Annotated in this window: 48 protein-coding genes and 1 riboswitch (1 of these 49 running past the window's edge); of the genes, 7 read left to right on the top strand and 41 right to left on the bottom strand. The window is 48.7% G+C overall.

Annotated elements, in window-relative coordinates:
- The 15 genes from meaB to F3H20_RS12125 all read right to left on the bottom strand — a co-directional run.
- Nucleotides 1–880, bottom strand: the 5' portion of a protein-coding gene (gene meaB, locus F3H20_RS12195) for a methylmalonyl Co-A mutase-associated GTPase MeaB (RefSeq protein WP_149735194.1). Its footprint begins 242 nt before the window's first position; 880 of the gene's 1122 nt are visible here — the first part of the coding sequence; the start codon lies at nucleotides 878–880; the stop codon falls past the left edge of the window.
- A gap of 2 nt (nucleotides 881–882) precedes the next feature.
- Nucleotides 883–3072: a methylmalonyl-CoA mutase gene (gene scpA / locus F3H20_RS12190; RefSeq protein WP_149735193.1), complete on the bottom strand. Its 2190-nt coding sequence runs from the start codon at nucleotides 3070–3072 to the stop codon at nucleotides 883–885.
- Nucleotides 3072–5222, bottom strand: coding sequence for a methylmalonyl-CoA mutase family protein (locus F3H20_RS12185; protein WP_149735192.1), 2151 nt, complete (start codon nucleotides 5220–5222; stop codon nucleotides 3072–3074). Before F3H20_RS12185 ends, scpA begins: the two co-directional genes overlap by 1 nt.
- Before the next feature lie 503 nt (nucleotides 5223–5725).
- Nucleotides 5726–5907, bottom strand: a riboswitch (cobalamin riboswitch).
- Nucleotides 5908–6035: 128 nt separating this feature from the next.
- Nucleotides 6036–6941, bottom strand: coding sequence for a hypothetical protein (locus F3H20_RS12180; RefSeq protein ID WP_149735191.1), 906 nt, complete (start codon nucleotides 6939–6941; stop codon nucleotides 6036–6038).
- A 90-nt stretch (nucleotides 6942–7031) separates the two neighbouring features.
- Nucleotides 7032–8219, bottom strand: coding sequence for a sugar ABC transporter permease (locus F3H20_RS12175; RefSeq protein WP_149735190.1), 1188 nt, complete (start codon nucleotides 8217–8219; stop codon nucleotides 7032–7034).
- Nucleotides 8216–9745 (bottom strand): xylose ABC transporter ATP-binding protein, encoded by a 1530-nt coding sequence (locus F3H20_RS12170; RefSeq protein ID WP_149735189.1) that lies wholly within the window; start codon nucleotides 9743–9745, stop codon nucleotides 8216–8218. Before F3H20_RS12170 ends, F3H20_RS12175 begins: the two co-directional genes overlap by 4 nt.
- Before the next feature lie 63 nt (nucleotides 9746–9808).
- Entirely contained in the window at nucleotides 9809–10888 is a 1080-nt protein-coding gene (gene xylF / locus F3H20_RS12165; protein WP_149735188.1) for a D-xylose ABC transporter substrate-binding protein, read from the bottom strand.
- Between the two features lie 55 nt (nucleotides 10889–10943).
- On the bottom strand, nucleotides 10944–12257 hold the full coding sequence (gene xylA / locus F3H20_RS12160) for a xylose isomerase (protein WP_149735187.1): 1314 nt from the start codon (nucleotides 12255–12257) through the stop codon (nucleotides 10944–10946).
- Nucleotides 12258–12300: 43 nt separating this feature from the next.
- Nucleotides 12301–13791 (bottom strand): xylulokinase, encoded by a 1491-nt coding sequence (xylB, locus tag F3H20_RS12155; RefSeq protein WP_149735186.1) that lies wholly within the window; start codon nucleotides 13789–13791, stop codon nucleotides 12301–12303.
- Between the two features lie 211 nt (nucleotides 13792–14002).
- Nucleotides 14003–15175, bottom strand: a complete 1173-nt coding sequence (locus tag F3H20_RS12150; RefSeq protein ID WP_149735185.1) for an ROK family protein — start codon at nucleotides 15173–15175, stop codon at nucleotides 14003–14005.
- A 274-nt stretch (nucleotides 15176–15449) separates the two neighbouring features.
- The gene (locus F3H20_RS12145) at nucleotides 15450–15683 is read right to left on the bottom strand and encodes a hypothetical protein (RefSeq protein WP_149735184.1); all 234 of its coding nucleotides are present in this window, start codon (nucleotides 15681–15683) and stop codon (nucleotides 15450–15452) included.
- Between the two features lie 463 nt (nucleotides 15684–16146).
- Nucleotides 16147–17397, bottom strand: coding sequence for a PTS galactitol transporter subunit IIC (locus F3H20_RS12140; RefSeq protein WP_149735183.1), 1251 nt, complete (start codon nucleotides 17395–17397; stop codon nucleotides 16147–16149).
- A gap of 100 nt (nucleotides 17398–17497) precedes the next feature.
- Complete coding sequence (locus tag F3H20_RS12135; protein ID WP_149735182.1) at nucleotides 17498–17800, bottom strand: PTS sugar transporter subunit IIB; 303 nt, start codon at nucleotides 17798–17800, stop codon at nucleotides 17498–17500.
- Between the two features lie 22 nt (nucleotides 17801–17822).
- Entirely contained in the window at nucleotides 17823–18290 is a 468-nt protein-coding gene (locus F3H20_RS12130; protein ID WP_149735181.1) for a PTS sugar transporter subunit IIA, read from the bottom strand.
- Nucleotides 18274–21240 (bottom strand): sigma 54-interacting transcriptional regulator, encoded by a 2967-nt coding sequence (locus tag F3H20_RS12125; RefSeq protein ID WP_149735180.1) that lies wholly within the window; start codon nucleotides 21238–21240, stop codon nucleotides 18274–18276. The genes F3H20_RS12130 and F3H20_RS12125 overlap by 17 nt, the downstream gene beginning before the upstream one ends.
- 387 nt (nucleotides 21241–21627) lie before the next feature.
- Here F3H20_RS12125 and F3H20_RS12120 point away from each other — a divergent pair, with 387 nt between their 5' ends.
- Entirely contained in the window at nucleotides 21628–22692 is a 1065-nt protein-coding gene (locus F3H20_RS12120) for an NAD(P)H-dependent glycerol-3-phosphate dehydrogenase (RefSeq protein ID WP_149735179.1), read from the top strand.
- Between the two features lie 78 nt (nucleotides 22693–22770).
- On the opposite strand, the gene larA is transcribed toward F3H20_RS12120, so the two are convergent.
- The 12 genes from larA to pdxR all read right to left on the bottom strand — a co-directional run bounded on the left by larA (nucleotide 22771) and on the right by pdxR (nucleotide 37631).
- Nucleotides 22771–24063 (bottom strand): nickel-dependent lactate racemase, encoded by a 1293-nt coding sequence (gene larA, locus F3H20_RS12115; RefSeq protein WP_149735178.1) that lies wholly within the window; start codon nucleotides 24061–24063, stop codon nucleotides 22771–22773.
- 43 nt (nucleotides 24064–24106) lie between these two features.
- A complete protein-coding gene (locus tag F3H20_RS12110; protein WP_091746647.1) occupies nucleotides 24107–24523 on the bottom strand; it encodes a HutP family protein in 417 nt (138 codons plus the stop codon).
- 1 nt (nucleotide 24524) lies between these two features.
- Nucleotides 24525–25937, bottom strand: coding sequence for a sodium:solute symporter family protein (locus F3H20_RS12105; protein ID WP_149735202.1), 1413 nt, complete (start codon nucleotides 25935–25937; stop codon nucleotides 24525–24527).
- A gap of 397 nt (nucleotides 25938–26334) precedes the next feature.
- Nucleotides 26335–27369 carry a galactitol-1-phosphate 5-dehydrogenase gene (locus F3H20_RS12100; protein WP_149735201.1) on the bottom strand — a complete coding sequence of 345 codons (1035 nt, stop codon included), beginning with the start codon at nucleotides 27367–27369 and terminating at the stop codon, nucleotides 26335–26337.
- 34 nt (nucleotides 27370–27403) lie between these two features.
- A complete protein-coding gene (locus F3H20_RS12095; protein ID WP_149735177.1) occupies nucleotides 27404–28717 on the bottom strand; it encodes a class II D-tagatose-bisphosphate aldolase, non-catalytic subunit in 1314 nt (437 codons plus the stop codon).
- A gap of 120 nt (nucleotides 28718–28837) precedes the next feature.
- On the bottom strand, nucleotides 28838–30211 hold the full coding sequence (locus F3H20_RS12090) for a PTS galactitol transporter subunit IIC (RefSeq protein ID WP_149735176.1): 1374 nt from the start codon (nucleotides 30209–30211) through the stop codon (nucleotides 28838–28840).
- A gap of 188 nt (nucleotides 30212–30399) precedes the next feature.
- The gene (gene gatB / locus F3H20_RS12085; protein WP_149735175.1) at nucleotides 30400–30687 is read right to left on the bottom strand and encodes a PTS galactitol transporter subunit IIB; all 288 of its coding nucleotides are present in this window, start codon (nucleotides 30685–30687) and stop codon (nucleotides 30400–30402) included.
- A 103-nt stretch (nucleotides 30688–30790) separates the two neighbouring features.
- On the bottom strand, nucleotides 30791–31267 hold the full coding sequence (locus F3H20_RS12080; RefSeq protein WP_149735174.1) for a PTS sugar transporter subunit IIA: 477 nt from the start codon (nucleotides 31265–31267) through the stop codon (nucleotides 30791–30793).
- On the bottom strand, nucleotides 31233–34226 hold the full coding sequence (locus F3H20_RS12075) for a sigma 54-interacting transcriptional regulator (RefSeq protein ID WP_149735173.1): 2994 nt from the start codon (nucleotides 34224–34226) through the stop codon (nucleotides 31233–31235). Before F3H20_RS12075 ends, F3H20_RS12080 begins: the two co-directional genes overlap by 35 nt.
- 401 nt (nucleotides 34227–34627) lie before the next feature.
- Nucleotides 34628–35200 (bottom strand): pyridoxal 5'-phosphate synthase glutaminase subunit PdxT, encoded by a 573-nt coding sequence (pdxT, locus tag F3H20_RS12070; RefSeq protein WP_149735172.1) that lies wholly within the window; start codon nucleotides 35198–35200, stop codon nucleotides 34628–34630.
- A gap of 21 nt (nucleotides 35201–35221) precedes the next feature.
- Nucleotides 35222–36103: a pyridoxal 5'-phosphate synthase lyase subunit PdxS gene (pdxS, locus tag F3H20_RS12065; RefSeq protein ID WP_149735171.1), complete on the bottom strand. Its 882-nt coding sequence runs from the start codon at nucleotides 36101–36103 to the stop codon at nucleotides 35222–35224.
- A 34-nt stretch (nucleotides 36104–36137) separates the two neighbouring features.
- On the bottom strand, nucleotides 36138–37631 hold the full coding sequence (pdxR, locus tag F3H20_RS12060; protein ID WP_149735170.1) for a MocR-like pyridoxine biosynthesis transcription factor PdxR: 1494 nt from the start codon (nucleotides 37629–37631) through the stop codon (nucleotides 36138–36140).
- 224 nt (nucleotides 37632–37855) lie between these two features.
- Between pdxR and F3H20_RS12055 the strand changes: the two genes are divergently transcribed.
- On the top strand, nucleotides 37856–38110 hold the full coding sequence (locus F3H20_RS12055; protein ID WP_149735169.1) for a hypothetical protein: 255 nt from the start codon (nucleotides 37856–37858) through the stop codon (nucleotides 38108–38110).
- 52 nt (nucleotides 38111–38162) lie between these two features.
- Here F3H20_RS12055 and pta read toward each other — a convergent pair whose 3' ends face one another.
- From pta to F3H20_RS12030, 5 genes are all read right to left on the bottom strand, one after another.
- Nucleotides 38163–39152 (bottom strand): phosphate acetyltransferase, encoded by a 990-nt coding sequence (gene pta / locus F3H20_RS12050; RefSeq protein ID WP_149735168.1) that lies wholly within the window; start codon nucleotides 39150–39152, stop codon nucleotides 38163–38165.
- A 106-nt stretch (nucleotides 39153–39258) separates the two neighbouring features.
- The gene (locus tag F3H20_RS12045; RefSeq protein WP_149735167.1) at nucleotides 39259–39528 is read right to left on the bottom strand and encodes a GIY-YIG nuclease family protein; all 270 of its coding nucleotides are present in this window, start codon (nucleotides 39526–39528) and stop codon (nucleotides 39259–39261) included.
- A gap of 54 nt (nucleotides 39529–39582) precedes the next feature.
- A complete protein-coding gene (locus F3H20_RS12040) occupies nucleotides 39583–39879 on the bottom strand; it encodes a putative quinol monooxygenase (RefSeq protein ID WP_149735166.1) in 297 nt (98 codons plus the stop codon).
- Nucleotides 39880–39909: 30 nt separating this feature from the next.
- Nucleotides 39910–40785: an NAD(P)-dependent oxidoreductase gene (locus tag F3H20_RS12035; RefSeq protein ID WP_149735165.1), complete on the bottom strand. Its 876-nt coding sequence runs from the start codon at nucleotides 40783–40785 to the stop codon at nucleotides 39910–39912.
- 114 nt (nucleotides 40786–40899) lie between these two features.
- Nucleotides 40900–41763, bottom strand: a complete 864-nt coding sequence (locus F3H20_RS12030; RefSeq protein WP_149735164.1) for a Cof-type HAD-IIB family hydrolase — start codon at nucleotides 41761–41763, stop codon at nucleotides 40900–40902.
- A gap of 318 nt (nucleotides 41764–42081) precedes the next feature.
- Between F3H20_RS12030 and F3H20_RS12025 the strand changes: the two genes are divergently transcribed.
- The gene (locus F3H20_RS12025) at nucleotides 42082–43392 is read left to right on the top strand and encodes an SGNH/GDSL hydrolase family protein (RefSeq protein ID WP_149735163.1); all 1311 of its coding nucleotides are present in this window, start codon (nucleotides 42082–42084) and stop codon (nucleotides 43390–43392) included.
- 58 nt (nucleotides 43393–43450) lie between these two features.
- On the opposite strand, the gene F3H20_RS12020 is transcribed toward F3H20_RS12025, so the two are convergent.
- The gene (locus tag F3H20_RS12020; protein ID WP_149735162.1) at nucleotides 43451–43864 is read right to left on the bottom strand and encodes a CBS domain-containing protein; all 414 of its coding nucleotides are present in this window, start codon (nucleotides 43862–43864) and stop codon (nucleotides 43451–43453) included.
- 660 nt (nucleotides 43865–44524) lie between these two features.
- On the opposite strand from F3H20_RS12020, the gene F3H20_RS12015 reads away from it, so the two are divergent.
- Nucleotides 44525–45475 carry a hypothetical protein gene (locus tag F3H20_RS12015; RefSeq protein ID WP_149735161.1) on the top strand — a complete coding sequence of 317 codons (951 nt, stop codon included), beginning with the start codon at nucleotides 44525–44527 and terminating at the stop codon, nucleotides 45473–45475.
- Between the two features lie 112 nt (nucleotides 45476–45587).
- Here F3H20_RS12015 and F3H20_RS12010 read toward each other — a convergent pair whose 3' ends face one another.
- On the bottom strand, nucleotides 45588–46808 hold the full coding sequence (locus F3H20_RS12010) for a benzoate/H(+) symporter BenE family transporter (RefSeq protein WP_149735160.1): 1221 nt from the start codon (nucleotides 46806–46808) through the stop codon (nucleotides 45588–45590).
- Between the two features lie 372 nt (nucleotides 46809–47180).
- Here F3H20_RS12010 and F3H20_RS12005 point away from each other — a divergent pair, with 372 nt between their 5' ends.
- Nucleotides 47181–48212, top strand: coding sequence for a sodium:calcium antiporter (locus tag F3H20_RS12005; RefSeq protein ID WP_149735159.1), 1032 nt, complete (start codon nucleotides 47181–47183; stop codon nucleotides 48210–48212).
- Here F3H20_RS12005 and F3H20_RS12000 read toward each other — a convergent pair.
- A complete protein-coding gene (locus F3H20_RS12000; RefSeq protein WP_149735158.1) occupies nucleotides 48173–48781 on the bottom strand; it encodes a DedA family protein in 609 nt (202 codons plus the stop codon). The genes F3H20_RS12005 and F3H20_RS12000 overlap by 40 nt on opposite strands.
- 353 nt (nucleotides 48782–49134) lie before the next feature.
- On the opposite strand from F3H20_RS12000, the gene F3H20_RS11995 reads away from it, so the two are divergent.
- Together F3H20_RS11995 and F3H20_RS11990 are read left to right on the top strand one after the other, a co-directional pair.
- Nucleotides 49135–50502: an NAD(P)-dependent oxidoreductase gene (locus F3H20_RS11995; RefSeq protein ID WP_149735157.1), complete on the top strand. Its 1368-nt coding sequence runs from the start codon at nucleotides 49135–49137 to the stop codon at nucleotides 50500–50502.
- A gap of 72 nt (nucleotides 50503–50574) precedes the next feature.
- Nucleotides 50575–51903 carry a hexokinase family protein gene (locus F3H20_RS11990; protein ID WP_149735156.1) on the top strand — a complete coding sequence of 443 codons (1329 nt, stop codon included), beginning with the start codon at nucleotides 50575–50577 and terminating at the stop codon, nucleotides 51901–51903.
- Nucleotides 51904–52002: 99 nt separating this feature from the next.
- Here F3H20_RS11990 and F3H20_RS11985 read toward each other — a convergent pair whose 3' ends face one another.
- The 6 genes from F3H20_RS11985 to F3H20_RS11965 form a co-directional block, all read right to left on the bottom strand.
- A complete protein-coding gene (locus tag F3H20_RS11985) occupies nucleotides 52003–52695 on the bottom strand; it encodes an NAD(P)-binding domain-containing protein (protein ID WP_149735155.1) in 693 nt (230 codons plus the stop codon).
- 98 nt (nucleotides 52696–52793) lie between these two features.
- Entirely contained in the window at nucleotides 52794–52955 is a 162-nt protein-coding gene (locus F3H20_RS19935) for a hypothetical protein (protein WP_188128311.1), read from the bottom strand.
- Nucleotides 52956–52995: 40 nt separating this feature from the next.
- Nucleotides 52996–54243 carry a Ger(x)C family spore germination protein gene (locus tag F3H20_RS11980; protein ID WP_188128310.1) on the bottom strand — a complete coding sequence of 416 codons (1248 nt, stop codon included), beginning with the start codon at nucleotides 54241–54243 and terminating at the stop codon, nucleotides 52996–52998.
- Nucleotides 54225–55343 (bottom strand): GerAB/ArcD/ProY family transporter, encoded by a 1119-nt coding sequence (locus F3H20_RS11975; protein WP_149735153.1) that lies wholly within the window; start codon nucleotides 55341–55343, stop codon nucleotides 54225–54227. Before F3H20_RS11975 ends, F3H20_RS11980 begins: the two co-directional genes overlap by 19 nt.
- 6 nt (nucleotides 55344–55349) lie before the next feature.
- Nucleotides 55350–57215 (bottom strand): spore germination protein, encoded by a 1866-nt coding sequence (locus F3H20_RS11970; protein ID WP_149735152.1) that lies wholly within the window; start codon nucleotides 57213–57215, stop codon nucleotides 55350–55352.
- 226 nt (nucleotides 57216–57441) lie between these two features.
- On the bottom strand, nucleotides 57442–57671 hold a 230-nt coding region (locus F3H20_RS11965; protein ID WP_149735044.1), incomplete at its 5' end, for a transposase.

Here is a 57671-nt window from a genome sequence, read left to right as displayed (position 1 = left end):
TATCGTCAATTCCCTCGCCGCTCAACGCTGAGCAGGTATAGGCCTTGGTCTGCCAGCCTTCGGTTGCCGGACGCAGATAATGAAGAATACGTTCATAGTCCACCCGGGCGGCCAGAGCACGCCGTCTGTTATCGCCGTCGGCTTTATTGATCAAAATGGCATCGGCCAGCTCCATGACACCTTTCTTCATGCCTTGCAGTTCATCGCCGGCACCGGTTAACACAATCAGGAGAAAGAAATCCACCATAGACCGGACGGTGACTTCACTCTGTCCGACTCCCACCGTTTCCACCAGGATGACATCATAGCCGGCGGCCTCACAAAGCAGCAAAGTCTCCCGGCTTTTCCGGGTTACGCCGCCCAGCGTGCCGCCTGATGGCGAGGGACGGATAAAGGCCTGTGGTTCCTTGGACAGATTCTCCATCCGGGTTTTATCACCCAGGATGCTGCCCTTGGTCACACTGCTGCTGGGGTCAACCGCCAGCACCGCCACCTTGTGCCCGGTTCGGCACAACCGGCAGCCAAGAGCTTCAATAAAGGTACTCTTGCCGGCGCCCGGCACCCCGGTAATGCCGACCCGCAGTGACTTTCCCGCATAGGGCAGCAATTGCTGCAGCACCTGCTGGGCCATATCCATATGAGCCGGGGCATTGCTTTCAATCAGGGTGATGGCCCGGGACAATAAGACTCTGTCACCGGCCAGCACACCCTGCACGTAGTCTTCAACCGTCAGTTTTTTTCGTTTTACGGCAGCCGCCGTCTGTCCTTCGAGCCGGCCCTGCGGCAGGCCGTCATGCCCGCCAGCCACACCGGTCATGACCCGGCAGGCAAATTCATTGCCCGCATCCTGCGGCGTCCACTCCGGTTTATAGGTACTCATCGTTACGCCTCTTCCCAGTCCAAGCGGTTCATTAATTCTTCCAATACCTTTCTGGCAGCGACCGGAATAATGGTTCCCGGTCCAAAAATAGCAGCGGCACCATGTTCTTTCAAATATTCGTAATCCTGGGCCGGAATAACACCGCCGGCTACCACCATGATATCCTCGCGGCCGCGCTTTTTCAGTTCTTCCACCAATTGCGGCAGCAGCGTCTTATGTCCGGCAGCCAGCGAACTCATGCCTACCACGTGAACGTCATTATCCACCGCATCCTGGGCCGTTTCCTCCGGTGTTTGGAATAACGGTCCGATATCCACGTCAAAGCCCAAATCGGCAAAGGCCGTAGCGATTACCTTGGCACCCCGGTCATGTCCGTCCTGGCCCATCTTGGCAATCATAATTCTCGGCCGGCGGCCTTCCTTGGCTTCAAAGGTATCGGTCATTTTCCGTACTTCGGCAATTTCATCCTCATCGGCAAATTCACTGCTGTATACTCCTGAAATGGAACGGATCACCGCTTTATGCCTCCCGCTGACTTTTTCCACGGCAGAGGAAATTTCCCCCAGACTGGCTCTGGCCCGGGTAGCCTTAATCGCCAGATCCAGCAGATTGCCTTCGCCGGTTTCCACCGATTTGGTAATCGCCTCCAGGCAGGACTTCACCCGGTCCTCGTCCCGGTTGGAACGAAGTTTTTCCAGACGCTTGATCTGAGCTATCCGTACAGCCGTATTGTCAACTTCCAGAATGTCCAGCGGATCTTCCTTATCCAGGCGGAACTTGTTTACACCGACAATCATTTCCTTGGCGGAGTCAATGTGCGCCTGACGGCGGGCGGCCGCTTCCTCAATCCGCATTTTGGGCAGACCCGTGTCAATAGCCTTGGCCATACCGCCCAGTTCTTCGACTTCCTGGATATGAGCCCAGGCCCGGCGGGCCAGTTCATCGGTCAAAGCTTCCACGTAGTAAGAGCCGCCCCAGGGATCAATAACCTTACAAATTTGTGTTTCATCCTGCAGATAAAGCTGCGTATTCCGGGCAATCCGGGCCGAGAAGTCGGTCGGCAGGGCAATGGCTTCATCCAGCGCGTTGGTGTGCAGTGATTGGGTATGCCCCAAAGCAGCCGCCATGGCTTCAATACAGGTCCGTGCCACATTGTTGAACGGGTCCTGTTCGGTCAGGCTCCAGCCCGAAGTCTGCGAGTGGGTTCTGAGCGCCATGGATTTCGAACTTTTCGGTCCGAACTGCTTGATGATTTTAGCCCACAGCAAGCGGCCGGCCCGCATCTTGGCCACTTCCATAAAATAATTTTTACCCATGGCCCAGAAGAACGACAACCGAGGCGCAAACGCGTCAATCGCCAGGCCAGAGTTTACCCCGGTCCGGATGTACTCCAGTCCGTCGGCCAGCGTATAGCCAAGCTCAATGTCGGCGGTGGCCCCCGCTTCCTGCATATGATAGCCGGAGATACTGATGCTGTTGAACTTCGGCATAAACTGTGAGGTATAGGCGAAAATATCGCCGATAATCCGCATCGAGGCCGTCGGCGGATAAATATAAGTGTTACGAACCATGAATTCTTTTAAAATATCATTCTGAATCGTGCCTGACAGGACTTCCTGCTTTACACCCTGTTCCTCGGCCGCCACAATGTAGAAGGCCAGAACCGGCAAAACGGCACCGTTCATCGTCATCGACACCGACATTTTATCCAGGGGGATGCCGGAAAAGAGAATTTCCATATCCAGAATAGAATCCACCGCCACGCCGGCTTTCCCCACGTCGCCGACAACCCGGGGATGGTCCGAGTCATAGCCGCGGTGCGTCGCCAGGTCAAAGGCAATAGAAAGCCCCTTCTGACCGGCGGCCAGATTACGACGGTAAAAGGCATTACTTTCTTCCGCCGTGGAGAAACCGGCATACTGCCGGACCGTCCAGGGGCGGGTTACATACATCGTGGGATAAGGCCCTCTTAAGAAAGGCGGAATTCCGGCCATATAAGACAGGTGGTTCACATCCTTCAGATCGGCCTCAGTATAAAGAGGTTTTACATCAATCTGCTCCATGGCCCGCCAGTATAATTCTTCAAAGGACTTGCCTGTTTTAGCCTCAAGCTGCTTTTTCCATTCAGCCAGATTGGCCGGTCCATTTTCTTTTTTCAGTGACATGTTGGTAAAATCAGGTTTCTGATACATTAGGCAATCCCTCCTGCTTTCTGCAGCCAGTCAAGTATCTTGTAGCAATTGGCGCGGATATGGATGAACTCGTCTACGCCGGCTTCCCTGTAGACCGGTTCAAACTCCGGTGCCGGCGCCCCGGCCAGCATAACCAGCATAGATGGGTTACCTGCCTTGATTTGCTTGGCCAAAGGCGGTACCAGTTCCGGATAGGTATCGTCGGTGGAGCAGATAATGACTGCCTTTGCTCCCGAGGCAAGAGCCGCCTCTACCGCGCTGTCCACATCGGCAAAACCGTCATTCTTTAATACTTCAAAGCCGCCGACTTCCACAAAACCGGTTGAAAAGTCCGCCCGCGCCTTATGCTGCGGAATGGGCCCCATGTTGGCCAGGAATATTTTCAAGTTGTTGCCGGTCCGTTCTTTATAGGCATCGGTTTTTTGACGCAAGGCTTCAAACTGTTCGGTAAACCGGTGCGGCGCAATCACCGTCACAGCCGACTCGACCGTTTCATCCTGACGCAGGGACGCCGTCACCTGTTCCAGCGTGGCGCCGGCTGAAAAAGCCTGTATAACGGCTTCTACCAATTGTCCCGGTTCCCCGCTTATAGCATCGGCTAATTTCGCTAGTTGTTCCTGACAAAATGTCTGGTCAATGTCGCTACAATACTCGGTCACCCGCTTGGCATGCTGCTCCTTTAAAGCAACCATATCGACCGGCTGCTGTTTCAGCAGAACTTCCTGGACATTGGCATACATGTTGATGCCTACGGCGCGATCGGCCCGTTTGGCCAATTGGCTGAACCGTTTGGCCAGTACTTCCTTTACGGCCTGCTGCGGAGTTCCCTGGCGCAGGGCCTTCAGCAAGCCGCCGGCGGCCTCGGTTTCCTGCAGCAGTTTCCAGGTTTTATCGGCAACCTGCTGGGTGAGCGTTTCAATATACCAGGAACCGCCGGCCGGATCAACCGGTTGCCGCAGATTACACTCATTTTGCAGGATAATCTGCGTGTTGCGGGCAATACGCCGGGAAAATTCATCCCCTTGACGCAGCGCTTCATCAAAGCAGCTTACCTGCAGATTATCCACTCCGCCGACTACGCCGGAAAAAGCCTCCGTCGTGGTCCGCAGCATATTTACATACGGATCATAAGCGCTCTTGGTAAACGCCGAGGTCCGGGCGTGAACATTCATTTTTTGCGCTTCTTTGTCGCCGCCAAAGCTTTCCACCACCTGAGACCAGATCATCCGGGCCGCTCTCATTTTGGCAATTTCCATAAAGAAATTAGCGCCCAATGAAAAACTGAACCGCAGGTGCTTGGCCGTAGTATTGCAATCGACACCACGAATTTGCATGGCATGGATATACTCAATGGCAGCAGCGATGGAATAGGCCAGTTCCTGAATATCGCTGGCGCCCCCGTTATGATAAACCGCGCCGTCTACCAGAATCGTGCGAAGCTGCGGTGCCTGTTGACTTACCCACGTCAATTGATGCGCCATTTCATCATAGAGCGCATCCAGCGAGCAAGGCAGGCTGCCTTCCGACACTAAAGCTCCCAGCGGATCGGCGCCGATGCAGCCGGTCAGGACCTTAGGCGAACGTCCGTTAGCCTTTAACATGGCAGATAGCAAGGCAATCAGTTGTACACTGGACGGCCCTGCAGCAATATGAAAAGAATATTTTTCTAAATCTATATTGGCAAAAGCATCATCGGCATCTTCAATGGTCGATAACACCAGCCCGGTTAAGGCTCCCTCTCCGTCGCAGTTCTTTCCGTGACGGGTGCTTTGATTCAGGACGGTATGAATGGCGGTGCTGCCCTTATCCAGTTCATGGCGCAGCGCTTCATTGAAGGTCTCCGGCAAAAACTCGCTGCATTCCTGAGTAATGAGCCAAGGAGTGGTTAAATAGCCGTCTACCCTGGTGCCACGCATATAGCTGCCGGTTCCCGGCAAGTCATCTACCCGTCCCGCCGCCGCCACATGCTCCTGAGTATAAATCGGCTCAAGTACTATGTCTTCATAAGTTTTGGTAAAAAGTTTTTTCTCAAATACCCCGCCTTTTAAAGAAACAATTGCTTCCTGTTTCCACGCCTCATAACCGGGAGCCGCAAATTCGTCAAATGTCACTTTGGGTATTTCCAGCTTGTCTTTACTGTCCGTCGTCATCGTATAATATCCTTTCTTTTCTTTTGTTCTTTTTTTCACAACTTTGGCAATTAGTCAGCCATACCACTGATAAACATAAGTCCACACTACCCCTGCCGGAAAATTATAGGTAAAATACCATTAACCGCCATAAAAGCGGCTGAACAAGGATAGCAGTTAGGCAATGCCTAACTGCAAGTCCGGTTCTCGACAGTTCTTATATGTGAAGAGCGCAATGTAGTTGGCATTACGCTTACGCAGAGGAAAAAGGAATCCGTTTTTACACGGACATTTCAGCCCGCACGGGCAGAAAAAATAAAATAATAGTGAGTTTGAACAGTTATATGTCAGCACTTCGTTGCCTACGCGAAATGCGAGCATATCAAAAAAATCTTCCGCACGAGCTGGAAGATTTAGTGATGAAACAAGATCCTGTCAATAAAAAATCCCGGCCAGATAAGCCGGGAAGAATTTATGCAAAAAAATGTTTGCACGAAATCCCCTCCCCATCGCTCGTGGGTCAAATGGTGATTATCAGCTAGGCAGTTCTCCTGGCTCTGAATCATCGCTTGACCAAACCTTCCCAGGGCTTCACCCCCAGTGGTACATCTTGGCCTTGCTCCTCATTACAGTGGCGGGACCGCGCCGGTATTGCACCGGACTTCCCTATTAAGCCCTTGCGGGCACCTAACCTTTTCCTATGAAGTTTTCCATTGCCATAATACCATCATAAACAGTAATTGTCAAACACACCTGGCGCAAATTTAGCCTGATAAGGCTCCTTTCGGTAAAGAATACAGTATCCAATCACCAACCTATTGATTGATACCGGCTTTACACCGCTTTTATAATGTATTTGTGTACAACCTGATCCAGCTCATACTCTGTTTCGGGTCTTTTAACCCCTGCGACAAACTCCCAACGCTCCTCATGGGTCAGCGTCCTCTCTGCCGCCAATTCACCAAGCGGCGATAGGGTTTCCAGTTCCAGCATAAAATCATTGGTATACAATTCACTGGAAACTCCACCGTCAGGATATTGCGCGTTGCGATCATGACTATACCGTTTTACAAATAAATTTCCATGATTAAAATAGGCTATCCATCCGGCTTCATTATTTATGCCAAATTTAAAGGGCTGACTTTCGTTTTCTTGCGTCAGCACAATGTATTTTTCACCCCAGCTTATCCGCTTGTCCCTCATATTTGCATACGGCCATAAAGCGACTACCCTATTAGGCAACAAATCTGTATTGCGGTCCGGCTGAGCGATTACGGCCTTTCCCCCTGGGGCCATAACCGAAAGAGCCCAAGCCGCCACCTTTACCGGCCAGGCATTTTTATTAAGTAAATGATGCCTGACTATGACTTGATTCTCCGCCGGCATCGTTATTTCCATTGATTTTTGCATTTGCACCCAAGGTTCGCTTTCCTGCATGACAAGTATACCATTATCAATTGTTTTCCACCTGACCGGAGCGTTATCCGCTATGTAGGTGCGGGGAAAACATTCGGGGCTGTGCCAGAACCGATGTCCTCCCCGCATCCGCCAGGTTTTGCCGCAATAGGTATGATTGCTGACAGGGCTATTATCACAGAACTCATTTTTTTGTCCTACAAAGCCGGCCCGTATAATCCGCGGGCCAAACTCGGTTGTAACTACCAGTTCAATACTACCATTTGATAAGACAAGACATTTTCCCATGTCATTATATGTTCCTTCTTGCATAATCACTGACATCGTCTTCCCATCCTTCCAGCGGCTTTAAAGAAACTCTCTTCTTTTGTACTGATACGGCCGCGCCATAGCCAAATAAGTAGGCTTGTCGAGTTATTTGCTCTTATTCTTGGTTGCAATATCCACCCAAACAGCCAGCACTAAAATTGCGCCTTTTACAATAAACTGCCAAAAGGTTTCAATATTGAGCATACTCATGCCATTGTCCAGACTAGCCATAACCAGGGCCCCAACCAGGGCGCCGCCCACACTGCCGATACCTCCCATTAGACTGGCACCGCCAATAACACAAGCAGCAATGGCATCCATTTCGGCATTTTGACCGGCGGCTACCGACGCCGCATTTAGCCGTGAACAAAGCAGCACACCGGCAATGGAAACAAGCAGGCCATTAAGGGCAAAAATACTCAGATTCATTTTAGTGACATTTATTCCGGATAATTTGGCCGCTTCGGCGTTGCCGCCAATTGCATATACCCGGCGGCCAAACACTGTCTTAGTTAAAATATAAGAGAATATCACCGCCATAATGACGAGAATCAGTACGGGTACAGGAAATCCCTGATATGAGTTAAGAACCGTGATAAATATACCAACCAGGATCGCCGCAAAAACAATCTTTGCTATTTCGGCTCCGGCCGGCGCGATCTCCAGACCATACTGAGCCTGAAGCTTGCGTCCGGCAAAAGACTGATAGGCCACCACCGCAACAGCCACCACACCCAGTACAATACCTACACCTTCCACTAGATAGGCGTTGCCTACAAAGCGAATACTGGAATCAAGCGCTGCGACCGTAGTGCCTTTTGTCATGCCTATCAGAATGCCGCGAAATACCAGCATACCGCCCAGCGTAACAATAAAAGCCGGTATTTTTTTATAGGCAACCAGCCAGCCATTAAAAATTCCGATCACCAATCCCAGGGCAAGCGTCATGGTAATCGCCAAGAGTCCATCCACTTTGTACCAGACGTTAAGAACTGCCATAACACCGCCTAACAAACCCATGAGCGAACCTACGGACAAATCAATATGTCCGGCAATAATGATAAAGACCATGCCAATGGATAAAATACCGGTGATGGACATCTGACGGAATAAATTGGACAAGTTGCGGGATGTCAGGAAGTCACCACTGGTGGCCATTGTAAATATAACCCAAATAGAAAGCAGTGCCAGCAGCATCGTATAGGTCTTTACATCCAAATGAAATAAAGCTGCCCAAGACAATTTTTTGCCGCTCGCCAGCTCCGGTGATTGCTTTTCCAATTCTGTTGTCATGCAAGCGTCCCTCCTACAGCACAATGCATTATTTGTTCCTGATCCAGGGTGTGATCGTTAATGAATTCCCCCTTAATCCGGCCTTGATTCATCACCAGTACCCGATCAGCCATTCCCAGTACTTCCGGCAAATCGGAGGAAATCATTATAATACTGATGCCCTCTTCGGTTAAGCGATTAATTAAGTTATATATTTCATACTTTGCACCAACGTCAATGCCCCGGGTTGGCTCATCCAGGATAAGCACCTTCAGTTTTCGCAGCAAATATTTTGCCAGTACCACTTTTTGCTGGTTTCCGCCACTCAGATTTTTAATACAGGTTTCTAAGCCGGGAGTCTTAATCCTCAACCGTTCCCGGAATTGATTTGCATCGTGCAGTTCCTGACAGGCGTCAATATAATCCGCTTTTCGGCGATACGCTTCCAAATTGGCCAGGGTCATATTATTTCTTACCGACATAATTTCAACAATTCCATGACGTTTCCGGTCTTCCGGAAGCATGGCTATCCCCCGCTGCAACGAATCCTCCGGATGACGGGTGTCCAACCTTTTCCCTTCCAAAAGCACTTCTCCCTCACACCGGCCATTATGAAAACCGTACAATGCCGATACCAGTTCTGTCCGTCCCGCCCCAACCAGTCCGGCAAGCCCCAATACCTCACCCCGTTTCAAAGAAAAGCTGGCGTGATCGACCAATTTACGGCCAGGGTTTCCCGCACTATAAACTGTGTAATCCTTAACTGTCAAAACCGTCTCTTCCCTTACGTGCGCTTCCTTAGGATACAAATCGGTAATTTCCCGGCCAACCATCATGCGGATAATAGCTTCCTTGGTCAAATCACGGGCTGGTTTAGTGCCAATCGAACGGCCATCACGAATGACAGTTACCGTATCTGCCAGCTTTAGAACCTCGTCCAGCTTATGGGAGATATAAATGCAGGTAACGCCTTTAGCCTTTAACTCCGCCAGAATATGAATGAGAATATCCACTTCGCCTTCGGACAAAGAAGCCGTGGGTTCATCTAAAATAAGCAGTGTTGCGTTTTTAGATAAGGCTTTGCAAATTTCTACAATTTGTTGCTGACCGGTACCCAATTGCTTAACTGTTGTATAAGGGCTAATCCTCAATTTCATTTCCCTCAACAAATCCTGCGTTTTAGCCAGCATAGCCGGTACATTAATCCGTCCCCGTGAACTTATTTCATTTCCCATGAAGATGTTTTCATACACGGACAATTCCTTAAATAACGCCAGTTCCTGATGAATAATGGCAATCCCGGCTTGTTCGGCATCGGTAATATTCCGGATAGTCAGTTTCTCCTGATTAAAATATATCTCACCCTCATACGTTCCGTGAGGATATACACCGCTTAATACTTTCATTAAGGTTGATTTACCGGCGCCGTTTTCTCCGCATAACGCATGAATTTCACCTCTTACAACCGAAAAGGAAACCTGATCCAGGGCCTTTACCCCGGAAAAAGCTTTCGTAATACCCTTCATTTCCAATATAATATCCTGCATTTGTATCCCCCCTCACATTCAAATTAGGCAGGCAGGGCATTGCGCACCCGCCTGCCGTTTGATCTACTGCTTGGGCCATTTATCCTTGGAAACGTTTTTATACACATCTTCCAGCTTGTTGTAACCGTCTTTGATAACTGTTTCAGCCATATTCTGGGCATTAACGGCTATCGGTGTAAGTAATACGGCGGGGACATCCCTATTGCCATTGTTGACCACACCGTCAGTTTTCACCTGATTTCCCTTGGCAATTTGCACAGCAATCTCAGCCGCCGTAGGTGCGAGTATCTTGATTGGCTTATACACCGTCATGGTCTGCGTGCCCTCCACAATACGCTGGCAAGCAGCCAATTCGGCATCCTGACCGGAGATAGGCACCTTTCCCGCCATATTTTGGGCAGCCAATGCCTGAATCGCACCACCGGCCGTGCTGTCATTGGAAGCCACTACAGCAGCAATTTTATTGTCATTGGCCGTTAGCGCATTTTCCATAATTTTCAATGCTTCTTCCGGCAGCCAGTCTTTTACCCACTGGTCACCTACAATTGTGATATCACCTTTATCAATTAGCGGCTTCAACACATTCATTTGTCCCTGACGAAATAGCTTGGCATTATTGTCTACCGGGGAACCGCCCATGAGAAAATACCTGCCCTTAGGCATTAGTTCGGCAATCGCCTTTGCTTGCAATTCGCCAACTTTTACATTGTCGAAGGAAATATAATAATCTACATCCGATTTAGTGATCAGGCGATCATAGCTCAACACTTTAATGCCTGCCTTATGAGCCTGTTCAATAATGGGAGCCAGAGCATCACCGTTATGAGGGATAATAACCAGAATATCTACACCCTGAGCAATCAAGTTTTCACACTGGGAAAATTGTGTCTGGTCGTCACCATTAGCCGATTGCACCACCACGTCGGCCCCCAGTTCTTTGGCCTTTGCCACGAACATATCCCGGTCATGCTGCCATCTTTCTAACCGTAAATCATCCATACTAAGACCGATTTTAACTGTTTTCTTCGGCGCAGTATCTTTAGCTGTAGTAGTTTCCTGCTTGGTACAACCAGCCATCATGAAGAGAGAGATTATACAAACCAATACCGTAATGAATAAATAACCCTTCCTTTTCTTAAACACAATGTATCCCCTCCTGATTATTTATGATCTGTTCCGGATCTGCCCTGCCCTAAACTTACATCTCCAGTAAATATTGGTTCAAAAGACCCTTCAATTGTTCTTGGCGGCCTGATTTGTTAACTATCGGCTTATTATGCAATGCATGCAACTCCAGTGTGTGAAAATCAGCCTTGCCTGACACAATATCACGTCCGATACCTTCACTAAAGCTCTTGTACCGCTCTTTGACAATACTTTCAAAAACCCTGTCTTCTACCAGCCGGGCCGCTACTTTTAGCCCTCTGGCAAAGGTATCCATCCCGGCAATATGAGCATAAAATAAATCTTCCGGCTCAAATGATTCCCGGCGCGGCTTAGCGTCAAAATTCAGTCCGCCTTTGCCTAAACCGCCATTTTGTAAAATTTCATACATAGCCAGCGTCGTTTCATATAAATCGGTAGGAAATTCATCCGTGTCCCAGCCTAAAAGCATATCTCCCTGGTTGGCATCCACCGAACCCAACATCCCGTTAATACGGCTGATTCGTAATTCATGCTGGAAGGTATGACCGGCCAGTGTAGCATGATTGGCTTCGATGTTCATTTTAAAGTAGTCCTGTAAGTCGTAAGCCCGCAGGAAAGCCATAGCGGTTTGCGCGTCAAAATCATATTGATGTTTGGTAGGTTCTTTGGGCTTAGGTTCTATTAAAAACTGTCCGGTAAAACCGATTTCCTTGGCATAGTCCACGGCCATATGGAAAAAGCGGGCCAAATTATCAAGTTCCAGTTTCATATCCGTATTTAATAACGTTACATAGCCTTCTCTTCCACCCCAGAACACATAGTTTTCCGCTTCCAGCTCTTTACCGATTTCCAGCGCTTTCTTAACCTGCGCGGCACAATAGGCAAATACATCGGCATTACAAGTAGTGGCGGCACCATGTAAAAACCGGGGATGCGTAAACATGTTGGCTGTATTCCAAAGTAATTTTGTTTTACTTGTTTTTAAATAGTTCTTAATCATGGCTACAATGATGTCAAGGTTCTTATTGGTCTCCTGCAGGGTGGCTCCTTCCGGGGCAATATCTCTGTCGTGGAAGGCAAAGAAAGGAGCATTCAATTTTTCAAACAATTCAAAAGCAGCTTCCACCCGTGCTTTCGCCTTGTCCATCCCTGTATACTGATCCCAGGGACGCTGCATGGTACCCGTCCCAAAGGGATCGGAGCCTTCATGGGTAAACGTGTGCCAGTAGGCGATAGAAAATCTCAAATGTTCTTCCATCGTTTTACCGGCTATTACTTCCTGTGGGTTGTAATACTTAAATGCCAGTGGATTGCTGGATTTTGCTCCTTCAAAATTGATTTGGGGTACTCCGTTAAAATAAGCCATTGCTTCTCCTCCTAAACATTGGTTATGTCATTCATCGGCAACATCAAAGTTTGCCTAATTGCTCAAACGTCTCCTGCAAACGGCCGTATAGTTGGTGGTAAATCGGATATATGGCATGATAACAATCAACATCAGTTGCGACCGGGTCGGTCCGTTCCGTCGTATGGATCATCGATTCGCAAGCCTTTTCCACATCAGCGAAGACACCTGCTCCTACCGCGGCTAGAATAGCTGCACCAAACGCAGGCCCCTCGACAGAATTGACTACACACACCGGCAAATCAAAAACGTTGGCCAAAATCTGACGCCACAAAATGCTCCTCGCACCGCCGCCACTGACACGAACTTCCTGGATGGGAATATGCTGTTCCCGGATAATTTCCAGCGAATCGCGCAGGCCAAAGGCCACCCCTTCCAAAATGGCTTTCGTCATGTGCGCCCGGCCATGAGTCATGGTAAGTCCGGTAAAAGTGCCCCGGGCATTAGGATCACTATAGGGAGTCCGTTCTCCCAGCAGATATGGCAGATAGATAAGGCCTTGACTCCCCGCCGGTATGGCAGACGCTTCATTAAGGAGTGCTGTAAAGCCCGAAGCATCTAATTGGCAAACCTCCTCCACCCACCATTTAAGACAAGAGGCTGCCGACAGCATCACGCCCATAACGTGCCATTTTCCATTGGCATGACAGAAAGAATGCAACCGATTTGCGTCATCAACCGAGTAAGTGTTCTGGCAAGCAAACACCACTCCCGAAGTGCCCAGAGCCACGGAAACCGTTCCCGCTTTTACCACACCTGTTCCCACTGCCCCGCTAGCCTGGTCGCCGCCACCGCCAACAACCGGCAACCCTTTGTTTAAGCCGGTTGTGGCCGCCGCTTGCCCTGTTATATAGCCGATTATTTCATAGGACTCATAACAGGAGGGCAGAACGGTCGCCGGTAACCCCAGAAAATCTACCATTTCCATTGACCACTGACGCCGTGCCACATCAAAGAATAAAGTTCCTGACGCATCGGAAACATCCGTCGCATATTCTCCTGTCAATCGCCAGCGTATATAATCCTTGGGCAATAATACGTGTTCTATCTGCCGGTAGATTTCAGGTTGATTGCGTTTCACCCATAAAACCTTAGGCGCTGTAAAACCGGTCAGAGCCTTATTGGCTGTATATTCCGATAATTTTGAACCCAATTGGTCCGTAATGAAATCACATTCTGCCTGGGTACGTTGATCACACCATAATAAAGCAGGCCTCAGGATACGGCTTTCCCTGTCAAGCAACACCAGCCCGTGCATTTGTCCGCTCAGCCCGATGCTCTGGACGGGATCTTTAGCTGCAGCGGTGGTGGCCAAGATTTTTCTAATTCCCTCACTGGTTGCCTTCCACCAGTCTTCAGGCTCTTGTTCGGCCCAGCCGGCTTGCGGATAATATACCGGATACTCTTGGGATATTGTCTGTAAAACCTTTCCGTCTTCGGCCATTAATAGAAGCTTAACTGCCGATGTTCCTAAATCAATACCCAAAAAACTCAACTACATTCCTCCCTTCGTCAACTAAGTTCGTTGAATCAATAAACTAACTAAATAAAAAAAATAGATTTAATATATCCCTCCCCTTTCCGCCTATTGTTTGTTGGTCAGATAAACTAATTCAATATTCCCTAAATAATTCCTGCTAATAAAATAAGAAAATTAAAATATTTTTTGAAGCTTATATATTTATTAACGTAAGTATTTCTGCCACTCAGGAAACCGGTGAGGCATATAATCTGGATATGACCAAAGCGGCAGCTCCCATGGCACAGGCATGCATATTAAGCTGTGAAGATAAAATGGGAATTGAAAAATACCTGGCAGCAAAGCAACGTTTGGCAGCTTCCTGTTTTAATTCATCCATAAGGAAATCGCCAACCAACGGTAAACTGTTACCGATAATTACAAGTTGAGGATTAAAAGCATTGATTAGATTGGCTACCCCAATTCCAAGATACTTCCCCACATACTGAAAAGCCTCCCGGGCTACTGCATCACCGGCCAGCGCTTCTTTTACCACATCAAAGATAGTTAGGGTTCTTATATCCCGGTATTTCTTCAAATAACGGAACAAGGCCTTTTCCGAAGAATATTCCTCCCAACAGCCTGTATTGCCGCATGAGCAGGGAAAACCATCAAGCGAAACAGTCATATGTCCGATTTCACCGGCTAACCCCTTCGCCCCCCGGTAAAGTTCATTATTAATAATAATGCCTGCGCCAACTCCCGTACCGGCACTAACATACAAAAGATCATCCGCCCGTTTGCCGGCACCAAACCATTTTTCACCTATGGCTCCGGCATTCGCTTCATTATCAATAAATACGGGAACACCAAACTGTTGTTCAATAATACTTCTCAAACCAATGTTCTCCCAGCCCAGATTAGGCGCAGACAAAATAAGCCCCTGCTCATAATTTACAATTCCCGGGACACCGATTCCAATGCCAATGATTCCCCTCACCGTAGGCGGTGCTTGCTGCATCGCTTCCCGAATCAGGAGTTCCAGTTCGGCGATCCGTTGTGCCGGCGAACTGCTATAAGCAGCCTGACAGTCAATTCTTTTTTCCCAGATAATCTCTCCGGCAAAATTAGTCATAACACTGAGAATATAGTTAACACCAAGATCAATACCAATAATATGGCCCACTTCCTGATTTATTGATAAGTTTACCGGCTTACGTCCTCCCTGGGATTCGCCAATCCCTGTCTCCAGCACCAGTTCTTCCACAAGCAATTCATCCACCAGCGCGGATACGGTAGACTTATTAAGCCCGGTAATTTTGGCAATTTCCGCTCTGGATACGGGCCTCTTCTTATAAATGGTATTTAAAACAATCATTTTATTAATTTGTTTCACGAGGAGCTGATCTGCAGTCTTCATCAATATCTACCCTGTCCTTAATAAATTTAACTTCTACAGAACGTTAGTTTATTGTTCAGACAAACTAACAGATATTATCAACTTTCGTCAACAAGGCTTAAAATCCTGCTTATTTATTACAATTTTGCTCACAGTTATAGCCTAAATACCAACCACCGTGATCCTCCGGCAGGCCTATTGGAAAACCTGAATATATAAAACAAAGTAATCTACCATAATAAACGTCATTATCAGTAGATTACTTTAAGAAACAGCATATATCCCGTTACAGAGCTTACTTTTTTTCCGGTTCGGCTTCCGCCACGGACCGTCTGGGGCGCATTTTCATACCGTAGAAATCAGTCTTTTCCTCACTCTTTAAATGTGAGCGGTATTTCCGGTCGTAGGCAATCCAGGCAATGCCGCCACCAACCACAAAGGTATTCAAAATATCCTGGTGAGCAATATACACGTCTGCCAAACTGCAAACATACGGTCCGGCCATGGCCCGCATCATTTCATAAATCATAAGCAACCTCCCATTATCATGCTTGTTGTCTAGGTAAGCACTGCTTAATTCGCGCTGTGCATTCTGACAGATCTTTTTCCGTCTGACTGCGTCAGCAAAACCTTGAAATAGCAGTACTATTCCTGCGGTTTTGCTTCCTTGCCAGTCGAAAAAATCTCTCGCCAGGCCGATAGCTCATTTAATCAGTGCTTACCTGGAATCCGCTCAGACCAAGCACTGCTTTTACCTGCACTCGCGTGTCAATAGGTATAACAAAAACAGTTAACAAATTCGATTTTATTGTACCATGTATTTAATAAAACATCCATGTATTTCAGTAAGCATCTTCTGGAATTATCGCAACAACAAAACTCCAGATATCATACCGCCTCTATAGTAAGACCGGCAGAAGAAGTATGTAGCACGCATACTCTTTCCGCCGGATCCTGGAGGTATAATTATATTAAATTATAGGGATTTGCTATTAATGAAACAGTTCGACGATTTTATACAGAATGTATGGAATCAGATGGGCACCACCGTCAAGTGAGGAAATAGCTGCTGTTCCTTCCGGGAACGGGAAGTTAACTCCTTTGGCCATTAACGTGGTAACCGGTGCCAGATCAGTGGCAATATAAAGGATAGCTACCATCAAAATGGTACTGATAATCAGACCACGGAACACATTTCCTTTGGTAGGCGCCACGGCCCATAAGAGGCAGAACGGCAAACCGGCCAAGTCGGTAAACGGTAAAATCCGGTTGCCGGGAAGTACAGCCGCCAATAACAGCGTAATCGGAATCATCAGCAAACAAACCGCCATAACCGAAGGATGGCCGATAACGACAGCCGCATCCAAACCAATAAATACTTCTTTTCCCGGAAAACGCTTATTTAAATATTCGCGTCCGCTTTCCGATAGAGGCAGCAAACCTTCCATCAAAATCCGCACCATACGGGGCATTAGGAACAGAACAGCCGCCATATTTACACTTAGTTGAACAATACCTTTTATATCATACCCGGCTAACGAACCGATAAATGCACCAAGTACCAACCCTATCAACATAGGTTCACCAAAAACACCAAACCGTTCCTGAATTTTCACAGGATTGATATCAATTTTATTAATACCGGGAATTTTATCAATGAGGCTGTTTAGAAAGATACCCACAGGCGCCCAGGAGACCGACTCGGTATGAGGCAGGGAAATCCCCGGCATGTCAAAGACTTTTACCAGATAAGGCTGTGTCCAGTCAGCCAGTTTAAGAATGATAATAATCGTAATGCCTGATGCGATAATCCCCATAATGGCATTATTCGTCAAATACATAACCAGAGCTCCGGCATAGATAAAGTGCCAGTAGTTCCATAAGTCGATATCCATAGTTTTAGTCCAGTTCATTGCCAGCATAATCACATTAATAAAAAGACCTAAAGCGAAGACGGCCGGAACAATAGGTGTACCAAAGCTAATGGCTGCGGCAATCGGCCAGCCCACATCCATAACATCCAGATGAAGTCCCCAGTTTGTAACCATGGCCTGCGTAGCCGGAGACAGGTTGCTGGTTAGCATGCCGATAACCAAAAAGATACCGGCAAAGCCAATACCAATAGTTAATCCGGAACGAAACGCTTTGGGAAATCCCTGACGAAAAAGCAAACCTAACAACATGATAATAATCGGCATCATTACCGTTGGCCCTAAATCGAGAATAAATTTAATGAATTGCACAAAATTACCCTCCCAATGTATTGATTTGAATATCTATGCTAATCAGAGTTTTTCCGTATTAAAGGCACTAAATATCTCCAGAACTCAGAGTAGCAGGGTGCTACCCTAAGCTTCTTAAATAATCGGCAATTTCATCAGCCAGTTTATCCATGCCTACGCCAATCAAAAACGGCAACCCAACAAACTTTTTCACCCCATGTAAAGCACTATCGTTGATTGGAGTGGTCGCTACCACAACGTGCGGGTTATATACCGGAATTTTCCCGGAAACCTCTACGGCTTTGCACTCGACTACTTCTACACTTAAACCGCGCTTCGTTAGAAATTCCTTACACTTTTCGGCCGCCACAGTCGACGTGGCAATTCCCGTGCCACATACGGTAAGTACCCGAAATGTTTTCATAATTTAATCTCCTCCCAGTTATCTATAAATAAATCTTTCCATTTAACAGTTCTACTAAATCACTGACCGATTTTGCTGCCGCCAGTTGTTGCAGTAAATGCTGATCCTGGATAACCTGCATCAACTGGGACAACAATCTGACCTGGTTGTCGCCGCTATTCATTGCCAGCATAAAAATGATTTTTACCGGCACCGTCTCTTCCAGTCCACCCATACTTTTAAATTCTACAGGTGTTTTAAGCGTTCCAACCGCAATCATGGGAGCCTTCACATGGCATACATCGGTATGCGGAATGGCTACCCCGTTTATACCTGTCGGCAAACCGGTAGGAAAACTGCGTTCCCGCAAAATAATGGCCTCACTGTAGGTCTCCAGTACATAATCTGCTTTATACAATTTTTGCGCCATCTTTTTTAATACATCTTCCTGATCCCTGGCCTCCAGACAAACGGCCATCACTTCCCTATCAAACTCAAAACATGTCCCCATCTGTAACCACCCGTATAAATTGTTCTATATTTTCTGATTGTTTCATTTTCAACAATTGCCTGTCATCGTTGAGCAGTGCGTACAACTTTCGGAAAGCATCTTTTTGATAGCTGTTCAAAGCTAACATAAATACAAGTTCTACCTGATGCCCATCAACCCACTCAATCGGTTGCTGAAGCGTCATAACGGCAATCGCCGGTTTTATGATGTACTCCGGGCTGCCGTGTGGCAGAGCCACTTCCTGAAACACAGTCTGAGACAGTGCTTCCCGTTCATGAATGGATACAATGTACTGTTCGCGTACATATCCCTGCCTGATCAGACGTTGGCCAAGAATATTCAGAACTTCCTTCTTATTGCGGCAAGGCTGCTTAATGAACACCAGATCCGGATGAATCAATCCATTTAACAGGCCCCCGGTAGTTAACGGCTGATTTTCCTCTTTGCCTGAAAATCCCCGTCGCAGTTGAACAATTTTCTTAAGCTTTTCCAGACCATTTCCCTTTACGATTTCTTTTGCCGTTATAAAAGGAATCCCCGGCACAATTGTTCTAATAGTTCCTACAACCGCCAATAAATTATACTCCTGACTTATTTGCACCAGCCGGCTCTGCATATCCTCATCGACCAGAGCCCCCAGCGTGATCAGTTTAACCCGACTCAAATTTTCCGGCATAAAATCGCCAATCATTCGGGCAACCCATTCCGCAGTTCCCTGCCCGGTCAGGCATATGCTGACAATGGCATCGGGCAGCTTGCTTTTCAGAGTACCATGATATTCCTCCAGCTCATAGCTCAAATTATCCCAGGTTAAAGAACTGGCGATTTCATCAATATCCGCATCCGGCAACAGGGCTTTACGGACAGCTTCAATAACCATTGGTGTATTGACCCGTGTCACAGTTCGCGTTACGACTCCCAACGAATCTGTAATTAGTTTACCGAAACCCACCAGTGATCCCATATCAGCAAGCATCAGCACCCCTTTACCGCTGTCGGCCTGTCTGACAATATGAAGCGCCCGTTGCAAAGCAGTCTCCGAACTTTCTTCCAAAGGCATTTCCAAAGCTTTGGCATACTCCACACCCAAAAGCCGGTTGGCCACCTGGACCATTCCTTCCGCTACCCGGCCATGTGATAATACAACAACACCCACATGCGCTTCATTCAGCGGGTCTTTCTTGGCATATGCCTTCAGATACATGGTGATAAAGCCGATCTCATCTTCCGGCAAATCTTCTCCCAGATAATACGATGCAATCTGAACCATTTTTTTGGCCAGTTCAAATTCTGCCGGGTATTCATTTTGTAATTGTTGAAACTGCGGGTTGACAATCAGTTTACTATTCATGCGCAACCGCTCGCATGTTGCCGCCAGATGAGTCGACAGACAGTAAAACAAACTATCGTCAATTTCCGGCAGACGGGTTCTCGCCAGTTTGATCATCCGATCAACGGCATTGATAATTTTTCCCCCGACAATTTTCTCTAAATCCTGGCGGATTAAGTTACGTTTATTTTTTTGCGCCTGCCTGATCAGTTGACGGACTTTTACTTCCAACTCATCGCTAATTACCCGGTTTATAATGGAAATATCAATCCCTTGATTTTCCATTTTGATATAATTGTCTTCAATTTCCTGGTATACCTCTCCAGGTAATAAATAGGTCGTTTCCTGCAGAGAATAGCGTTGCTGGTCCATTGGAGAAATTTCCAGATCGCCTTGCAAAATGGCTTCTACCACATGACGCTGTTCGGTTAAATACAATAGGCCTTTTACCACCTGAGGGGCCAGATCGTTAATCTCTACTTTCAGTAAATCTTCCTTTTGCACCATGTGTTTTAAAAAGGAGCGGGCACACGCCACCTGAATATCCGAACGCAATTGTCCAATGTTGCCATGGCATTCGTACATGAGTAAAGCCACAACAGCATTATACGCAACACGGATGGTCAATTGAATCCGGCTTGCCTCCTCCCTGACAAAGCTCACGATGATCCGAAGCCGTTCTTCCAGCGGACGCTGGGCAAGACCCGGCAATTCTATGACCATAGGAATACGGCGACGGAAAGGCAGTAACAAAAAGGACTCAATATTTTCTGTCGTTGCCGCAATTAACATGAGCGAGACTTCACGAAACGAATCACTTTCCCCTAAGCGGCGGAATTTTCTCTTATCAATCAGATAATAGAGAATTTCCTGTCCTTCCGGGGGCAGACGGTGGATTTCATCCAAAAACAGCATCCCATAATTGGCCTTTTCCACCAGACCTTCTTTGTCGGCATCCGCACCGGTAAAGGCACCTTTTACATATCCGAACAGTTGGGCCATTAATAATTGCGGTGTTTCAGCATAGTCGGCACAATTGAAAACGACAAAAGGCATATCTTCCGGCTTGTTGCCGGACTCCGTAGCAAACCGGTGCATACAGTAGGCTAACTCACTCTTGCCAACACCTGTCGCCCCAACAATCAGGGTATGTAACCCTTTGGGCGGATAAAGAACGGCTGCTTTGGCCAACTCCACCTGAGTCCGTAAACTTCCCTGGGAACCGATTAGCGCATCAAAGGCGGTCTGCAGCTTTTCTATGTTGCCTCCGGAAAGCTGCTGTTCATACGATTCAACCAACTCTCCATTAACCGGCTGCATAACCTCTGCGGCCTTGATCTGCTGCCACACGTCACTCACCGCATGGCGCGATACGCAAAAGCCTGTTTCATTTAATTTCTGTGTTAATGCCCGCTCGGACAGAGCAGGAGAAACTTCCATGATTTCCTGAATTGCTTTTTCCAGCGGTTCTCTCATTCTCTGCCGGGAATTGCCAATCCCCAGGGAACGTCTTAACTTGACTACATCACTCCTTCCCATCCCTAACTTTTTTGCAATTTCCTCATCAGTCAGGGGATTCTTTTTGTTCTCTTGATTGATAATTTCTTGTAACTGTTGCATTTACCCCACCGCCCTTATATATTGCAATTGGCGTGCCAAGTCTTGACACATTTTGTGCGAAATCCGGTATCCCCCTGTTATCACAGCCATTATTAAATAAAATTATTTTTATCGTGTGCACAAATGCCGCCACGAAAATTCTAAATAATTTTAATTGTTATATATAATAGGAAATAATCAGAATTCTTTTCCGTTTCCAGGACTTCATTATACACATATTGTGCCATAATGGCTATTTCTATGACAATCCAGGCACATTCGGGACCATATGGCTCTTTATTTCCTCTATTGCATTTTTAATAGAATCTGTTATGATAAAGGCGATAAGAACCATTTGTCATCTGTTGTTCTTTTACTCCACCAATTAGAACAAAGGGGTGTTGACAAATGTCAAAAGTAACCATCATTGGTGCAGGTGCTATGGGAAGCGCACTGGTTGTGCCGCTTATCACGAACGGCCATGAAGTACGGCTCTGGGGTACGGAGCTGGACAACAAAATCATACGAGACCTTAAGAACGGCAAAGATCATCCAAAGCATAAGTATCCCCTGCCGAAGGCAGTTAAGCCCTTCTCGGAAGAAGAGCTTCCTGCAGCCATGGAAGATACCGATATGGTGATCATGGGAATTACGTCCGATGCTTTGGGCATGATTTTTGAGCGGGTCGTTCCTTACCTAAAACCAGGTATGATCATTGGCAGTGTGACTAAGGGTTTTGAATACGCTACAGACGGCCGCGTAGTATTGCTGCCGGACATATTAAAAGAAAAGCTTCCTGCCGAACTGAAGGATTCTATTTCATTTGTGTTTATCGGCGGTCCCTGTAAAGCCATTGAAGTAGTTTGGGAATCACCCACTTCGGTCTGCTATTCCAGTGCCAACCTGGAAGCAGCCAAGAAATTGCAAGCCACTTTAATGACACCGGTATACCGGGTGGAGGCCAATACCGATGTGATTGGCACCGAAATCTGCGCTGCCATGAAAAACGCTTACGCCGTTGGTTTAGGCATGGCCGAAGGCTTCAAAAAGCGAAAAGGCTTCCTGCATAACAATACCAAATCAGCTTTATTCACCTTTGCCGTAGCTGAAATGGGCATTTTATCCCGGGCACTGGGCGGCAGCCTGGTTTCGGTATACGGACTGCCCGGCGTCGGCGACCTGGAAGTCACCGGTGAAGCCGGACGAAACCGCACATTAGGCGAAGTTATCGGCGAAGGTCTGACTGCCAGCCAAGCCGTTGCAAAAATGAAAGCCGAAGGCATTACGGTAGAAGGCTACCCGGCAATTCGTTTTGGCTACCTTATGGCCAAGCAGTTGGAGCAGGAGCAAAAACTTTTTCTTAAAGAGCTCCCCCTGCTTGCCGGTTTATATGCCATTCTCTATGAAGATGCACCGGCCTATGAAACGGTTACGATCTTGTTGCAGCAATGCACTGGAGCTTATAAGCAATAAATTAAAGACATAATAAAGCCCCTGCTTTACTACTCGTAAAGCAGGGGCTTTCTAATTTCCCCGTCGATTTGCTTCCTTCTATACGCCAATTAGCGGCAAAGTGCTGCCGCCATGGGGCAAGACCATGATCCGGCTGTTCGGCAGGTCAAGCCGTTCAGCCGCCAATTGCAGCGCTTCCTCCAGACTGGTAACGGCCTGGATGCCCGTTCTGGCAAAAAACGCTGCATTCTCGGCCAGCGTGACCACAATAATGGGAAGCTCACGGGCAATATAGCCTGTTTTCAGCGCAATAAAACCGGGTACGGTAAACGCTACCCGCAACGCCTGTTCCGCCTCCAGCAGCGATGGATAGTGAAACCACTGGCTAAAGTCGGGTGGATCCTCAATGTCACGGCATTCCATCACGGCGATCATCAGGCCGTCAGGTTTGACGGCACCGGCGGCATTTTGAATGGCTTTACAGGCCTGATAAAAATTCATATCCTTTGGCGCACCGCCGGCAGACACAATCACCAGGTCGGCCGCCTGTGCCACCGGCACGCCGTAAATTTTCTCAACTTTCTTGCAGCCAGCCTGCCAGGCTTTCAGCCAGTGGCCAGCGAAGAAAGCAGCAATCTCCCCTTCCGGATTGAGCACCACATTGAATAAAAAGTCGGGCTTAACCATTTCCGCCATTTCCATCATATCCAGGTGCATTTCATTATCGTCCAGACGGCCGGAAGCGCTGCGGGGATTGACACCCTCTCCCTCGACTTTGCTTAAACAGAACCGGTGGTTTCCCTGAATACTGTCATAACCGGACACGCCCGGCAAAATGGCTTTACGTCCGCCACCAAAGCCGGCCATCGGGTGATAACAGATGCCGCCGGTCAAAATCACCCGGTCAGCCTCCACCACCCGCCGGTTGACGGTTACGGGCACACCGCGGCTGGTCGTGCCCAACCGGACAAACTGATCGGTTTCCGGTGCATAGCTTTGCGCAATGGTCACCCGGTCGACCACCTCCTGCCCGTAAGCCAGCAGGTTTTCCTCCGGACTGTGGGGCCGGTGCGCCCCCAGAGCGACCAGTACCGTAATCTGCTTGTCGGCAATGCCGGCAGCGTTCAATTCATCCAGCAGCACCGGCAGGAACAAATCGTGACGCACCCAACGCCGGGTAATATCAGAGACAATAATAACCACTTTGTCCGACGCCTTTACTTTGTGGCGCAAGGGTGGCTCGCCAACCGGCTCGGCCAAAGCCTGGCGGGCTGCCTCTACAATATTACCTACACCGGGCGTCAGATTTCCCTCCACCACATCCACGCACTGTACGTCCGGTAATACCAGACGAAGGCTCTGTTCACCAAAAGCCAGTTCTATTTCCTGCATCTTATCGCTACCCCTTCCAGTTCCAGCCTATTGCCTGTGCCACTCATTGTCCCAGCGACCTATGCGCCAAGCCCACGGCCACTTCGTTCAGGTTCAGCACACCGACGCCAAAATAAATGGCTACACACAGATGTTCACCGCTGCGGGCAATCCCGATTTTACCGCCTACATTCAGCCCCGCTGCCTTAGGCGTGATCTGCTCCAGCGCCGCGTGAGCCGCACCGGCCACCGCCCCTTCGCCGACATGGTCATTTTTCACTAATCCCTGTCGCTGCGCCGCGACAACCGCCCGCTCAATAATCTTTTTAACCGACGACAAATATTCGCCGCCAAAATCAACGGCCACCGTCAATATCCCTTTGCCGCCAAACTGCTCCTGGCAAGCCTGCTCGGCCCGCCTATCCTCGCTGATCGCCATGGCCAGTGCCGCCTTGCCCACATCTACACTGCTGACTTCCACGTTATACAGCCTCCTGTTTTATTGATATTGTATTGGCAATCGGTTCTTTATCGAACAGATAGGTTCCAAAAAAAGCAACCAGGCACACAATCCACTCTATATAAATGGGCTGTCCCAGCGCTTTAACCGCCGGAACAAATTGATAGGCAACCAAAGCCAGTATCCCTGCCACCGTTGTATAAAAGGCTGAATTTTTCCGGCAAAACTGCGGCGCAAACATGGTAAACAGAAACACCAGCGTAAAAGCTGTAGTCAGGCTTAAACCAATCATCATAGTTTTTACAATGCCCACGGCATTAAAGGCCAGCCATAGGGTTAGCAAGCCCAAAACCAGTATGGCATACCGGTTTACCAGAGTATACTTCTTATCGTTGATGTCCGGCTGAATAAACCGCTTGTAGATATCCTGGGTAAATAACGTCCCTGCCGCCAGCAATATGTGGCATGCAGTCGCCACATCAGCAGCCCAGAGTGCAGCCAGTGTCAATCCGGAAATAATCGGGTCAAGACCCATAATCATATAAGGCATAGCCAGTGTTGCCTTCATGGCCGGATGCGCCGCCCGAGCGGCAACTCCCATAGTGGCGCACAAAAAACCTGTCGGCAGCATGAGCAGCGCCCCCCACAGAAAACCCTTTTTCGCAACTTGACCGCTGGTTGCCGCACAGGCTACCTGTACCGGTCCCTGGGCCGTAATTGTCTGGGTCATCATTACGGCAAACCAACCGGCTACTGTCACCAGTCCGAAACCGCCCAGCGGGCCGAACCAGTCAACATCGGGCGGTAATGCTGCCGCTATGGCCGTCAGGCCTCCCTGCTTGGCAACAATAGTCAGTGTACTAACCAGAATGCCCACATAGATGAGTGATACGCTTAATATGTTCGATAATCCTGAGGACCATAAACCGCCTAAAACAGTAGTGCCGATAAACACGATTGCGCTGGTGATCATGCCAGTCTGTAAAGAAAAAATATCCGGTAAAAGTGAGGAAAGAATAGCCCCACCGGCAATATACTGGAGCGAAGTAATGACCAGTTGAATAGTGATCATGCCAATAACCGCAACCATCTGCCCCTTTTTATCGTAATAACGTTCAAACAGTTCCGGAATAGTGGTGCAATTTAGCTCACGGTATTTTTTCGCCGCCACCAGAGCCATGCTCACCGCGCCAGCCGCCCAAGCCACATTGTACCAGCCGGCGGCAATGCCGAACTGAAAGGCATTTTCCGAAACACCGATGGTCGACGCGGCGCCAATGGCCGTGCCGGCAATATTGGCCGCTACCAGCGGCGTGGTCAGCTTACGGCCGGCAAATAAAAAACCCGAGCTGCTCTCAGTACGCCGTTTTACATACATACTGATCCCGAACAGCACAAAAATGTACGCAATAATAATAACCAGTTGAATATTCAATTTCTCCATCCTACCTTTCTACTTTTGGGCTAGGTAAAAAAAAGCACTCCAAAGTCGGAGTGCCTGTGCCTTTTATGTCGCCCCAGCTTGTTGGTTTACTAACCATTCTACTATTCTACCTGTTTATAGTAACAAGCTTTTTGGCCTACTGTCAATCTGTTTTCCGGGAAACAAGGGATAATTGTCAATTCAGCGCAATAAATCCAGGCCATATGTACTCATACAAAAGACAACCGGCAGGCATTGCTTTATCCTATTTTTTACTGATCTTCACAGAAAACCTGCCATTAGCCGATAATTGAAATAGTTACCGCCTTCCGGTAAAGCCTGAAGGCCGCCAATCCGGTACAGCACCGGACGGCGGCCTCATCCTTGCAGGCTATAGCAATTTGTCTGGTTATTGCATAACAAACATAACTTTTATGGCATTACTTGTTTTATCTGCCATTGTGGTAAAAGCGGCAAGCCCGTCTTCCAGCTTAAACTTATGTGTAATCAACGGCTCGGTCTTTATTTTCCCCTGTTCCAGCAGCAAAGCGACGGCAGGCCATTCATACCCCGGATACGGCGCGCTATAGGACATCCAGGAGCCGGTTACTTCCAGTTCACCGCGCAAAATTTTCTCAAAACTATGGGGCGGCAACAGAAAGTCTCTGGTAGCTGTGCCGATAAAAGAAACCTTCCCCAGCTTTTCCACTGCTTCTATGCTTTGCCTCTGGGTAACCGGCGTGCCGGCTGTTTCAAATACCGCCGAAGGTTGTCCGTGTTCCTGCATAAATTGTACCGGATCACAAGCCATGGCATTAATAATCACATCGGCCCCTAATTGTTTTGCGATATCAAGCTTAGCCTCCACTACATCCACGACATATACTTTGCCGGCCCCGATGGCCTTTAAGCACTGCAAGGTCAGCAAGCCGATAGTACCGGCACCAAATACGGCCACCGTAGCTCCTGCTTGCATACGGACTCTGCCAATACCATGGAGAGCTACCGAAATAGGCTCAATCATAGCACCGGCTAAATAGTCGGTATCCGGTGCCAGGGGAATAACATTTGCGGCCTTCACTGCGATATATTCGGCAAAAGCTCCCTGCCGGCGTGACCCAATAAAATCATAGGTTTCGCACATGGCCGGTCGTCCCATCCGGCAATACCGGCAAGTTCCGCAAGGCAAAAGGGGAGCCGCCGTTACCCTGTCTCCTGCCTTAACCTGCGTCACCAAACTGCCTGCGGCAGCCACACAACCGGAGAATTCATGGCCAAAAACAATCGGATAGCTGTGCACTGCTCCCTGCAGCGCCCGCGGCATATCGGAGCCGCAAATGCCACACGCCTTAATCTGAATCAGTACCTCGTCCGCCTGAAACTCGGGAATATCTATTTTTTCCAGTCGCAGGTCACTCGGACCGTAAGCGACCAATGCTCTCATCTTATCCACATTCCTGCCTCCCCATGGCTTTTTTTCATCGTTTAATTGCGTATACATAGTCGTCAATACAATTGATAATCCGGTCCTTTAACAGCCTTTCCGGTTCATTTTTCAAGTTTCCCGTTCTAATCTTATGGTATTGCACAGGCAGGTACTGACTGATTACCGTAAGCGGAATCGTGACCGCCTGAAGATTATGAATCAATTTGTCCAATGCTAATTTAACCTCGGGCAGCGGCAGATAATAACGGCAGCGGTCAGAAAAGCTAAACTTTCTCGCATAGCGTACTTTGTCCGAAGGACCATGATAGTGCGATTTCCAGTAGACAGGATTACTCCCCATATACCAATCCAACACATCCATAAAATTGGACTGTTCCACTTCCGGATGAAATTGAAACAGTTCTTTTTCAATGCGGGCCAAAGCAAACAAGCCTTCTCTCATGGCAAAAGTCAAGGCCGGCCCTACTTTTAAAATGGCAATCCCATCTTCAACCATTTCTTTTAGAGCCTGCGGTGTTTGATAATCGGTAGAATGACCTTCAAACACCATGTCCTGATACTGCTTTAGCGCTCCAGTCAGTTCACCGGCAGCCGTGCGATCATAGCTGTGAATACTCTCATCGCCAAACTCCACTCCCGGCTGCACCACAACGGCAATGACATACTCCCAGGCGGGCAGCAGGTTATGTGCTGTAAAAGCCTGCCGGAAGGTTACCAGCGTATTTTTGAAGTCCTCAGCTTTTGTGACCTGAATACCTTCCTCTTCTTCCTGACTTCCGCCGGGAATCGGCACTTCGCTCCCAATCACATAGACCGGGTGAAGACTGGCTGGATTGCCTTCTTTAAGCAAGGCATAAGCGGCTTCCGCTTCCCGGCATAAAACGGCACCACGCTCCGCGATCACCGCCGTATCCAGGGGATTTTCCCTGTCGTCATCACCCAAATGCATACTGGTATCCAGGTGAATTTTAGTAAAACCGGCTGCTACATACTGTCTGATTAATTCTCGGGACTTTTCCATAGCTATAGCGGCCGGTTCATTCTTCCAGGTCAGCGGTCCCAAATGATCGCCGCCTAAAATCAGCTTTTCCAGTGGAAATTCAACCTTTTGCGCAAGCCGATAGACAAAATCACGAAAATCGGCCGGTTGCATACCGGTATAACCGCCAAATTGATTTACCTGGTTGGCCGTCGCTTCGATCACTATAAATTGATCATCCACCAGTCCCCGTTCTAAAGCGGCTTCAATGACGTATTCGTTGGCGCTGCATATCGAATAAATTCCTTGCCAGACACTTTTTTTTCGTTCTTTTATTAAAATTTGCAACGGATGTTTCGCTTGCATAACAGTCCCTCTCCTCTCCGGTTGACCGAAATTTCTTAGCACTCTGCTAAAGTGATCCATATCGACTGACAAGAAATAAGGGCCAGAGCTTTGCCCTCCAGCCCCGTTCTCCACCAACCGCTATGCTTTATAAGAAGTTGACTGTTCCTCAACCTGCTTCAATTCTTTGCTGATCCCTTTGGAATATTTTATAGTCAGCAGGACAGATGCAATATAGATGACACCAATGACTACCAAGCCTGCTACATTATCGGGGTTGAATAGCTGGAGCAAAATATAGGTTATCGGACTGCCGCCCTGATCCATAGAGGCGACCTGTGTTACGCCGGCTGCCAGTTTAGTCCCCGCTTGTTGCGCCAATATCGTATGAAGTCCAATGGTCTGAGTAGAAATCCAGAGCGTCCCGGCCATAATCACAAAACCGGAAATCAGCGTTCTAAACAAATTACCGCCATGGATTCCCACCGCCATGGCAACAAAAAAACCGATTGTCGCCAAATCACCAAACGGCAAGACCTTATTGCCAGGCACAATAGCCGCAATAATTAAGGTTAACGGCACAAACAGCAGACTGGCCGCAACTACTTGCGAGTCCCCTAACAGCAGAGCCGGGTCCAAACCGATATAGAACTTTTTGCCGGAGAACTTCTTTTCCAGCAGTTCTCTTGCCGAATCGGCTACAGGCAGCAAGCCTTCCATAATGCATTTAACCACTTTCGGCATCAACACCATAACAGCCGCCATCTGCATGCCTAACTGCATAACCAGGTCAGCGCCGTAACCGGCCATGGCGCCAATAATGCAGCCTAAAATCAAACCGATGATCATCGGCTCACCGATTACACCAAACTTTTCTTCAATTTTTTCCGAATTGAAATTAATATCTCTAATGCCGGGAATGCGATTGAGCAGCCATTCAATCGGAACGGCTATCGGCCCGCAATAAGCGGAAGTACCGTGCGGTATAGCCACTCCTTTTAAGTCATAATACTTTTCTACAACCGGTGCAAACCAGTCGCCTAACTTGAATACAATCGCTGCATGAATGGCCACACCGGCCAGACCGATCATTAAACTACCGGTAGCAATATGCAGCAGCGCGCCAGTGAACGCCATATGCCAGATGTTCCAAATATCCACATTCACCACTCGGGTCAACCCCAATACCAGCATGACCACATTGACGGCTACAGCAACAGGGATAGATAAACCACCTATCTGCGAGGCCCAGGTCATCGGCGAAGAGCCCGGCCAGCCGACATCAACCACTGTCAGACTGACACCAAAACGTTCTGCCATTAGTTTCGCTGCCGGTCCTAAATTATTCAACATTAAACTAATAACAAGACCAATTCCGATAAAGCCGATACCAATCATAACCCCGGACCGGAAAGCGCGCCCCGGTTTCTGTCCCAACAGTAGCGCAAAGATAAAGATGACAATCGGCAGCATAACCGAAGGACCCAATTTTAAAATATATTGAATGAACTCCATCCTTACATGCCTCCTCAATGTATTGAATCATTTTATGCGTAATTTTGTAATTTTTTCTGCCCACATCATCAGAAAAGTACGATATAAGCTGGACTTATTCGTCCATTTACGGTATTTTTATAGTAGGTAGTTTTACTCCTGGTAGTTATACTGTCAGCCTAGCCGCTTCAGTTAACCAGGAGCCTTTTTTATTTTCGCAAATACGCCAGAATTTTTTCGCCGGCTTCCTTTGCGCCCACACCGGATACAAAGGGCATGCCACTTTCCAAAGGGATTCCATAATCCTTCGTAACCCGCGATGTGGTAACAATTAAATCCACCTTTTGATTTTGGCAGTTAGCACTGATTTCCGATACACGGCACTGTACAATTTCAATATCAACACCTTCTTTCTTGCATAACTCGACAATGCGATTGGCTGCGACAGTGGACGTTGCCACCGCACCGCCACAAGCCACAATAACCCGCTTCTTCACATCATTCACCTCCTTTCAGCACGATTAGCTCCAGCTATATAAAATAGAAGCATTGAGCTCAGGCTACCTTTTTATAAAGACCCAACTTTATTACCGTCTATCGCTATATGGCCTGATTAATAATCTCTGCCACGATGACCGGATCACCGGCTCTTCGAATTCCACTCATGATAGCTTCGTTGGCAAAAAGCCCCAGCAGGCGTTGTAAGAAAGCCAGATGATCCTGTGGATTATTAATGGCCAGCATGAAAACAATGCCTACATTGATGCTATCCTCTTCGGCTCCGCCCATCACATGAAACGGGACAGGCTCCTTAAGTACCCAAACGGCCGTGGTTGTCTGCAAGACATGACTGGCATCCGAATGCGGGATGGCCACACCAACACCGGCGGCAGCTATGCCGGTGGGAAATTCCCGTTCCCGCTCCAGCAGCGCTTGTACATACGACGGTTTAACAAACCCTTTCTCCAGCAGCACTGTCCCCATAGCGGCGACCAGTTCTTCGCAGCTTGCTGCCGCCACGCCAATTCTTACCAAAGACGGATCAATGGCAGCTACAGCTTTCTGAATTTCTGACATAATGTACGACCTCCGCAATAATGGAATTAGGATCTGTTAGTTTTCGTACCCGATCAATCAGATCCGTTTCTTTGATTAAATTGAAAAACTTAAGAAATAAATCTTTATGCTCTGTTTTTAAGGCAAGAACAAAGGCAATATGAATTTCCTCCTCTTCCCAGGGCGAAGGACTTTTTAAAACCGCAATCGCAATCCCCGGTTTTATGATATTGACCATGGTAGCCGTATGGGGGATTGCCATATGATCGCCTATATAAGAAGTAGCCCAGCTTTCTCTTTCCATAATATCGCCATAAAAATTTTCATTTACATATTTCTCCCGGCACATGACATCTGCCATGATTTTAATAAGCTCATCCTTGGCCGTTGGCGAATAAAACACGCGGACCAATTGCTCATCAAACAATTCTTCCAGTGTCACCGGCGAGCTGTCAGGCAAGTTCCTGTCATGTAACAGTTCATCTTGCAATTTTATATTAGCAATGAAGGTGTCAAACTTTTCGCTGTTCAAAACTTCCTCGAACGGCAGAAACGGGATGTCCTGGCAATGGGGATTTACCATACCGGTAATCAGAACGATCTCCCGGTTGGCTTGCTGCAGGTATAGAATTTCTTTGGAAATGTCTGTCTCGCTTTTAACCAGACCCAGGGGAATGACTTCGATATCACGCTTGAGCAGCCGCAGCTTATCCTCAATGACCCGCTTTATCTTTAAAGCTGTGCCGCGGCCGGTAAAACAGGTTGTAATGATCGTTTTTTTCAACTTGCGTTTCCCGTCACCACTCATTTTGGTCGGTACGCGCGGAAACATATCACCCAGCTCAATTAACGAATCGTATACGGTATATAATGTTGCTGCCGGTGCCACGGATTTGCGGATCGCTTCCATGACCAGCAGTGTGTCTACACGGGCAATGACCCGGGTCGGAATACCAAGTTCCTCAGTGATTAATTCACCTAAGTTGATCAATGAACCCATGTCCACCAAAAACAATACCCCACTGCCTCGATTAACCGCTTTTACCGCTTGTTTTACCCGTTCGTACACGCTTTCCACAGTTTCCTCAATCCCCATGGAGATAGCGATTCCATGGCGGATGCCGACAATCACCTGCGCAATATCAAGCAGCGCCTTGGCAACTTCCCCATGGGTCACAATAAGTAAGCCCACATTGTAATCAGACGGTTGATTTCTTTGCTGCTTAGTGAAAAAGTGATTGAGATATAAGGCAATAAAGCCGGCCTCATCTTCCGGGAAAGGCAAGTCTAACTTCATACTGAGCATTCTGGTAATTTTCAGGGCAATTCGAAATTCTTTGCGGTAGCTGTTTTTTATATGCTCACACTGGGGATTGATAATCGGTTTTCCTGCCCGCAGCCGTTCTACGGCTGCACTTAAATGCAGGCATAATATTTTAAAAATAGAAACATCCTGGGTGCCGAGCTCAGTTGCCAATATTTGCTCTAAATCGGCTAAGGCTCCCATCAAATCCTCGCCGACCAGATCGCGTAAAATAGCCTTGGAAATACCTGCGTATTTATGTTCGATATTTAAAGAAGTAGCTTTAATTTTACTTTCAAGTTCCGCAGCCAAAACCGCTTTAGCTTCAGAAGAGGAATGCTCTTCCAGTAATTCCTGCATCCTTTTTTCCATAAACTGATAAATGTTATATTCCGAAATTTCTTCCTGCAAAGGCGAAACCTGAAGCGGTTCGGCATGAGGAGCCATTTCAACCTCCTCATCAATAAAAACATCAAGGTCTGCTTTCTGTTCCATCACATTCATAAGTTGATTTGTTATATGTCCCGGCAAATCGTTCATGCTGATTTTCATGACCTCTTCGGTGCCGGACATAACATGCAAAAAGGCCTTGGCACAAATAACCTGAATATCCGATTTTAACTGTCCTACATTACCGGCACATTTGTACAGTACCAGCAGTTTCATGATTTCTTTCGGAACCTGAATTCGCTTATTGACACGGGAAGCCTCACCGGAGAAAAATAGCTTGATCAGCTTATACCGTTCGGAGTTTGGCCTGCCCTCCAGGGGAGGAATTTGTATGGCTACCGGAATGCGGCGGCGAAAGGTATTTAACAGGCTGGACTCAATATTCTCTGTTGTAGCGCCAATAATCATGAGGTTAACTTTACGGATCTGCTCTGTCTCACCTAAACGTGAAAACTGCCCTTTATCCATAATGCGAAAGAGAATTTCCTGCCCTTTCGGCGGCAAGCGATGGATCTCGTCTAAAAAGAGAATGCCCTTGTTGGCTTTTTCTACAAGCCCGACCCGATCCGCATCAGCCCCGGTAAAGCTGCCTTTGCTATAGCCAAAAAGCTGTGCCACCAATAGCTGCGGATTATCACCATAATCCGCACAGTTAAACACCACCAGCGGAATTGCCGTTTTACGTACCGCCTGAGCGAAGCGATGAATTTCCTCCACAAGCTGACTTTTTCCCACACCAGTGCTGCCGGAAATCAGGGTGTGCAGCCCGTAGTGCGGATACAGCACTGCGGCCTTTGCCAGCTTAATAACCTGACCCAAGCTGCCGTTATAGCCAACAATCCCGGAAAAGAAATCTTGTTCGGCAACCGCCGGCATAGAGCGTGCGGCACGCTGCGCAGCCGGTCGGGATTTGTGTAGCAAACGGTTTCTAAGTTCGCCAATTTGCTGTTTGTAGCGATTCAGGCCAAAAGCTGAAATCTGAAACCCGCTTTTATTTAACTCCAAAACTACTTTGCGCTGAGAAATGCCCGGCTCTTTCTCCAATATGGCGGTTAATGCTTCAATCAGTACAGTCTCCCGTCGAATAAGATAACTTGGAATATCAACGGCTTGCCTCAGCTCATTAACCTTTTCCCGCCCCACGCCCAAACGTTTCGCCAACTCCTCATCGGTCATGGGATTCTTCTTATCTTCCGTTTCAATTAACGAGAGCAATTTTTTCAGCAAGCTAACCCCTCCATTCAGTATATATTGCAAATGTTGTGCCAAAGTCATTTGATTTTTTTTACAAACTTTAAAATTCATGCTCCAACATCAGTAAATGTCCTGCAATTGTTTTAAATAGTAAAAATTTTCAGTCACCCTTCACCACAAAGCATACCACAAACTATTGCATATTTTTACTCTTTCGCCCAGCTATCATGTGTTATATAGTTTGTGCAATATCCTGCTAAAGGGATTTGTTATAGCCTTCCGGTTAGGTGATATATCCCGGCTCTCTGCCAAACCACATCACCCTGGATAATTACCGCTTAACAAAACAGGCAGGATATCTACAAAAGATATCCTGCCTGTTTTAGAACCTGTATTCAATCCTGGACACGCTGGAGCGGCGAGCTATTTTTCCGTTATTCCTGTTTTATCATGTTGAGAAAATAGCGGTGAATCCGGTCATCACCGGTTAGCTCCGGATGAAAAGAAGTAACCAGCATATTGTCCTGGCGGGCAATGACGGCCTTGCCGTTTACTTGGGCCATCACCGCAACATTTGACCCCACTTCTTCAATCAGCGGCGCCCGGATAAATACGGCCCGGACAGGTCCGCCGGCCAATTCCGGCACGGTCAGATCCTCCTCAAAGCTTTCCAGCTGCCGCCCGAAGGCATTGCGCCGTACGGTGGTATCCATAAGGCCCAACCGCGGCTGATCACTGTCAACAATCGACTTTGCCAATAAAATCATGCCGGCACAGGTTCCATAAACAGCCATACCTTCTTTCGTCCGCTGCCGGATAGTTTCCATGAGATCCCACTCAACCATCAGCTTGCCAATCGTCGTACTTTCACCACCCGGCAAAATTAGTCCGCCGATGCCTTCCAGCTCCCCGGGCTGTCTGACCTCCACCGCTTCTGCACCGCATCGTTCCAAAACGGTCAGGTGCTCACGGAATGCCCCTTGCAAAGCTAATACACCGATTTTCATCGTTTACCCTTCTTCCCTGTTCTACCAGCCGCGTTCCTGCATGCGCTCATGGGGCGGCAAAGTGTCAATTTCAATTCCTACCATAGGTTCTCCCATATCCTGAGATACTTCCGCCAGGATTTTAGGATCATTGTAGTAGGTGGTCGCTGCCACGATAGCTTTAGCCCGTTGTTCCGGATCTCCCGATTTAAAAATGCCTGAACCGACAAAGATGCCGTCACAGCCGAGTTGCATCATCAGAGCCGCGTCGGCAGGAGTTGCGATCCCGCCGGCCGCAAAATTGACCACCGGCAGACGGCCCAGTTTTTTTACTTCCAAAACCAGTTCATAAGGAGCCGCTATATTTTTAGCAAAGGACGCAACTTCTTCGGCAGGCAAATTCTGCAATTGACGGATTTCACTCATCACCATGCGAATATGCCTGACCGCTTCCACCACATTGCCGGTCCCCGGTTCTCCTTTGGTCCTGATCATAGCCGCACCTTCGGCAATCCGCCGCAGCGCTTCGCCCAGATTTTTTGCGCCACAAACAAAGGGCACTTTGAAATTGTGTTTATTAATATGGTATTTATCGTCTGCCGGAGTCAGCACTTCACTCTCATCAATATAGTCCACGCCAAGACTTTCCAGGATTTGAGCCTCCACAAAATGGCCAATCCGGGCCTTCGCCATAACCGGGATGGTAACCACATCCATGATGCGCTGCACAATCGTAGGATCAGCCATCCGGGCCACGCCACCGGTAGCCCGGATATCAGCCGGCACCCGTTCCAGCGCCATAACCGCGCAAGCGCCGGCCTCCTCGGCAATCTTTGCCTGTTCCGGTGTTGTAACATCCATAATGACGCCGCCCTTGAGCATTTCCGCCAGACCGGCTTTTACCCGAAATGTACCTTGTTGCATAGTAAATTCCTCCCCTAATTTTATCTTTATCGTATCAAGTCTTATTATTCCAGACTTCCCACAACACATCTCCCAAGCGGCAAATTCCGGTTTCAATTTCTTGTTCATTCAGTTTGGAAATGGACAGGCGAATATGGTTTTCTCCTGTGTCTCCGGCAAAAAACAGCGTTCCCCAGGCAGCACAGACACCCTTCCTCAGCATTAGGCTTTCCCACTCATCCCGTCTGACAGGAGCAGGAGATTTGAGCTTCATCCAAATCAAATAGCCACCGCTGGGCTGTATCCACTCGGCCCAATCGGGTGCTATGTATTCGTCAAAGGCTTTTATTGCCGTTTGCATCCTGCTGCGGAATACCCGGCGCATTTTGTTGATATGCCGGGCATAATGACCACTTTGGCAAAACTTATATATACCGGCCTGCAAAATCATGCTGGACGACGTGTCACTGAAATAACGGATGGACAACAGCCGGTCGATACATTCTCTTTCCGCCGCGATCCAGCCTATCCGGACACCCGGAAAAAGTACTTTGGAAAAAGTCCCGGCATAAATCACCAAATGGTGTTTATCCATTGACTTAATGGGTAGTGCTGCTTTACCAAAATACTTCATTTCTTCTTCAAAGCCGTCCTCCAGAATAGGCACCCGGTAGGTTTCGCATAATGACAGCAATTGCTCGCGATGAGTCTGGCTGGTACTGATCCCTGTAGGGTTTTGCGAGTTGGGCATAGTGTATACCAGAACAGGTTTTTCCCTGCGCAAGACCTCTTCCAGCATTGTCAAATCCATGCCATCGTGCCGGACAGGGACTTCCAGCGGTTTCAGTCCGCAAAAGCGCAGCAACGGTGTAATTTTATTGTATGTGGGAGATTCAATCGCCACAGCCTGCCCCGGCGCGGCAAGCATACGGAAAACCAAATCAATGCCCTGCTGCAGCCCGTTGGTAATCAATATTTCTTCCGCCGTAATTGTAATGCCATGGCTGCGCAGATGTCCGGCAATATACTCTCGCAGCGGCATATAGCCGGCCCGGTCGCCATAACCTAAGAGAGCTGTCCCTTCCGTTTTTAATGCCCGGTCCAGGCAAACGCGGAAATGATCTACCGGAAATAACCGCCCATCCATATCAAGACTGCTAAAATCAATCACTTCGCCGCCGGTTTCACCAGCGACGGCAGGTTTCATTTCCCGGCACTGTTCCCATAGACTGACACTGGCAGCCGAGGTGACGGCCTGCCAGCGTACCCAGCCTTCCTGCTCCCGGTCTTTGGCCGTTGCCATCTGCATGCGCTCCCGGACAACCGGCCGGCAACCATGGCGCTGCTCAATATAACCCTGAGCCCATAATTCCTGGTAAGCGCTGGCAACAGTAGACCGGTGAACACCCAACTGTTCGGCCAGTTTACGGGTGGAAGGCAACTTGTCTCCCGGTCGTAACACCTGCAGCTCAATTTTGTCCTTCATTTGAAGAAAAATTTGCTGGTATGGCGGTGTCCGGCTGGACTCATCCAAATTCAGCAAAAGCATATGTAACCTCCCGCCTGCTTACGCAGGCAAATCCCTATGCTGTAACGATACTCTTTATCTGGCTTGTCGTCAACTGCCAGTTTTCGTCTAATTATATACGACCAGTTTTCCCCTTGTTTTGATTTTTTTATTCAGCCAGCCTTGCGGTCTCTCCTTTGCGTACCCGGCAACAGCGGCTTAATCCTCCATAAAATGGGAATACTATACAAAGCGGAGGGATGAAGATGAAAAAACTGGTTCAAATGCTATTCATACTGCTTTGTCTGTCACTGCCTATAGCAGCCTATGGCAGTTGGGGCTGGCTTCCTACCGATGATCCGGTGCCTTTTTATTATCAACAACAAGGCTGCTGGTACCATTACGATGAGACTACCGTGTTCATGGTGCAATTACAGGAACATACTTATAAATATGTTTTCAATCAGGACGGTACTTTTCTGAACGGCTGGGTAACCGATATGCCCATGCGTTTGCCCTAATACAAAAAAACCAGGAATGTTAACGCATTCCTGGTTTTTTTGACAATGCTTTTTATACTTGTGCCTGCACGGCGGTAATGGCAACGACAGCTACGATATCTTCGGCTTTGCAGCCCCTGGATAAATCATTGATCGGCCTTGCCAGGCCCTGGGTAACCGGTCCGTAAGCCTCACCTTTCGCCAGCCGTTCAACCAGTTTATAGCCGATGTTGCCGGCATTCAAGTCCGGGAAGATCAACACATTGGCTGCACCGGCCACCTTGCTTTGCGGCGCTTTCAGGCTGGCCACCCGCTGTACCAGGGCGGCATCGAGCTGCATTTCGCCGTCGATCAATATATCCGGCGCTTTTTGTTTGGCTAAGGCAGTGGCCTGGACGACCTTCTCGGTATGTTCACTATGAGCGCTGCCCATCGTTGAGTAGGACAGCATGGCTACCGACGGCGTAATGCCCAGCATTTGCTTCATGCTGGTCGCTGTGGCAATGGCAATTTCCGAAAGCTGCTCGGCATTGGGGCTTTCATTCAGGGCGCAGTCGGCGAAAAGCAGCGTTCCATTATCGCCATACTCACAATCAGGAATGGACATAATAAAGAAAGTGGATACCAGCTTGGACCCTGGTGCCGTCTTGACAATCTGCAGGGCCGGACGAAGTGTATCCGCTGTGGAATGGATAGCCCCCGACACCAGACCGTCGGCATCATTTTCCTTTACCATCATCATGCCAAAATACACCGGATCTTCCATTAAGGCCGCCGCCTTTTCCGGCGTCATGCCCTTAGACTTACGCAGCTCATAGAAGGCCTCGCTATAATGCTGGCGTTTCTCCGAAGTGCGCGGATCAATGATAGTAGCGCCGGACAAATCGATAGAACCGGCATTTTTTAAAATCTCATCCCGTGAACCGATTAATATAACCTGGGCAATATCTTCCTTTATAGCCATGCTGGCTGCCTGAATCACCCGCAGATCAGTGGCCTCCGGTAATAAAATCCGCTTTTTATCGGCTTTGGCCTTTTGTTTTAGCTGCTCAAGTATACTCATGTTGATCTCTCCCTATCAAATTCTCGCTGCTTTCATTTGCTGGCGGTATCGTCAGATCTGATCTTTCACTTCTTCAATCCGGAAGCTAAATCCTGCCTGCTTGCCGTCATTCTTTATTTTCGCAAGACTCTGTCTTTTTTATTACTATCAGATATTCTTTTTCCCGTCGGCTCAACCGTTTGATTGCCACTTCCCGTTTTCGGGCATCTGTCTTTTCGGTAAATTCTTCAAAATACGCCAGTCTGACCGGCAGCCGGCAGCGAGTATACTTGGACGCCGTTCCCGCGTTGTGCGCCGCCAGCCGCGCCGTAAGGTCAACCGTCCAGCCGGTATAAAAAGTGCCGTCGACACATTCCAATATATAGGTAAAAGCCATTGCTTGACTCCTAAACAATAGTTGATCCCTCCAGCCGGGTAGCTCAACTGATTTTTATAGTCCCATTGCCTCTGCCTGATACAGGGACACTGCTGAGGGGCCGGTCAGATAGTCGGCTGATTTTTGCCGCCAGTCACTGAAGTGCGGGGTTTGCATATGACGGGTCAGTGCGGCCCGGTCAGCCCAACGTTCCACAAACGCGCAATCTTCTTCACTATAAGGATCATCCATCAGTTCATAGCTGATGCAGCCCTCTTCCTGGCGGGTCTCTGCCAGAATATGTTGCGCCAGCTTAAACAGCTCGCTCTTTTTTCCTGCCCTGACCTTTAGCCTTGCGATTACGATTACCATCGCTTCACACATCCCTTCTCCATAATCAGCTTATTGCTCTCCGCTATACAGCAGATAAAGTGCCTGAGTGCCGCTATTTTCATGCCCGGCGGCAGCCAGCTTTTCATACAGGGCTTTTGCCTGCAACAGGCCGGGTAGAACAAGACCCATTTCTTCCGCCGCCTCAATAGCAATTTTCATATCCTTAATAAAATGCTTCACATAAAAACCGGGGGCCGTATCACCGCGCAGCATGCGCGGCGCCAGGTTACTCAATGAAAAACTGCCGGCAGCTCCTGTGGCGATACTGGTCAGGACACGGGTTGGGTCCAAACCCGCCTTAACCGCATAGGCCATGGCTTCGCAAACCCCCATCATATTGGAAGCAATGGCAATCTGGTTGCACATTTTGGTATGCTGCCCGGCTCCGGCCGATCCCTGCAGGACAATATTGGTGCCCATACACTCAAACAGCGGAGCGGCCTTTTGAAAAACCGCCTCGTCGCCGCCAACCATAATAGACAGCCTGCCGTCTCTGGCACCGACATCCCCACCGGATACAGGCGCATCCAATACGTGGACGCCCTTTTCCGCCCCCGCCGCATACAGCCGGCGAGCCAGCAGCGGCGATGAAGTGGTCATATCGATTAAAATCGTGCCCGTTTGAGCCCGGGCAATCAGGCCGCCATCACCAAGATAAACTTCTTCCACATCCTTGGGATAGCCTATCATGGTAATGACGATATCGCACGCCGCCGCGACGTCACCCGGCGAAGCAGCCCAGACGGCCCCCTGGTCCAGCAGTGCCTGGGCCTTGGCCTTGGTACGGTTGTATACCTGCAGCGAATAGCCGGACCGCAGCAAATGACCGGCCATGCTTTTTCCCATAACGCCTGTACCGATAAATCCGATTGTCGGTAATCCCATATGACTCAATCTCCTTTTCACTCAATTGACTTCCTAGCAAGTCTACGCCGGTCTGAAATGCTTCACCGGCTTACTGTAAAGATTACCGCCTTTTTCGTCATCTTCCTGCCTGATTCAGGAAAATTCATATTGCCGGTCTGCCGGCTGCTCGGCCAGGACGAACTTATAAAGAGCTTTGGCCACACCATCGCGGTCATTAGTATCGGTCACGTAATCGGCCTTTTGCTTGACTACCGTCGCGGCATTGCCCATGGCAATGCCCATACCGGCATACTCCAGCATGGAAACATCGTTTTCACTGTCACCAATCGCCAGCACCGCTTCCCGTTCAACCTGATAAAAGTCAGCAAGAATTTGCACCGCCCGCCCCTTGGAAACGCCCTTGGCGGTCAGCTCAATATTGTGTTTTGACGAATTTATAATTTCCAAATCTTTTATTCTCTGAAGCCGTTCCCGAAACGGGCCAAGGGAGTGAATATCCCGATGGATGACCTCGCATTTCACAATATTCTCCCGCTCCAGCCGCAGCACTTTCCGCCAGCGTTGCCAGGAGGGTACATATTCCGTGTCAAGCACATTGTTTCTTCGTCCGCGAAGCTGAGCAAAAAGATAAAAAAGTTTAAAAAGAATACTGCCATAATAAAATTTATGGGGCGTGCAAAAAAAGGGACTAATCCGATAGGACCGAAACACCTCCAGAATTTCAAGTGCTAGGTACTCCCCTAACACACTTTGATAAATCACCTCACCTTTGTCTTTCTCCTTGATAAACGCACCGTTCGAAGCAATAACCGGTGACTTTACCCCCACCAGATCGGAGTAATAAGCGGCGTCGGTATACATTCTGCCGGTGCTGACAACGATATGGACCCCCTGATTATGGGCTTGTCTGATCGCCGCTTTTGTCGTGTCGGTAATTTTACTTTTACTGTTAAGCAATGTTCCGTCTATGTCAATGCAAACCAGCTTATAGGTCATATTTCGTCCTCCTGCCACCACGTCTTACTATTTCCTAAGAAAACCCTGCTTTATTCATCCGGTGCAGCCTGACGGCCTTTTCCGGTTACGGCAAAACCGGCGGGAAAATAATTTTGCCGCTGTTTTGTTTCCCTCGGACAGCCGAAAAACCGCTATTATGCCATCTGCTTTCTTTATACCACGGAACAGGGCCATACCACAACCGGTATTGCAAGATCCTCGTATTTATGATACTTTTTTATAGGAATTGACGGACGTCTCCGTCTCGTTTCCACTGTCAAACCGCGACATTTTACATATGACAGGAGATGAATTTGTATGCTTCGTTTGTTTCTTGTATTGCTGTTTCTTTTCAGCCAAAGCTTACATATCCCGGCTCTACCGGCAGCCCAGGCGGCGGCTGAACCGCTTAAACCGTCAGCCACTGCTTTCTATACGGCAAAAAAAACGGCCGGTAAACGGCCTATGCTCACCTGGAATTCCATTCCCGGCGCCGTATCCTATGAAATTGAACTGCTCAGCCGTCTGCCGGAGAACCCCAACGGAGTGCTTCCTTCCCGCTATGAAATCACCCCACTCCGCACCGCCTACGCTCCCGGATACCAGGCCGATCTTTCCGCCGTATTGTCCGCCCGTGCCTATTGGCGGGTCCGGGCGCTGGATTACGACAAAAATCCCATCGGTGTCTTTTCCGATGCGCAAGAGCTTGTACTAAGCAATGCCGTCCGTCAGCCGCTTAGGCCGCTGATCACGTCCGATCTCAACTGGCAGAATCGCCCCGCCCCGTTATATCCGGTCTATGCCTGGATTCCGGTCAGCGCCACCACCAGATATGAAGTGGAGCTACTCAGCCGTCCACCGGAAAACCCCAACGGTACGGAGCCGTCCGTTTACCGGATCTGGAGCAAGCAGGTCACCGGCTTTGACTGCTATGACGATGCGCCTCGCATCGCTCCCGGCACTTACTATTGGCGGGTACGCGGCATCGACGCCGCCGGCAATCCGGTAGGAGTATATTCCGACACGGCGTCCTTCACCGTAGACCTGAGCCGGGGCGCCTATGCCGCTACTCTGGGCGACAGTATCACTCACGGCGGCGGCGATATTTCGCACCACCCGGCCGACTGGGAATACGGTTATCAGACTTATCTGTCCTTCCCTGCCGTCAACTTGGGTAAAAGCGGTGATACATCGGCGCAAATCGCCGAACGTTTCTGCCACGATGTGCTGCCCTATCAGCCCAAATACCTGTTGATTCTGGCCGGCACCAACAGCCTGCGCGGCGATGTTCCGGCCACGGAAGTCATCAAAGATCTGCTCTCTCTCCGCAGCCAATGCCAGGCGGCAGGCATCCGGCCGATTTTTCTGACCTTGCCTCCCCTCCGGCCTGAGGCCATGCAACGCGTCTTCCAAGCCGAGACGGCACCGGACTGGCAGTACAAGTTCAACCGCGTCAATGAATTCATCCGCCATCAGGATTATTATATCGATATCGCACCGGCCTTAACCGGTCCCGACGGGCTGCTGCCCGCCTATTATTCGGTAGACGGACTGCATCCGGGCATCGCCGGCAAGCAGAAAATCGCCCAAATTATCAATGAGAATTGGGACAGGGTAACCGCTCCATAAAAAAACAGTCCGGACTGCATGCAGTCCGGACTGTTTTTTTATTCGGTGTATTTCCGTTTTATGGCTTGCTAATTGCCAATTGGTTGGCATAGTACTCAATGATCTCACGGCGGCGGATAATGCCAATAAAAATTTCGCTGTCGTCCACAACAGGAACGAAGTTTTGGACGATTACCAGAGACAGCAAGTCCTCCATTTGGGCATCTACCCGTACCGGCGTATTGACCATCCGGCGAGGGATATCCCTGATTTTGATTTTTTCCGTATCGGCAAAGGCCAAATTCGGCGTATTTTTCAATTTCCAGAGTAAATCTCCCTCAGTGAGCGTTCCGGCATATTTGCCACATTCGTCAATTAAAGGCACAGCCGTATAACGGTGATACTCCATTTTTTCCAACGCCTGCCGCATACTGTTATGTATCGGCAAATAAGTCACTTCGTTTTTGGGAATCAGAAAAAAAGCAATATTCATCCAGCACATCCTCCATCTTTTTACTGGTACCATATCTGGTTTAAACCTGGCAAGCAGTTTGCAAGGATTTTTGCGTTGCAAGGCAGAAAAGCTGCGTCTATCGGACATAGTCAAAATGACAGCGATAACGCATCACGAAAAACACGCAAAAGAACCCACTCTTTTCATCCAGATAAGGTGCTGATTCTCGCGAAAAAAGTAGCTAACCCTTGTCATTATAGATGGTTTATGTATTTATTATGGATTTCTCTGTCAACCCCAAAAACTCCTGCCGACAGGCCTAGCAGTCCACCAACTATGAATTACAATTTCTTCACGGATTGTTTCAGCAAAGCTTGGTTATCGCTGGCCGGCCTGCATTCGACAGTGTGTCCCCGTCTGGTCTTACGAAAATCTTACAAAATTTAATTTTCCCTTGCAAAGTTGGCGAACCGTCAGGACGTATTCCCAACGTCTCCGAACGGCGCTTTTCTTACCAGAAAAAGCATTATTCTGCAAAAGTTCACCTCGTCTGGCGCAAAAAACAGTTCCCAGGTATTATTCGCTGCTTTGGAAACCCAACCTTGACCGATTTTACAAAAAGCTAACATAAATTTCATTCTTTTCCGTTATAAATGGGTAATATAGTATATAAGAAAGCTTTATGGATGAGGTGATTTCGTGAAAGCAAGCGGATTGTTTTCGGCTATGACCGCTAAGTCGTGGCTGAAACCGGCCGGTATCTGTGTGCTTCTGGCGGGAATGGCACTGGCGGGTCGAGGCGCCCTGGGCGGCGTTGACCTGCCCTGGCTGGTGGCACAGGCCAACGCCGCCGATGAGACAACACTGTCGAAAGCCCAGGTAGCAAACGGCGTTCAAACACTTCATCTGCACGCCAACAGTACCGGCTATACGCCAAAGGTATTGTTTGTTCAAAAAAATATACCTATTCGCCTGATCATCCAAGTTGACCGCTTAACCGATGCCAATAATGAAATTCTATTGCCTGGCTTAAAACTGAGAAAAAAACTGCTGCCAGGAGAAAATGTATGGGAACTCCCGCCGCCAACCGCTGACCTTCCCTTTAACAGTTGGACAGGTACATTGCCGGGCCTGATTAAAGTAACCGGCGATCTGACTGCTTTACAGCCGGCCGAATACCAAAAAACCCTCAGCGAGGCGCCGCCGGGCCGCACTTGGCAGGAAACTGCTGCCAAAGCAACAATGTCCGACCTGTATGGCGCCGATTTGAGCCAATTTCCGCCGAATGCGCTGATCCGAAAAGCCAAAATCATAGCAGAAAGACAGACAATATCGACAAGGGTAACAGGCACCGCCGCAGAACCGTTGGTATTGGTACTGGAAAAAAACCTGCCGGCTGCGATAACCTTAACCGCAGCACAGGGCCAGCGACCACAGGACCTATGGGAAATCGCCGATTTGGCAAGCCGCAGGGTGGTTACTTCTTTTACACTGCCCCCGGGCGGCACCACAGTGCCTTTTCTGAGTCCGTCAGGCGGAAAGTTCGGAATTTTCCGGGATAAAAAGATGATGAAGCTGCTTATCGTCTGCGACAACCTGGATGCAATCGAACCGGCTGAATTGCACCGGACGCTGCTAGGGAATTACTGATACTCCAGCAACCTTAAAAATAGAAGAAAAAAGGCAATGGCCCGTACGGATATTCCGTGCCGCCCATTGCCTTTTTCCATGCTGCTTCGACAGAGTCTTATAAATTCGTCCGCTACTTAACCGGTGCCAGCTTTTGCCACAGCCAGCGTATGTTGCCTGTCAAAATGCCATGGGTGACCATCCCGCCAATCAGGCCCCAAAAGGGAGCGCCGATGCCCAGTAAAGAAATGCCTGAAATTGTGATTAAAAAGGTTACCAAAGCACTTTCCTTATCCTTCTCGGTTTCCATAGCCGATGACAGACTTGACCCCAAAGAGCCAAACAAAGCCACTCCGGCAATGACGGCAATCAATTCGGCAGGGAACGCTGAAAATACAGCTACTACTGTTGCGCCGAACAAGCTCAATAACATATAAAAAACACCGCAGGCAATGCCGGCGACATAACGTTTTTCCGGCTGGGCATGAGCTTCCTTCCCCGTACAAATAGCCGCCGTAATGGCTGCCAGATTAACGCCATGCGAACCAAAAGGCGCAGACAGCAATGAGGCAATGCCGGTGACACCGATCAGCGGATTAGGCGGCAAATCGTAACCGTCTACCTTTAGCACACCGATACCGGTTGCATTCTGGGACACCATCGTCACAATGCAAAGCGGCAAGCCAAGACCTACCACCGCTTTCAGAGAAAAAACCGGTGCCGTATAGACCGGTTCCACCAACGCTATGCGGATAGCCACGGGAGCCAGTTCGTGCAACAGCCCGGCGCTGGCCAGACCGCTTAGCAGCGTAGCAGCTACCGCGTACCGTGGACAATACCGTTTACTCAGCAAATAAACCACAAACATCGGTAAAGCCACAAGCGGCATTTGTTTCAGTGACACAAACACATCAACCCCGAATTTCAGTAAAATGCCGGCTAACATAGCGGCAATGATCCCGCGGGGAATCCGCTCCATCATCGCGGAAAACAAGCCCGAATAGCCCAAAATAACAACCAGCACAGCGGAAAAAATAAAAGCGCCAACCGACTCGGCAAAAGAATAGCCAGCCCAACCGGAAACTAAGAGTACCGCCCCGGGTGTGGACCAAGCGGCAATCACCGGCGCCCGGAACCAGGCGCTGAGCAGCATACCCGCCAGGCCGCTGCTAAAAGAAATAGCCCAAATCCAGGAAGACAACTCCGCATCCGATAAATGAGCGATTCTCGCTGCCTGGAAAACGATCAGCAAGGGCCCGGCATAAGAAACGATCACTGCAATAAAACCTGAAGTAATGGCGGAAACAGACCAGTCCTGCTTTACATCGGCCAGAAATTTGCTAACAACAGACATATACTTCCTTCCCTTTCCCAGCCGGCTGTACAAATTACCAGCGTTTTACTTTCTATCTAACCATGTTACCACTATAACAGTCAATAGACAGATATAACAATTGACGCTACGGGCACGCTGTCGGTAATTGCTGGTATTGCCTGTTCCAAGGTGTAACAAGCCGCTTCTTGTATACACTATATAACAAACTCTGGTGTTGTGACAGGTTCATCTTTTTATCAAAGAACGCAGAATGAATGTTCATCTGCAAGGCAGAGGAATGAAACATAGCGATTCCTACGCCGATGAACGGCAACGTAGCAGTTGGTCATCCAGACAGGTCACTTGACTGAAATAGGAGCTTATTACTACACTCGGATGGAGGAATCGGACATGCTCTGGGATTTTGCCGTCTTACTCGCTGCTGCCGGTTTAATTTATATAAGCTGTGAACTATTTGTCAACGGAATTGAATGGGTCGGCAAAAAGTTTAATATCTCCCAAAACGCGGTGGGCAGTGTTCTGGCCGCGCTGGGCACGGCGCTGCCGGAAAGCTCGGTCACACTGATGGCGGTCGCTTTCGGCGTACAGGATATCGGTGTGGGAGCTGCCCTGGGCGGACCGCTGATCCTCAGCACCGTCGGCTATGCCGTTGTCGGCTGGTGTCTGTTTATCTATTTAAAACAGCAAGCCCGCGCTACCTGCCTGTCCATTGACAGTGACAAACTGGCGCGGAACCAGGTGTGGTTTCTGATCATCTTTACCTTCAACATTGCCCTGGGCCTTATCGTCTTTCCCGGCAAGGCCTATAGCGGCCTGCTGCTGATCGCCGCTTATGTCTGGTACGCCGTCAGGGAAATGCAGGCCGAATCCAGCGTCGCCAAAAATTTGGCGGCTCTCACCTTCCGCCCTCACGAAAAAGACCCTTCAGTTTATTGGGTACTCTTACAGACCGGTCTGGCTCTAATCCTTATTTTCCTGGGTTCGCAAGTGTTTGTCCACCGTCTGGAGAGTTTCAGCCTGACCTTGGGTATGCCGGCACACATCGTAGCCCTGTTTTTAAGTCCCGTTGCCACCGAACTGCCGGAAACCATCAACGCTGTCATCTGGGTACGGCAGGGAAAAATTGCGCTGGCCCTCAGCAATATCAGCGGCTCCATGATGATTCAGGCTGCCATCCCCAGCGCACTGGGCCTGCTATTCACTTCCTGGCGCTTCGATCAATACCTGATCATGGCCGGCGCCGTCACCTGGTTGTCCATCTTTTTCCTCTGGCTCACCCTGCGCCGCCAGCATCTCTGCGTCAGCCGCCTGCTCTTCTGCGGCTTCTTTTATCTGCTATTTGTAGCCGGCGCCTATGCCTCAGCCGCCCATCTGGTGGATTATCAGTCCCTGTCCGAACGGGTCCTCCGTTTCTTTGCATAAAATAACAGGACCGCCACTGCCAGCACTGCCGCTATTCCCAGATTTAAACGGTGCCCGACAGCGTAAATAACCCCCCAGCTTTCACCGAGCAGCAGTCCGGCATAGATTAGCAAGATAGTCCAGGGCAGCGATCCCAACACGGTATACAGCACAAACCGGACAAAATCGACTCTGGCAAAGCCGGCAGGCAGCGAAATGAAGGTCCTGACAACAGGCAGCAAACGGCTGAAAAAAGTCGCCTTCATACCATAACGGTCAAACCAGCGCTGCGCCGCCGCCACATGGCCGGCCGATAAAAAAATGTACTTTCCATACTTTTCCACAAAAGGACGGCCACCATAATACCCTACGGCGTAAGCGGTTATCGATCCGGCCAGACCGCCAGCTACACCGGCAGCCACAGACGGAGCAAATTCCAGCCTGCCCAGAAAAACCAGGTAGCCGGCAAAACCGAAAATGACTTCGCTCGGTACAGGCAGGCAGGCACTTTCCAGCGCCATCCCCAGAAAAATAGCGGGATAACCCCAGGCCCCAATATAGTTTACAATCATGTCAAGCAGTTGTTCCATGACAGCACCTCCTATCCATGACTCATTGTATATCATTTTTAACAAAATTACAGCTTTTCACGCAATACAAACTATTTTAGATATATTACTCTTTAACAATGATTCCTATTTAATATTTCCAGCCCTGCTGATAAAATAGTAATGTAATATATAGCCTACCATATTCTATTTTAGCTAGTACCTCATCTACGTTAAAGCTATAGCTGATTTTGGCGTTTTTTTTGCATGCGAGACGGATAAACCGCGCAGATCCAGAATCTCTAAGGACGACAACGAAGCAGTGAGGCAAAGGACCGTAAAACAGCAGATTTTTAATACAGATAAAGTACTAGCAATAAAAGGGTGATGAAACTATGCGTATCGATAAAAAAAGCGATTTTGACACACAGGAACTGTCTTTTCACGAAATTGACGAAGGCTTTTCTACCAGGGAAGCCATTGCCGAGGCAAAGCGCTGTTTAAATTGCAAGAACCCACTCTGCCGGACAGGCTGCCCGATTACCAATGAAATACCGCAGTTTATTCAGGCACTGGCTAAAGGCAATATTGGCGAAGCCAGCGATATTATCGCCCGCCGCAGCAACCTGCCGGCTGTTTGCGGGCGGGTTTGCGCTCACGAAAAGCAATGTGAAGGCGCCTGTATTTTAAGTAAGAAGCAGGCCGGCATTAAAATCGGCAAGCTGGAACGGTTTATCGCCGACTTCGACGCGGAAATGGATATCAGCGTGCCTCCCGCCCAAACCGCCAAGTTCGGTCAGGTCGCCGTAATCGGCTCGGGGCCGGCCGGCCTTACTATTGCGGGCGACTTAGCCAAGCTGGGCATTGGTGTAACCGTATTTGAGGCCCAGCCTGAACTGGGCGGCGTATTGGTCTATGGTATCCCTGAATTCCGGTTGAGCAAGGAAGTGGTACAGCGGGAAGTCCGCAAAATCAAGCGGCTTGGCGTGACCTTCAAAACCAATGTACTGATCGGCAAGGACATCACCATCGACGAAATGTTTGAGCAAGGGTTTGATGCCATCTTTATCGGTACAGGCACGGCACTGCCCCGGATGCTCAATTTACCGGGGAAAGATTTGCCCGGCGTTATGCCGGCCACCTACTTGCTCAGCATGGTTCGCCTGGCTGCCGCCGACATTCTTGACCGCCAGGAGGTACCTGTCCACCCCGGCGACACTGTGCTGGTCATCGGCGCCGGGAACGTAGCCATTGACGCCGCCCGGACGGCTTTGCGCATGGGTGCAGCCAAAGTTGCCGTAGTCTATCGACAGACAGAAAAAGAAATGACAGCTTTAAAATCGGAATATGAAGACGCCGTTGCCGAGGGTGTTTCTTTTCGCTGGTTGACGGCCCCCCTCGCCTTCCACGGTACGGAATGGGTAACCGGTTTGGAATGCGAGCGGCAGGAACAAACGAAAGAAGGCGCCTTGCAGGGCACCGGCGAAATAGAAGTTCTGCCCGCGACCAAAGTTATCGTAGCCGTCGGTCAACGCCCGGCCGCCCGCATTGTGTCAACCACCACCGGGATTGACGTAAATGACAAGGGTTATGTGGTAACTCGGGACCGCCCCTATGGCATGACGACCCGGCGCGGGGTATTTGCCGGCGGTGATGTGGTCCACCAACCGGCTACCGTGGTGCTGGCCATGAAAGAAGCGAAAAAAGTGGCCGCCGGCATTGCCATGTATGTGGAAGCAAAGAAATTGCTGGAAGAATGCTGATTGTTTGCCATCACTTTACCTTTTTTCTATGTTATAATAAAAGTAAATATTGGCAGAGAGGCAGGAGATGCAATGCAAAGCTTAGAAACCACGCTTCAGCAGGCAACCCGTGATTTGACTGTTTCCCTTGAACAAATTCACGCCATCGCTAAAAGCTTTAAGCAGGCCATGATTGACGGAATGACCGGTACGGATGAAACGCTGAAAATGCTGCCGTCCTTTTTACAGGCGCCGACCGGACAGGAAACCGGTCAATACCTGGCTGTGGACTTTGGCGGGACCAATGTCCGGACTTTGGTCGCCGAACTGGATGGAAAAGGCGGTTTTTCGATAAAAAATCACCTATCCCGTCCGTTGAAGGACCCGTCAGGCACTTATGATTATCTTGCTGCAAGCGCCAGCGCGGAAGATTTGTTTGATTTCATAGCCGAGCAGCTTGCACAAATTGCCGAACCGTCTGTCACCTACCATCTTGGTCATACCTTTTCTTTCCCCATGCGCCAGACCGGCGTAAATACGGCCTCTTTAATCCACTGGACTAAAGAAATCGCTACTGCCGGTGTAGAAAGCCAGGATGTCAACCAACTGCTCCAGGCAGCATTACATCGTAAGGGACTGACCAACATCAAACCGCAGGTTATCTTAAATGATACGGTAGGCACCTTGCTTACCAGCGCTTATAGCCATCCCGGCACCGACATTGGCTCGATTTGCGGCACCGGCCATAACACGGCTTATTTGGAGCCTAAATCACCCCTGACCGGGGGCCCGATGGTCATTAATATGGAATCAGGCAATTTCAATAAAAAACTGCCGTTTAGCGATTATGACCGGCTGCTTGACCAGTCCAGCGAAAAGCCGGGCGCCCAGTTGCTTGAAAAAATGGTTTCCGGCCGCTATATCGGTGAGCTGTTGCAGCTCATTATGGCCGACTTACATAAGAAGGGCTTGCTATCCCACTGTGCGGATAAAGTGGCGGCTTTCCTTTCCCAGCCAGCTTGTTTTTCCGGCGCCGATATCGCGGTTTTGACCGGTGACACTTCCGGCGATTTAGCGGCTATTGCCGCTTGGCTGAAGCAGCGCCTTTGCATTACCGACAGCGCCTTAAGTGACCGTCAGGCGCTGTCCACGGTAGCTACCCTGATTTCCACCCGTTCGGCCCGTTTGGTTGCCGCCAGCTTTGTCGGCATTCTGCAGCGGATTGACCCTGCTTTGGAACGCAATCATACCATTGCCATTGACGGTTCCTTATATGAGAAACTACCTGGCTACGCCGACGCCATTCATCAGGTTCTGACTGAAGTATATCAGGACAGGGCGCACCGGATTGTGACCAAGTTAAGTAAGGATGGTTCTGGCTTAGGAGCGGTGGTGGCTGTTGCCATTGCCAGTCGTTCATAAATAATAAAAAGATCAGGCTCTGCGCTTCTGGCACAGGGCCTGATCTTTTTATTAGACAAGTTCCGAGGAATGGCTGATTTGAGATAACCTGGCAGTTTCCTAAGTCCCTTTGATTTTTTCCCGTACTGCACCGACAATTTCCTGAGCGAAAGGACCTAAATCCTTGTCAGCAAAAGCCTTTAACGTTCCGGCCGCCACCTGGCGAATGGCGCTGCGAATCATCGCCGGATCGGAGATTGCCGCCTGCCGCAGACGGTTTTCTATCCGAACACCGGCAATCAGTACCTCCTCCGCTGCAATCCGGTTAATTACTCCAACCAAATCGGAATCACCGATCACCACATCGCCTACCGTTTGAAAAACGGCCTGAATCACCGTTGCCATACTGCCGCTGCTTTTGTCAACAATGATCACCGGCCGTTGCCCCAGAGCCAGTTCTCCCGCGTGGCCGATAAATTTCACATTGACGGCTGTCAGGCTGGGTCCTATTGCCTGCAGCAGACTATCCTGAGTTATATTGGTGGCTATGTTAATCACTACCGGCGGCAGCGTCATCCGGTTAAAAATTTTGATACATTCCAGCACTTCCTTATCAGGTACGGCTAATATGACCAGCGGCAGCGCTTCCATATCCGCCAGGCTGCTCGCCGCTTCAGCACAGAGCTTGGCTGCCAGTGCCTGCCGTCTGCCGGCATGTTTGTCGAACAGGCATAAAGAATAGCCTCCCTGCTGCGAAAGTCTGGAGGCTAACGCCCGCCCCATACGGCCTACACCGACAATTCCGATACGCATCCTATCCCTCCAGCTTATTCAAAAGTTACCTACCCCATTGTAAGTATATTCCGCAGCAGGGATGCGGTGTTATTTTTATTTTCATAACTACAGCCAGATTAGTAACGCAGCATACTAAAGACCGATAAGCCCACCCCCAGCAATACCATCGCCCACATCCAAATAGCGCCGGCTTTATTGTCCTGTTTGTTCAACCAGGAACCATAGGTATAGGCCGGCACAGCAGCAACCAGGCTAAACACGAAAAGCACGTAATCCATCTTATCACCCCGCAAACAACACGTCTTACTTTAATCCTGTTCATTCTATCTTTCCCACAGTCTGCTGCATCAGGCCGGTTCGGCGCACGATGGTATTGACACTTATGTCAAACTCCGCCTGTCGGTACATGGGCGGCCAATCTAATTGCATAAACTCCTGATGGGTAGCAAAGAAAGGCCGCATATGCACCCCAAAGCCAACCGCATCACACCCCCACTCTTGGGTCTTATGAAGCATTTTCAGGATCTGGGCCTGCAAAAGCTGGCTGATATGATTCTCCAGCAACTGGTTGTACTCACCTTGCTCATAGTTTGTTCCGCTGGGGATTGCCGTTATTTCCGTTTCTACATTTACCTCTACCTTAATATGAATTTGCCCGTCCATCTGTTCTATTTTAATATGGGGTTTACCGTTTAGCCGCATGGTGAGATTAACAAATTTCTCCGGTACCAACGGGTCGGTAATGACATAAAAACCGTGCTTAAACGTGCCCCGTAAAATATTTAGCATACGGGCTTCCTCATTAGTCAACGTCCCCACCATTTTATCACCACTAAATACAGCAAGTCCCATCGCTTCTGCCGGATTCCCCTTTTCTAAAGGTGAATTTCCCGCCGTATACTCCGGAGAAACCTCGGAGGGAAACATGCTTCCTTCGCCATCCTCACCTTTCTTTTTCCCATTAAGACTTACCAGTGTGGCAAGTGGGCAGTCACCTACGTTTTTTAACTCCTTATAAAAATCCTGTAGTGTGGTTCTAAAATAATAACCGGACTCATTCGAACTGAACATCATAGATTCGTAATACCGGGACATAAAGGATTCCAGTTTAGGCTTGTTCTTGTCCATAAAATCTGCGGCACTGACCCCGTTAGCCACTAAAATATAGATAGAACCGCGCATGTCACGAAACCGCATTAACGGAGCAAAAATATCATTAACGCCCTCTTTCGCCAAATCCTCACCGATAATAAGCGCTTTCATATGGGAAAAGGTCAGCGTTCTGGACATGGATGAGTTGATTAAATTACGGGCCTCGGCCAATGACCGCGCTGTCGCCGTGACGCTAACCTGCGTCTTGGATTCCTCTTCTCCGCCTTCTTTCGTACTTGGTTTTGGCAAGGCAACCTGACAGGTATACTTTATCATACCGTCCTGCTCTCCCTTATCAATTCCCAAAGCCAGTACATAGGCTGTACTATCGGTTTCCTGAGCTCCGCTACAGCCAGTTGCAAAGAACAGGCTGCCAACAATCAATAAATACCAGGCTACGAGCCGGAAGGACATTTTTTCATGCCTCCCTGTTTGGAACCTTTTATCCAGAAAGCCAGTAATAAAATAAGAGGAATAGCTATTTCGCATCCTGCAAATACCGTATTATGCAAGTATCCATCCATTCGAATTGTCATAATGATATCTTCAGGTAAAGACGCCACTTGTTCCAATATGATAACGGCAATTGGCATTATCGGCCTGATCGCCGGTAAGTTGAGTAACCTTGTTAGCATAAACAGGGCAAAATACAGAGCAACGGCAACAGCGAAGGTTCCTGCAATAACCCATAGCAGAATAAACAAGGATTCAATGCGCTGCATATACCGGCTTATATATACCAGACGGGCCATTTCATAGAACGGCAGCACCTTTTCCAGACCCACTTGAACGCCAAAAACCAGGACGAATACACCCAGCGACGCGCTTTTAATCAAGGCGCTGCCGCCAAGGCCAAATACCAGGGAGGTCCGTATAGTCCGGTAATTTTGCAACGAAGGAGCCAGCATGATTACAGCCAAAAATCCGGACATATTATATCCGCTCGACACAAGGGAAGCGCCAATGGCCTGTTTGATTCCATAACCCTGCCAGGGAAGTAAATTATAGATATCATAATAAGGATAAAGCAGTAGGAATACAACCGTTAATCCTATGACACCAAAGGGGATGATGATATAGAGGGATCTTCCTATCGCTTCAATTCCTGCATAAAGTATAATCAGCACACATAGGGCATACCCAAAAGAAACAACTTGAAAGTCTGTATTGGGCAAAGCGGTAAGCAGGGTATTTTCCGTAAACTGTCTAAAGAGCAAGACGGCATTAGTAAAAAACAGGCCGATGCAGAGAAGCGCCATGATTCTTGCTCCCCAGATTCCCAGCAATTTTTCCGTTATCTGATACAGGTCTCCCGGCATCCGTTTATACACATACAAAAAGGCAAACGACGCAGCCATGCTGATAAAACCGGCAACAAGAATAACCAGCCAGGCCAGTTCTCCGCTTAAAGCAATAACCTGCACCGGATTGGACAAAAAAACTCTGACCATAGAAATATTAAAAATAATGCCGATGGCCTCCGCCTGCCCTAGCGTTCCATGCTGATAACTCAAAAGCTGTCACCTCCTGTTAACCGGTTTTTCAGTCTTCCAGATACGGCTGATTTTGGGTTGACGCCTGATATCTTTAGGGTTCAGTTCATCAGGACGTTTTTCTTGCCGGTAAACCGGTCCTCTAAATACCACATCCAGGCCGGCTCTCGTTCTGGGTCCTAAGGGTGATAAATAAGGAACACCGAAGGATTTCATGCTGGTTAGCAGCACGGTTAAAACCATCATGCCAAAGGCGATACCGACGAAGCCAAGGGCAGCAGACAACAGTAACAGTACAAATCGGTAAATACGCAGGGCAAAGGCCATGCGATAATCAGGTATGGTAAAGGAAGCCACCCCGGTTAAGGCAACCAATACCACCATAATCGGGCTGACTATATTGGCGCTTACGGCCGCCTGGCCTAAAATAATGGCGCCCACAATGCCGATGGTTGAACCTAGCACACCGGGAACCCGTATTCCCGCTTCACGAATCAGCTCAAAGGAAAACTCCATGAGTAAAATCTCAACCAAAGCGGGAAAAGGAACCTTTTCCCGTGCCCCGGCAATCGCCAGGGCCAGGTCGGTAGGCAAGGCTTCCTGATGAAAATAATTAATAGCCAGATATAACGCCGGCAAAATAATTGCCAATACGGTTCCGATCCAACGCAACAGGCGTACGCCCGTTGCTACCGTGACCGGCAGGTTAAAATCCTCGCTGGAGTGAAAAAAGGTAAATAAATTGGCCGGAAGGATATGAACAAAGGGACTGCCCTCCAACAAAACAGCAATCCTTCCCTCCGCTAAATGGACAGCAACCCGGTCCACCCGTTCGGTAGACAAACTCTGGGGAAAAGGGATATTAGGATGATCTTCAATGAATTGTCCCAACACGCCAATAGACGGAATATAATCGGTTCTGATGCCTTCAATGCGTCGTTTAACCTCCGCCACTTCCGTCTCGTTCGCCACCGACTGCAAATACATGACGGCACATTTCATCGGAATACGTTCACCTACCAGAATCATCTCGGTAACCAGATCATTAGTCGGCATAGTTACCCGGATTTGCGCGGTATTAGTCCGTAAGTTCTCGGTAAAAGATGCTTGTCCGCCCCGTACCGATTGCTCCAGTTGGGGCCTGTCGATGCTTCGTTTATCATACCCTTTTGTATCAATAACCAAAGCCGCTGTCATTCCATCAACCAATAACGCCGTATCACCGCCATTTACACCATCCATTACTTCATTAAACCGTTGAGTAATCTGTACCTGATTGCTTGGCAGCAACGTATCGGCTATTGTTTGCGCCAGATCCGGACTCTCCGAATAGCGTATATCATCCTGGATAGCCAGCAATGGCTTTAAAATGGCTTCATTAATGACTTTTTTGTCAATCATTCCGTCAAGGTATATCAACAAAGCCGGCAGCGGCGGTACAAGAGGCAGTGTGAAATTGCGGATAACCGTATCTTTGTTCTTCGGCAGATTATAAAGCTTCTTCAGTAATTTCTCATTCTCCGTAAGCACAGAGCTTATAATTCTTTTTTCCGCCTCGGTACTGCTGGTATACGACATCCAAAGAGGATTCATTTCAGCCTGCTGCTCTTCCAGGAGTTCAATTTCTTCAATAATATCGGAGCTTTCCAGGGTTTTGCCTTGCTGCTGCAAAGCCTGTACACTGTCCTCCATTGCCTTGGCCAGTCGTTTCGCCTGAGTCAGCAGGCGGTTTAACTGCTCCAGTTTCGCTTCTTCTCCGGTTGTCTCATCCTGTCCTTCATGGGTTTCGTATTCCTGTTCCCGCAGGATAAAAGGCTCGGGAAACTGTGGTGGTTGGTATACCAACAGACTTTTCAAATAACGGTACAACTTAAAAGCTGAGTTATTATTCACCCCATCACCCCCGGATTAACATTAGTATGTCCCTAGCCAGTCCTATTTACTCACAGCCATACAACGATAAAAACCAAGGGGGTATCTCAATAGAAATTGAGATACCCCCTCAGGCTGTTGAAGAACCCCATGGTTTGGGAAAGATCTAAGCCATGGGGGTTTCTATTAGACAAAACAAAAGGAAAACCATCACTAAGTAGACTCAAAAAGAAAAGATTGCCGATACCTACGCCAGTCTGGCGAGGTGATTGGCAATCTTTTTCATGTTTTGACAAGCAGCCGTTAGTAACGCCTGCTCTTGTACATGCTCTCTACCCCTAAACCGGCAATAGCGAAGTCCGTGCAGTTGCTTAGCGTCTGCAAAACTCCGCTCAATGGTTTGACTTCTCTTCCTATATAGCATTTTTCCTGACTTCGTAAGCCGGTTTTGCCGAACCCACTCTTTAGAATCTTCCC

Source organism: Propionispora hippei DSM 15287 (genome assembly GCF_900141835.1).
GTDB classification, from domain to species: Bacteria; Bacillota; Negativicutes; order Propionisporales; family Propionisporaceae; genus Propionispora; species Propionispora hippei.
The sequence above is the reverse complement of the archived record's forward strand: the minus strand, read 5'-3'. Positions and strand labels throughout refer to the sequence as shown.

Excerpts from the sequence above, each read along its gene's own strand:
- scpA (WP_149735193.1), bottom strand. The coding sequence starts at position 3,072 with ATGTATCAGAAACCTGATTTTACCAACATGTCACTGAAAAAAGAAAAT.
- F3H20_RS12185 (WP_149735192.1), bottom strand. The coding sequence starts at position 5,222 with ATGACGACGGACAGTAAAGACAAGCTGGAAATACCCAAAGTGACATTT.
- F3H20_RS12180 (WP_149735191.1), bottom strand. The coding sequence starts at position 6,941 with ATGTCAGTGATTATGCAAGAAGGAACATATAATGACATGGGAAAATGT.
- F3H20_RS12175 (WP_149735190.1), bottom strand. The coding sequence starts at position 8,219 with ATGACAACAGAATTGGAAAAGCAATCACCGGAGCTGGCGAGCGGCAAA.
- F3H20_RS12170 (WP_149735189.1), bottom strand. The coding sequence starts at position 9,745 with ATGCAGGATATTATATTGGAAATGAAGGGTATTACGAAAGCTTTTTCC.
- xylA (WP_149735187.1), bottom strand. The coding sequence starts at position 12,257 with ATGGCTTATTTTAACGGAGTACCCCAAATCAATTTTGAAGGAGCAAAA.
- F3H20_RS12150 (WP_149735185.1), bottom strand. The coding sequence starts at position 15,175 with ATGAAGACTGCAGATCAGCTCCTCGTGAAACAAATTAATAAAATGATT.
- F3H20_RS12145 (WP_149735184.1), bottom strand. The coding sequence starts at position 15,683 with ATGATTTATGAAATGATGCGGGCCATGGCCGGACCGTATGTTTGCAGT.
- F3H20_RS12135 (WP_149735182.1), bottom strand. The coding sequence starts at position 17,800 with ATGAAAACATTTCGGGTACTTACCGTATGTGGCACGGGAATTGCCACG.
- F3H20_RS12130 (WP_149735181.1), bottom strand. The coding sequence starts at position 18,290 with ATGGGGACATGTTTTGAGTTTGATAGGGAAGTGATGGCCGTTTGTCTG.
- F3H20_RS12125 (WP_149735180.1), bottom strand. The coding sequence starts at position 21,240 with ATGCAACAGTTACAAGAAATTATCAATCAAGAGAACAAAAAGAATCCC.
- F3H20_RS12120 (WP_149735179.1), top strand. The coding sequence starts at position 21,628 with ATGTCAAAAGTAACCATCATTGGTGCAGGTGCTATGGGAAGCGCACTG.
- larA (WP_149735178.1), bottom strand. The coding sequence starts at position 24,063 with ATGCAGGAAATAGAACTGGCTTTTGGTGAACAGAGCCTTCGTCTGGTA.
- F3H20_RS12100 (WP_149735201.1), bottom strand. The coding sequence starts at position 27,369 with ATGAGAGCATTGGTCGCTTACGGTCCGAGTGACCTGCGACTGGAAAAA.
- F3H20_RS12095 (WP_149735177.1), bottom strand. The coding sequence starts at position 28,717 with ATGCAAGCGAAACATCCGTTGCAAATTTTAATAAAAGAACGAAAAAAA.
- F3H20_RS12090 (WP_149735176.1), bottom strand. The coding sequence starts at position 30,211 with ATGGAGTTCATTCAATATATTTTAAAATTGGGTCCTTCGGTTATGCTG.
- F3H20_RS12080 (WP_149735174.1), bottom strand. The coding sequence starts at position 31,267 with ATGTCAGAAATTCAGAAAGCTGTAGCTGCCATTGATCCGTCTTTGGTA.
- pdxT (WP_149735172.1), bottom strand. The coding sequence starts at position 35,200 with ATGAAAATCGGTGTATTAGCTTTGCAAGGGGCATTCCGTGAGCACCTG.
- pdxS (WP_149735171.1), bottom strand. The coding sequence starts at position 36,103 with ATGCAACAAGGTACATTTCGGGTAAAAGCCGGTCTGGCGGAAATGCTC.
- pdxR (WP_149735170.1), bottom strand. The coding sequence starts at position 37,631 with ATGCTTTTGCTGAATTTGGATGAGTCCAGCCGGACACCGCCATACCAG.
- F3H20_RS12055 (WP_149735169.1), top strand. The coding sequence starts at position 37,856 with ATGAAAAAACTGGTTCAAATGCTATTCATACTGCTTTGTCTGTCACTG.
- pta (WP_149735168.1), bottom strand. The coding sequence starts at position 39,152 with ATGAGTATACTTGAGCAGCTAAAACAAAAGGCCAAAGCCGATAAAAAG.
- F3H20_RS12045 (WP_149735167.1), bottom strand. The coding sequence starts at position 39,528 with ATGGCTTTTACCTATATATTGGAATGTGTCGACGGCACTTTTTATACC.
- F3H20_RS12040 (WP_149735166.1), bottom strand. The coding sequence starts at position 39,879 with ATGGTAATCGTAATCGCAAGGCTAAAGGTCAGGGCAGGAAAAAAGAGC.
- F3H20_RS12035 (WP_149735165.1), bottom strand. The coding sequence starts at position 40,785 with ATGGGATTACCGACAATCGGATTTATCGGTACAGGCGTTATGGGAAAA.
- F3H20_RS12030 (WP_149735164.1), bottom strand. The coding sequence starts at position 41,763 with ATGACCTATAAGCTGGTTTGCATTGACATAGACGGAACATTGCTTAAC.
- F3H20_RS12025 (WP_149735163.1), top strand. The coding sequence starts at position 42,082 with ATGCTTCGTTTGTTTCTTGTATTGCTGTTTCTTTTCAGCCAAAGCTTA.
- F3H20_RS12020 (WP_149735162.1), bottom strand. The coding sequence starts at position 43,864 with ATGAATATTGCTTTTTTTCTGATTCCCAAAAACGAAGTGACTTATTTG.
- F3H20_RS12010 (WP_149735160.1), bottom strand. The coding sequence starts at position 46,808 with ATGTCTGTTGTTAGCAAATTTCTGGCCGATGTAAAGCAGGACTGGTCT.
- F3H20_RS12005 (WP_149735159.1), top strand. The coding sequence starts at position 47,181 with ATGCTCTGGGATTTTGCCGTCTTACTCGCTGCTGCCGGTTTAATTTAT.
- F3H20_RS12000 (WP_149735158.1), bottom strand. The coding sequence starts at position 48,781 with ATGGAACAACTGCTTGACATGATTGTAAACTATATTGGGGCCTGGGGT.
- F3H20_RS11995 (WP_149735157.1), top strand. The coding sequence starts at position 49,135 with ATGCGTATCGATAAAAAAAGCGATTTTGACACACAGGAACTGTCTTTT.
- F3H20_RS11990 (WP_149735156.1), top strand. The coding sequence starts at position 50,575 with ATGCAAAGCTTAGAAACCACGCTTCAGCAGGCAACCCGTGATTTGACT.
- F3H20_RS11985 (WP_149735155.1), bottom strand. The coding sequence starts at position 52,695 with ATGCGTATCGGAATTGTCGGTGTAGGCCGTATGGGGCGGGCGTTAGCC.
- F3H20_RS19935 (WP_188128311.1), bottom strand. The coding sequence starts at position 52,955 with ATGGATTACGTGCTTTTCGTGTTTAGCCTGGTTGCTGCTGTGCCGGCC.
- F3H20_RS11980 (WP_188128310.1), bottom strand. The coding sequence starts at position 54,243 with ATGTCCTTCCGGCTCGTAGCCTGGTATTTATTGATTGTTGGCAGCCTG.